We start from the raw sequence: 57,671 nt of genomic DNA on the forward strand, positions 1-57,671 counted from the left end.
CGGTTGTGGCGAAGTGGTTAACGCACCAGATTGTGGCTCTGGCACTCGTGGGTTCGATTCCCATCAATCGCCCCATTTTATTATTGGGCTATAGCCAAGCGGTAAGGCAACGGACTTTGACTCCGTCATGCGTTGGTTCGAATCCAGCTAGCCCAGTTGATATGCGGAAGTAGTTCAGTGGTAGAACACCACCTTGCCAAGGTGGGGGTCGCGGGTTCGAATCCCGTCTTCCGCTCCAATTATGGCGGCATAGCCAAGTGGTAAGGCAGAGGTCTGCAAAACCTTTATCCCCGGTTCAAATCCGGGTGTCGCCTTTTTTGAAAAGACTGCCGGGGTGGTGGAATTGGCAGACACACAGGACTTAAAATCCTGCGGTAGGTGACTACCGTGCCGGTTCAAGTCCGGCCCTCGGCACCATTTTTTATTATTATAAGTTGCGCTCTTTAATGATCATGCCGGTGTGGCGGAATTGGCAGACGCGCACGACTCAAAATCGTGTTCCTCACGGAGTGCCGGTTCGACCCCGGCCACCGGTATCTATATCATCGGTAGTAAATACGATGAAATCAACGTTTCTTACACTTTGTAAGGAACGTTTTTTATTTATCTTCAATACGATTCTTATAAAAATATCGTGTACATATAATCGTGTGCTTATCTGTCATTAAACAAGAATGTTAAAGGAGGGATACATTTGGAGATAAGGTTTGCTAATTTATCAGATACATCGGTAATATATGATTTAATGATAAAGGCATTTTTGGAGTATAAAGACGAAGTGCCACCTTCAAGTGCTTTGGAGGAAACTGTGCAATCCGTTTTAATTGCCTTAAAAGACGGAGAGAGGAGTTTAATTTGTTATATTGATAATCAGCCAGTTGGAATGGTTCGCTTTAAAATAAAAGAAGATAGTTTATATTTTTATAGACTATCAGTAATTCCAGAAATGCAGGGTCATGGTATTGCCAAAAAATTATTAAGTTTTTTAGAAAATTTTGCAGTACAAGAAGAATTAACTAGTATATTCTGCAAAGTTCGTATGACCGTGACTAGAAACATAAAATTGTATAGTTCAATGGGGTATAGCATCTACGATGAAGAAGTTGTACATAAGCCAAATGGTTTAAGTATAAAAATTGTTTCAATGATGAAAAAACTTGGTTAAAAAATTATCGATTGGAGGGTGAATTTCATGCATTTGATATGTGAAAGTGAAAAAATAGAAGATTATTTGCTTGAATTAAACCAAGTCAATTATACTAATCCTATTATTAGGTCTAATGCAGATGAACTTTTTAATCCGGCTCAAACTGAAATTGAAAAGACAAAACTTGCTTATGAGTATGTTCGTGATGAAATATCTCATTCTTGGGATATACAAGGGAAACGGGTAACATGTAATGTATCGGATGTATTAGTGTATAAAGAAGGAATATGCTATGCAAAATCTAATTTGTTAGCATCTTTATTTTAAGAAATGTTGAATAAATAGCATAATGCCAATGGTTCAAGGGTTCAGACGTTCAAGTACGACTCAAAATCGTGTTCCTCTGGAGTGTCGGTTCGACCCCTGCCACCGGTATCTAGTTTAAGATATTCTTTATTATCGTCAATTACAGAAGAATTAAGGAATATTAACGTTTAAAACGTCTTTCTACAAATTGTAGGAGGGCTTTTTTTATTTGTTGTTTACCTGATTTTTCACACGAAAAAATCACTTCAAATTGTGTTCAAAGGAGATTAACTTTTACTTTATTGATGGTTACCTTATGATTAAACTAAAGGGGCAGGACAATTGAAGATGGATTGGATCAATTGTACATAGGAGGTGTTGTAATGATTACGGTTAAAAATGCTGAAAGTTATCTTAAAGATAGCATCGGTGAAGAGACCGATGAGATAAAAAAGGTTTGGGAATCATTTAAGGCTTTTTCAAAGGAGACCGTTGAGGGCGAAGAAGATAAAGAAATTTTATTTCAGTGTGGTGTCTATGATTTTACGGGAGAGGAACTATTTCATCTTGATTTTGTACGTCAGTTTACAATTTATGAAGAAGATGATTATTCTCACATGGAACAACTGCACTGTGAATTTTTATTTAAACCAACAAGCGAGTTAAAAAAGTTAAAGGTGGTAGAAGAATGGTCAATGGATTATGACGATATAGATCATTTTTTTAATCATATTGAAAGTATTCATGAGTTTAAAATTCCTTTGACTTTAAAGCCGATAAAATCAGCAATATATCAAGAAGAACTTTAATTCTTATTTCATTAACGGCTGCTTTACTTTAAGCGGGTATACCTTGCCTTTTTGGAATCATTTATCACGGAGTGTCGGTTCGACTCCGGCCACCGGTATCTATTAAAAGTTTGGTTTTTACCGTGAACCCAACGTTTCACCCTCGTGGTGAAACGTTTTTTTGTGGTTTAAATGAGTTATTTAGATGAAAATAGAATCCTATTAGAATAGAATGAGCATGTACTACTTTTAACAGAATAAACTTTTGATGATTTGCAACATTTGGTAAGATACATTTAACCATATAAGGAATCAAAATGGAGTAGCGCATTCACATAAAACAGTGAACTACCTTTGTGTAACTAAATGAATATTTGTGGGTACATACACATCTTTAGCTGGCATCATCATTGTGACCTATTTTTGGGGGAGAATTTATGAAAAAACAAAATGATCATGAAGAGTTATTGACAGGTGGAAATGTCTCGAACGTATATCGTTCGGGAGATACGGTTCGCAGAGAGGTAAAGTCAGACAATATGAATATACAAAAGCTGCTAAAGCATTTAGAAAAAAAGAATTTCTCCTATGCTCCAAAGTTTTTAGGGGTTGATGAAAAAGGTAGAGAGATCTTGTCCTTCATTGAAGGTGTCGCCGGTCATGATCCCTTAAAAAAATACATGTGCTCTCACAATGCTTTAAAAGAAATAGCGAGAATGCTTAGACTGTATCATGATGCTGTTAGTGATTTTCCCATTTCAGACGATTGGGAACGAATGGACAATACCCCTAACAACATAGAGGTTGTGTGCCATAATGATTTTGCGATGTACAACATCATTTTCAAAAATAAAAAGCCAGTGGGAATCATTGATTTTGATGTAGCCGCCCCTGGTCCAAGGCTTTGGGATATTGCATATACTCTCTATACTTGTGTCCCTCTCAGTAGGTTTTTTCGTACTGAAACAGGGGAGGTCGTAAATTATCATTCGTTAGAGCATGCAGCCCATATAAAGTATAGAGTCAAACTGTTTTTTGAAGCTTATGGTGAGGAAATACCAGAAGATTATGTGGACATGGTGTTGCTGCGTTTAGAAGGTTTATGTCAATACATGAAGCGAAAAGCGAATGAAGGGGATAGAGCCTTTCAAAAAATGATTCATGAGGGGCACCTTGAACATTATCAAAAAGACATACAATTCATTCATGAACACAGAAAAGAATGGATTTGAGGATGCCAAGAGTTTTATAAAAGAAAAAGGACAACTCATCTTTTTACTAGTTTCATGTGGATGTTACAATTGGTTATAATAGTTCAATAGAATGAATGTAAAGAGGCGGAGTTGTTATCTTGCAAATGAAGACGATATTACAGACTATTATTGAAGATGAGCGATCACATGATTATCCGCTTTTTAGACAGTACTGTGTAAGGAAAGAACAGGGTCTGCGTAAAGATGCGTTAAAGGTTCTTCAGTCTTTTGTTGAAGAGATGAATAAGAACGAATTTACAGCACGGCGTTCATTTGTTGCTTGGCTGTTTGATTACATTGAACGTTTTGAGGATGGTCATCATTTGCTTGTGTATCCATTGGTACATGGGATAATCCACCCTGTTCTTCGAGAGTGGGAAAATATTGATCCAACGGATGTGAGACCGTATCGCTGGCAAGGCTTGTTTGTGCATCAGGGGGAAGGGCTGCCCTATTTATTGAAGGCATTAGAGATGGGAGGCAGCAAAGAGCAGCGAGTGATTGTTCAAATTTGCGAAACCTATTTCTCGGCTTTGTGGTATTCGTTTCATCATATACATGAAGATCTTTATTTAAGCACCTATGAGAAAGATCATGAGCGAATTCAAGGGATTCAAGATGTCATGAAACTGATCGAAGATAAAAATGTTCAAAGCAATGTTGAAAAACTAGCAGTCTACTATAACCAGCTTTTATCGGACTGGAAGGAATTTCAGCAGACGCAGACAAGAGGCTTTGTGAAATGGTGTGCGGATCGTAAGAAGCCCTATGAGTGGGTACAGACATTTTACTATCACCAATAGTTGTTTTTCATAAGAAAAAGGCAGGGATCAACCCTGCCTTTTTTATTTATGCCATATTCTTTCTATTTCTACATGGTCTGGTTTAAAATATTTCAGGATGTAGACATCTGGATTGCTTAGTTGTTTCCACTCCTTGAATCCAATTGCAGGATCGGCGTGTTTTAGAAGCAGGCTCATAATATTGCCATGAGTGGCGAATAAAGTATGATCTCTTCCTAATTTTATTTGTTCATAGAGTGCCTCTACAATACGATTCATCGCTTCTAGGCTCGATTCTCCGCCTTCACAGGTCATATGCAAGTCCGAAAAACTGAGCTTTAGTTTTTTATACCAATCCTTCATTGGTTGACTGCTTAACCTACGTTCAGAGAGACGCTTATCCATTTGTACCTTGATCTGTTTGGCATGAGCAAGGGGCACAACGGTTTGAATCGCTCGTTTATAAGGACTTGAGATGATGTGGTTGAGCTGAATGCCGGAAAAAAACTGTGCGAGTTCATGCGATTGTGTGATGCCTTGAGGCGTTAAAGACGCATCCTCGGATTGTCCATCTGCTTGACAGTGTCTGACGAAATAATATGTCTTCATAGGGGGTACACCTTCCTCTAAGTATAAAAAAATCATCCAATATTGGATGAGGGTTCACGAAAGTTTAGGTTCTATTTGTTCGTGTCTGCTTCTTTGTATGGATCTATCAGTTTTGAGGTTAGGTCTAAGTTGAACAAAAAATCATCTACGGTGTCTGTGCCAAAGGGAAGAGTGGAAAAGTTAATTGGGATGCTGTCTTCTTGCGTATCTGAAGTAATCGGCTGTTTGTGCTGCTTTTTTCTCCAGTTCTTAAACAAGCGCATGTGAGGCCCCCTTTTCTAAAAAAAGATGGATTTATACATAATATACGGGGAGAGTTGTCCGAGCGTCAATTGTTTTCTTCAAAAGGATTTATTACATTTGTACGGAAAGAGCCACAGCTAAGTGCGGATCTTTCCGTGTTTTGACGTGGCACGGTGTATGGCTTGTTGTACCTTTCGTTCGCATCTGATGTTGTATGGCTTCTTATGGAGTTTACTCGTCTTAAATTGACCAATTACACGGCGGACTCCTTGATCATAAATGATCAGCTCTCTGTTCGTTTGATCATTTAATAACGCTTGAAACCAGCTGTGTTTTTTTAGCTGTGCTGCATTCCGTGATATATCTTCTTCATCTACCTGTAGAAAAGGGATATACAGAGCAAGATTGAAGATGTCTAAAATGAATCCCATATCACTAGCCCCCTTCATATCGTTTATTACGTTTAGAAAGGGGAATGGTTCCTTTCAATTGGTTTTAAAAACAATCCCAGTGCATGAACCATTCTTTATTGTCTTTGTCGTAATAGAAATACATCGTGCCGTTATCACCAATCATGAACCGAGGTTTTTCTTCTGAGGCGATTTGTAGCATGAATTCTCCTGACATCTGGTGGGGAGGAGATTGGATGTAAGCTCCGTATCCACCGATTTTTGTGAACGAGTAATTTGAGTAATGCTCGAAGAAATGATCTGTCGCTTCTTCACTTTCATTAACCTCTGATAAGTCAACGTATGACCAAGCTTCCTCCCAGCATGGATAATCCGGTTGTTCCCCTTCGAGCCACTCTATCTGGAAAGGTTTCATTCCTTTCACTTCTTCAGGGGTCTCAGCGATTTCTAATCCTTCCATTGATGAATATTCAATGAGTTTCCAGCCCTCACCGTTTTTGGCGATATCGATCGGAAGGGTTTTCTTGTTGATGAAAATTTGAATCAACTTACATTCATCAAAGCCGTTCATTCCCCCTGGTACTTCGGGTAAATACATTTGTAAAATGGGGATCATAGCTCCATCTTGATCTGCCGGCCACCCTTTATCACGTTGGATGAAAAAATGACCAGCAAACCAGCTGTACTTAGATGGATCAGGGCGAAACCCGCCTATTTTGGCTACAATAGGTGTTTTTCCTAGTTGATTTAATTCGTCAAAAGCTTTGATCTTCATTTATCCATCCCCCATTCTTTAGCCAGCAATGTGTGCATCTTGGAACGTTCCATTCATATTGCCAGAGACAATGATGACATGTCCCCAAAATAAATCTCCGTCATGATAGTAGGCTTCGAATTCTCCATTTGGATAAGCATGGAGGCTTTCAAGTGAGATGCGGCTGATAAATTGATCCGGTGTGATCTCTTTTGAATTTTCAGCGGAGTCGTCTTGTTCCTGCCAATCTTTTGCTAGTTCAATCAGCTGATTTGCTGCATATGACTTCATGGAGGCATCCCATGTCGTCTGCTCTTCTACGAGTTGTCTAGCCGTTTTCAGAGAGTCATTCATTTCTTCCTCTTCTTCAAGATTGAAGTAAAGAAGGCACTCCTCATTGCCCCACTGGATGGTTGTTTCAAATAAGTCTAGTCCTTTCACTAATTCAAAGGTACCCAGCTTGTCATCGTGGTAAAAGATAGGTTGTTGAGCTTCTTCTAATATTTCTTGAAGTTCCTTATCTTCAGTATCTGTATCAACAAGTGAAACGAGCATAAATTCACCTTCACCTTTACGTACTTGAAGTGTGACGATAGATTCTTTATGTAATTGCGCTTGTTTTTCCCGTAATCCCTTTTCATCTGTTAACCAGCACAGTCTCACTTTTTCGGTTATGATGCGGTCTTTTTCCTTCCATGCAATGAGTGGGATTGAAGCAGTCCAAAGAGTTTCTTTTCCCGCTTTTCCTGCGCCGACTCCAGAAGGTCCTGTAACAGCCATGATGTCTATCACTTCTTCTGAGAATCTTTGTTCAAATATGTTGATTTGTTTGTTTGATTTCATAGGATGTCCCCCAGCTTGATTTATTTGATGGAGCTATACCTTTATCACACCGTACATTGGCAGGGGAAATCAAGCTTTTTTTGCTTAAAACTGTTTTTTAGGTTTGTGGTAGCAGAGAGGATACATGGATTGCTGGAGGTTGAGTCACAATAAAAAAGCAAATTGGTTCGGATTTTGTATAAATTTGGCTAAGTGAGTCGAAAAGCCTAGGTGATTCTTCCTTTTCTTTATAATTACTTTGACACGATTAGATGAAAAAAGTAAAGTAGTACTGAGTGATTTACAAAACCTTCATCATTCTCTGAAACATGAAGCGGCAGTAAATTTAATGTAAATGGATATTTTTCCTTTTATTTACTCGTATTTTTTTTGAAACTTATGATGCTTCTTATTCGTTATATTAAAGGAGCACATGTAACCTGCGGAGAAAAGAGCATCGGAATGCTTGGTGCAGAAGATTTACATTTGCAAAATCAATGTAAATTTTTTATGATTTCATTTATATCAGATCGAAAATAAGAAAGAAGAGGTTTTATGAAAAAAATATTTGCGAACAAATATAGCTTTTTTGTTTTGGCTGTCCTTTTATTTTGGGCAAAATCGTACACAGCCTACAAAATGGACTTTAATTTAGGAGTGAAGGGATCTTTTCAAGAGGGTCTTCTCTTATTAAATCCATTCAGTTCAGCCATCGTGTTTTTAGGACTTGCTCTCTTTTTGAAGGGGCGTAAATCGGCCATTGTTTTAATTGTCATTGATTTTATTATGACCGCACTTTTATATGCGAATGTAGCGTACTATCGTTTCTTTGATGATTTTTTAACATTCCCGACAATGAAACAAGCCGGTAATCTTGGGGGAGGTATGACTGGCGGTGTGTTAGCAAGTATTAAGCCGCATGACCTTTTGTACTTCCTAGATATCATCATTTTAATTGCCATTGTCATTTGGAGACCAGAAGTGAAGAAGTTCCAAATGAAAAAAACTTTCGCACTGCTGATTGTGGCTGCAGGTGTTGGACTGTTCTTCGTTAACCTACACTTAGCTGAAAAAGATCGTCCAGAATTATTGACGAGAACATTTGATCATAAGTATATTGTGAAATATTTAGGTGTTTATAACTATGCGATTTATGACGGCGTGCAAACCGCACAAAATGCAACGCAGGTAGCAAATGCGAGTAGTGATGATTTAACGGATGTCGTGAACTATACAACCTCTCATTATGCGAAACCAAATGCAGAATACTTTGGTCAAGCTAAAGGGAAAAACATCATCAAAATCCATTTAGAAAGCTTCCAGTCATTTTTAATTGACTACAAGTTAAATGGAGAAGAAGTGACGCCATTTTTAAACAAACTAGCTCATGGAAAAGAAGATTTTACGTATTTTGATAACTTCTTCCACCAGACTGGTCAAGGGAAGACTTCTGATGCTGAGCTCATGATGGATAATAGTATGTTTGGCTTGCCAGAGGGTGCAGCGTTTGTGACAAAAGGTGAAAATACCTTCCAATCACTTCCTGCCATCTTAGATCAAAAAGCAGGCTATACGAGTGCAGTGCTTCATGGGGATTATAAATCTTTCTGGAACCGTGACACGATTTATAAACATATGGGAATTGATCAATTCTTCGATGCATCTTATTACAACATGGATGAAGAAAACCTTGTAAACATGGGTCTGAAGGATAAGCCATTCTTTAAAGAATCAATCCCAATGTTAGAATCAATGAAAAAGCCATTTTATGCACACTTAATGACATTGACCAACCATTATCCATTTAATTTAGATGAGAAAGATGCGACAATCGCTAAGGCAACAACTGGTGATAAAACAGTGGATAATTATTTCCAAACAGCGAGATACTTGGATGAGTCATTAGAACAATTCTTTAAGGACTTGAAAAAATCGGGTCTGTATAAAGACTCAGTGATTCTATTATATGGTGATCATAACGGTATTTCTGAGAACCATAACCGTGCAATGAGTGAGATTCAAGGGAAAGAAATTACGCCATATCAAAATGCACAAAATCAGCGTGTACCGCTCATGATTCGTATCCCTGGGAAACAAGGCGGCGTGAATCATACGTATGGCGGTGAAGTAGACGTGATGCCAACGCTTCTTCACTTACAAGGTATTGATTCAAATGAGTACGTGAATTTTGGAACAGATTTATTCTCTAAGAAGCATGATCAAACTGTTGCATTCCGTAACGGAAACTATGTGACACCAAAATATACCCTTGTAGATAATACGGTCTACGATACAAAAACGGGTAAAGTGGTGAAACAAAACAAAAAGACAGAAACGATTAAAGCCCGTGTTGATAATCAGTTAAGCCTGTCAGATAAAGTACTGTACAGGGATCTTCTTCGATTCCATAAGCTATCTGATTTTAAACCAGTGAATCCATCTGATTATTTCTATGGTAAAACAAACAAAGAGACAGAAGCGGATTCTTCTGCTAACTAACTGAGTTTTGGGCAAGCACAGAAAGGTGCTTGCCTTTTTCTCTCTTACAGCTTGATTTGTTGGCAAAATATGTTTATATTTAGGGAGAAACAAGCGTGGCGTCAGCGATCAGCTGGCGATAACTCATTTTGTCCTAGGGGATTTCAGGAGGAGCTTATGACAACAAATACAAAAACACAAAAAAAGAAATCAGAATTATGGGGCTGGATTAAAGCCATCTTAATCGCATTTATTGCTGTTTTTATCATTCGTAACTTTTTATTCGCACCGTATATTGTAAAGGGGACTTCTATGGAACCGACACTGCATGATACAGAGCGGGTGTTTGTGAATAAAACAGTCGATTACTTCGGCGATTATAAACGCGGACAAATCATTGTTCTTGATGGGGAAGAGCGCAGTACTCACTATGTGAAACGATTGATTGGTTTACCTGGTGATAAAATCGAAATGAAAAATGATCAGCTATATGTAAACGGTCAAAAAGTGGCAGAGCCTTATTTAGCATCAAACAAAAAGAAAGCTGCCGCAGATGGCACCTTGCTGACACCTGATTTCGGTCCTCTTACAGTTCCTAAAGGAAAGTACTTTGTCATGGGTGACAACCGCCAAAACTCAATGGACAGTCGCAACGGTTTAGGTCTTTTTACAAAGAGTGATATTCAAGGGACAACATCATTCGTGTTTTATCCCTTCCAAGATATTCGATTAATCAATCACTAGTCAATAAGAAAAAGCACACAGGTGTGTGCTTTTTTTGTTTGGTTAAGACTGGCTTTTTGAAATCGCCTGTTCTAGATCTGCCAGAATATCTTCAATCGCTTCTGTTCCAACAGATAAACGAATAAGTTCTGGTGTCACCCCTGTGGCTTTTTGCTCTGCTTCACTTAATTGCTGATGCGTTGTGCTGGCAGGGTGGATGATGAGTGACTTAGAGTCGCCTACGTTTGCAAGATGTGAGAAAAGCTGAACCGAATCAATGAGTTTTTTTCCTGCGTCTTTACCACCTTTAATGCCGAATGTAAGGATGGCGCCTTGCCCTTTTGGTAAATAAGTTTGAGCCAGCTCAAAGGATTCATGGCCTTCAAGACCTGGATAGCTGACCCATTCTACAAGAGGATGATCTTGTAAAAATTGTGCTGTCTTCAATGCATTTTCACTGTGGCGTTCAAGGCGAAGATGCAATGTTTCTAAGCCTTGCAAGAGTAAAAATGAGTTGAATGGTGATAAAGCCGCCCCTAGATCACGTAAGAGCTGTACACGTGCTTTTGTGATATAAGCTGCTTCGCCAATCGCTTCTGTATACGTCAGACCATGATAGCTAGGGTCTGGTTCCGTCAGGCCTTTGAACTTATCACTATCACTCCAAGGAAACTTGCCGCTGTCGACGATGACTCCGCCAATGGATGTGCCATGGCCGCCGATGAATTTCGTCGCTGAATGGACGACAATGTCTGCGCCAAATTCAATCGGTCTTAACAAATAAGGGCTGGCAAGTGTGTTATCCACAATTAGAGGGATGTGGTGCTTGTGTGCTATGGCTGATACGGCTTCAATATGTAAAATGTCGCCTTTTGGATTTCCGATGCTCTCTGCATACACTGCTTTTGTTTTATCTGTAATGGCTGCTTCAAGTTCTTCAAGGTTTGAGGAATCCACAAACTTTACTGTTATTCCAAGCTTTTTCAAGGTATGCGCAAATAAATTATATGTGCCGCCATACAGACTGCTGGAGGATACGATTTCGTCACCAGCTCCTGCAATGTTTAAAATGGAGTAAGTGGTCGCTGCTTGTCCTGAGGAGACAGCAAGTGCACCAATTCCACCTTCAAGCTCAGCGATCCGTTTTTCAAACACATCATTTGTCGGGTTCATAATACGTGAATAAATATTACCGGGTTCCTGAAGTCCAAATAAATTCGCCGCATGCTCACTATCTCTAAAACCGAAAGAGCTTGTTTGGTAAATAGGTACAGCTCTTGAATAGGTGGCTGAATCCAGTTCTTGACCTGCGTGTATTGCTTTTGTTTCTAAACGAAATTGAAGTTCTTCTGACATGTGTGTATCCTCCTTTTGTTAGATAAAACCAACTACTTTAATAAGAAATATTTAATAAGACTATAAATCTTGTTTACTGCCCGGTCAATCATTTTTTAGATAAATCTGAAAAAACAATAAATACAGTTGACATGTCGGAATAGTATGTATTAACATAAGCATACTGAAAATACCAACAAGAATCGCTGATCGGTCAACCGAAGGCTCGTTCACTCAGGCATGAGTGAAGGGCCTTTTTTTATTTTAATCAGGAGGGAAGCTGAAGATGGAGAAAAAGAAAAAACGAAAAAAATACAGAAAACATTTGGATATCACATTAGACATTTTGATTGAGCGGAACAAATATGAGATTTATAGCAATCAAGAACGAATAGAAGCCATTTACGATCGTATTGATGAAAAGCATACAAGGTCGAAATAATGATTGAATGTGAACTGAACAATGATGAATAACTGATGTGCCAAACGAAAGCTCTTCACTCTGTTTTGAAGATAAGAGCTTTTCTACATGTTTTGCTTGTTCGATGTAAGAGAACTGGATATATCATTTTAACCTCATAGATGGAAAGTAAAGTATCCACACTCAACAGGCGGTTTTATAAAAGAGTGAGCTGTTGGCAGTTATGAAATAGGGCAAGGGCTTTTTTCCCAACAGGTTTTCTTGTATATACATATTTTAAGAGACAAGAGAAGAAGGAAAATATGCTCACTCTTTTGTCGGAATTATCAGTTAATATGTCGTATTTGATGTGTTAACGACATATAATTAGGACTTTTATATCTGATATATCGGGGGAATTCTTTCTATCTCAAAAAAATGAAAGATTAAATAGAAGAGATGATGAAAATGAACTATTTGAAAAAAGGCAGAAAAAAGATGGATTAATTGACAATATATGGGTTTTGTGGTTCTTATGTTGTGGTGAAAAATAGTAAAAAAGGGAGAATTTATACAGTTGAACATGAACAATTGAATAAAAAGTCACATTTTACACGAAAATATGTTCGGTCAAAAATGGGATCTTCTGTTGATGTTTGGAGTGTGACGCCTATGATACGATCATCATAAGCTGGGAGGTGAAAAGTATGACTTATGCAGCGCCGCAAGTTGACTATTCCACTATGGAACCTGCTATTATGGACCAAGCTTGGTTCTTAGTATTTGTTGCTGTCCTTCTTGGATTGGGAGCAACAGTTGTTCTAGGAGCAGCAGTTTGGTGTTTAGCAAACGGCAAAGGTAGCTTTACAGGAGCCGTTCAGTGGGAAAGTGGCTTAAAAGTCCAAATTGAATGTAAGTAGCTATACTTAGGATTCATCTTTTTACTTCTTAGATAAGACACCAGGGCTAAACCGTCTGTGGCGGGCGGTTTAGCCTGATCTGTTTTTAAAGAATATGCAGACACTTGGAGGTTATATGTTTACGATCGAGAATTTAACCAAGACGTATAAAAATAACGTGACTGCTGTCAATGATTTTCATTTGAAAATTGCCCCTCATCAAATCGTTGCTGTGGCTGGACCAAATGGATCCGGTAAAACAACGATGATTAACTGTGTACTTGGCATCATTAAGCATACAGAAGGAACCATTCATATCAAGGATGTCACAAATGATGATCCTTCCTTTAAAAAACAAGTCGCCTATGTTCCAGATGATCTGCTGCTCCCTGAAGCATTGACTGGTGCTGAATATTTAGATTTTGTTTCTTCTATGTATGAATGTAAAACAATTCAAAGAAGAAATCAACTAATTGAATTGTTTGATATGGAATCAGCTTTATCAAGACCGATTGAAACCTATTCCCATGGAATGAAAAAAAAGACACAGCTGATTGCTGCCTTTATGCTTGAGAGTCAATTAGTGATCATGGATGAGCCCTTTAGAGGACTTGATATTGAAGCGGTTATAAACACAAAGAAACTGATGAAACGTTATGCCGAGCACCATGGTGCAATCTTGCTTTCAACGCATGATATGCTTTCAGCGGAAGAGCTGTGCCACAAGATCGCCATTATTTCTAAAGGAAATAAAATGGATGAAGGGACGGTTTCAGCCTTAAAAGAAAAGTATCAATCAAGCACATTGGAACAGGTGTTTCTGAAAGCTTCAATGTTAAGTGATAGGGGTGCACATTTTGATGAAATCATTAATCATTTCTAAAATGATGCTTAAAATGTGGCAGCAGGAGATGTATAAGCTCTTTGATACTCAAACGAAGCGAATCATTGTGGTCTTATTCTTTTTGTTTGCAGTCACAATGGGAGCCATCGTCGGATACAGTTTTACGGGTGTCTTTATGAAGGCTTTCTTAAATGGAGATGAACGTTCACTTGGGTTGTTGGTTGTGTCGATGGCAATCAATGCATCCATTTTTACAAGCTTGTTATTTGTGCTGATCAAAGTCAGAACACCTGAACAAGATCGTTTTTCTATGCAGCTCAGCTGGTTTCCGCTGTCTACCTTTCAAAAAAGTCTTGGTTACTTCATTCCGATGGTGACAGTCGTGACAGGGCTTGTTTTATTTTTCATCGGGATCTTGCTTTTACCTAATTTTATTGCACAAGGGATCGGTATTTTCTTTATTCATACATTCTTTTTGATGGTGCTGTTGCAATCGCTCTTTGTCTTAACACTGCTTCAGCTCATTTACAACGTGACTTATTTACTCGTACTAAAATTAAAATTACCGTTGCAAAAATTTGCAGCGATATTTGTTTTATTAGCGCTAGTTGTAGCGTATGGAATGACACATTTCGACATCAATCAAATACAGCAATCATATGTACAGTTTGATTATCATTTGATGTATTTTACAGCACCGTTTTTCTTAGCGGCACAAGGGATGTCTCCTGACGGGGTGAATTATGCGATGTTGATCCTCTTCATCCTATTATCTGCGGGAGGCGCATTTATTTCTCTTGCTTTAATGCCAATTATGGCTGAGAAAAAAGCGTTAACCTTTCTGCACAAACTGCCATTTTCATCTTCGAAAAAGTGGTCACTCATTGTAAAGGAAATAAAGTCACAAGTGAGAAATGAAGAAAATATTTTAAACTTTCTCATCCTCCTTATTGTCATTTTATTTGTCCGTTATCAGTTTGCCTTCCGCTTTGAAGGAGAAGCTTTTTTTGTCCTATGTGCGCTAGCTGGGTTAACAGCTTTTAATTCATTTGGCAATGACAAACGTATGCTTGGGATGTATAAAACGTTTGGTCTAAGGCCGTGGGAAGTGGCACTTTATAAGTTCCTCGGGCTTTTGCTCGTTGGTGTGATCCAAATTGTTTTATTTATGATCACAACACTGACGCTCCCGGATCAGATCTGGATCGTGTTGATTGGCGCTGCTGTCTTGTGTAATGCAACGGCTCTCTTTTATGTGGTAGGTATTTTATTACCCCTTGATCGAAATAATCCTTACACAGGTATTTTCTCGTTTGGAGCGCTTATTTTAATCATGATTCCGATTGTATTTATTGGAAACTATGTGATAGGGGAATCGAGTCAAATGCTTCAGTGGCTGCTTGTGGCAGGATTTGAATGTCTGCTCATCTTTGCCATATATAAAGGTTTTTCATGGAGGTATTCACATGATTCAACTTCTTAACAATAAGCTAAAGATTGAGCGGGTGCCGGCACTTGCGCCATATGTGACTTTACAAAAAAGGCATTTGACTGATACGCAGTACGGAAGCTCACTTCCAATTAACGAAAGTGCATATCATATGTTAACGAAAGTGGATGGTCAAAGGACAGAGGCGAGTATTACGGCAGAACTCGCCGATTTGTTTCAGGTCGATGAGTCTGTGATTGCCCGCGATTTTTATCAATTGATGATGGGGCTGAATCAGCATCACTTGCTGTCGATTCATTATCAATCGCCATATCGGACTGTCACAGCCTTCTGTCAATTTTTTAAGCAGTATCAAGTAAAGATGAAAGAGCGGTTTGACTGCACGGGTCATTCATTTCTTCACATATTGGGTACGGCTCTGCTGATGGTGACGCGCAAAATCATCTTTTTCTGGGTGCTCTTTATGATCATGGCGGGAATCGCCTTTTTATTTATTCCTGATCCATCGATTGCAGCCATTGCCATTTATTTTACGATTATTTATTTTGGATTAATTACTGGAACTGCCTTGCATGAGGCGGCACATGGGTATGCACATCGGAAGTTCGCCGGCCGGGATGGTCCTCAAGGCTTTTTTGCGAGCGATATGATGTCTGTGAAATTTGTGCGGCCTGTTTTAGATCCGTTTCAGAAAAAACAGGTGTGGATTACACTGCTTGGTCCGCTTTTGCCGGGGCTCATTGGCGCAGCCGGAATCATTGTGACTGTTTTATTTCTAAAAGAAAATCCAATTTCGACAGGGTTTTTCATTTTTTCAATCACGTATTTTATTCAATTGCTCTACCTTCTTCCGTTTATGGGGGATGGTAAGTCTATTATGAAGCAGTTATTGCTTGGTGGAATGGGAGGACAACGATCATGAACGTTCAGGCAATGAAACAAGGTGCAATTGTTGGTAGTTTCCTAGGTTTCTTAGGTTTTCCGATGCTGACTATTGGTGTTCTGTTCTATCACTTATTTCAATCAAAAACAAATAATGAATTATTATTTAACAGTCTTGCTTTTGAGATGGAAGGTTCGTCTGCATTTACGTTCCAAATCAAACCAAACTTTTTTATTTATATGGTGGTCATTTTTGCTGTCAGTTTTCTCATTGTGGCATTCCTATCAGCAATGAAACAGAAAAAAGCGAAAGATTAGGAGAATTCTCCTAATCTTTTTTTGTATAATCAACCAAATTTTAGTATAATAAAAAATAAAAGTATAAAAGGGGATATCAATGATTAATAAATGGAGCATTCTTTTATTTACTGTTTTTCTATTAGCAGGATGCGGCGAGAAGGCTGCAGAAACAACAACGACAGAGAAAACGGTCTCAGAAAAACCTGCAACAGAGAAAAATAAGGAAACAGCAACTCACGAAGAAGTAACTGTCGAACCTATGAAACTAACAAAAAATGAAAAAATTCTTTTGGAAGCATTATCAGATAAGCCGTTTGAAGCGATGACAGTGAAAGGACTAAAAGGCAGTAATAAAAGTGTATCCTTGATCGGTATGCATTACAAAGATGGACAATTATTAAAAGAAGATACAAAAAAAATCTCCATTGACCTTCATCAAAATGGCGTCGATAACAGTGTGAATTTTATCTATCAGCTAGAAGATGAAAAAGATGATCTGTTAAAAGTAACGTATAGCTTATGGAAAGATAAAGAGCAAAGCGAACTAACGAAACTCTCGACTAGCATGGATTTCAAACAGGACGTGGGAGGAAACACAACGATATCAGCTTCAGATCTTTTTCACATGTCTCCTGGAGAGAAAAAATTAATTTCTACTACCATCACAACTGGAATGAACCATGAGTTTTCTGGTTTAACAGGTTCTGAAAAGAATCTGAAAGAGGAATTAAAAGATGTGAAGCAGGCTTATTTGGTGTATTTGCAGCTAGACAAATAACTATCGTAATATATATGGAGAATATGAAATTTTTTGACGAAAAATCTTCATATTCTCTTGACGAATTGTTAAGAAAGTTGTAACATAATAAAAGTCAACGCAATGATGTTGTCTTTAAAAGATTGATGCGGGTGTAGTTTAGTGGTAAAACCTCAGCCTTCCAAGCTGATGTCGTGAGTTCGATTCTCATCACCCGCTCCAATACATAATTTTGTTTATAACGCAGTATTTCGTTTCATAGATAAACGAAGTGTTGCGTTTTTTATTATGTCAGTATAATGTAAAAAGCACTGTGACCTACAGTGCTTTTTCAATGAGTTCATATTTGCTTTCTCCACCATGTATTTGTATAAACATCTTCGTCAAGGATTGTATAAGCGCTTCACTCTTTTCCCGGGAAATAGATGGTGGGAAGAGAATGATTTGAAGAATGCTTTTTGTGTCTTGAGAAATTTGAGCTTTATTTGCTTGAGAAAATAACCCTTTAAGCTCTGCGCCATCCTGCCATTCAATATGACCAGTTTCATTTTTGGATAATGAAAGGGGCCCTTTCAATTGATCGGCATCTAATGTAAGGATAGGCAAGAAATATTTTAATGAAAAAAATATCGACAAATCCTGTACGGAATTGGTCGAGTCAATAAATTGTTCTTTTTGAATATCAGCAAGAAGCGGAAGAAAGGGGATACCTTCTAGAAGATTCGTCCATTCTTTGATCGCTGGTACTTCTTCCAAAGTTTGATCCTCATATTCAAAAAACAAAGATTCTTGAAACAGACGCAGTCGGCCTTTTAACATTTGAGGGGATTTTCCTATCTCAATATGTGAATATTCAATCTGTCCAACATGGATAGACGGGCTTTTAGGTTGGGAGATTTCCATTTGTATCTTCACAGTGACTCACTCCAATCGGTCATGATACACTCGTATTATACTGAAAACAACTGAAGAAACAAAGAAAGGAGGTTTGCAAGGTGATTCATGTTGGACAATTAAAAGAAGAATTAATTCAATATGCGAACGAAATTGGTGTCGATAAAATTCGATTTGCAAGTGCTGATACATTTGATTCATTAAAGGACCGCCTCATCTTGCATGAATCGTTAGGGTATTTGTCCGGTTTTGAAGAGCCTGATATCGAAAAACGAACAAATCCTGCTTTGCTGCTTCCAAAAGCAAAATCAATTGTCGCCATTGCGCTCGCATATCCTTCTAAAATGAAAGATGCTCCCCGAAGTACAAAGGATGCAAGAAGAGGGATTTTTTGCAGGGCTTCATGGGGAACTGATTATCATGTTGTGCTGAAAAAAAAGCTCGACATGCTTGAAGAATTTTTGCGCAGTAAACACGAAGATATACGGACAAAATCAATGGTGGACACAGGTGAATTGTCTGACCGTGCTGTAGCCGAACGTGCTGGCATTGGCTTTAGTGCAAAGAACTGTATGATTATCACACCTGAGTTCGGATCTTATGTCTATTTGGCTGAGATGATTACAAATGTTCCATTTGAACCGGATGAGAAAATAGAAGACCAGTGCGGAACTTGTAATAAATGTGTGGATTCATGCCCAACGGGTGCTCTTGTGAATCCAGGCCAGCTCAATTCTCAAAGGTGTATTTCGTTTTTAACACAGACAAAAGGGTTTTTACCTGACGAATTTCGCTCGAAAATAGGAAATCGGTTGTATGGATGTGATACGTGCCAAACGGTCTGCCCAATTAATAAAGGGAAAGACTTTCATCTACATCCTGAAATGGAGCCGGACCCTGAAATTGCAAAGCCGCTCTTAAAGCCACTGCTGACAATCAGCAATCGTGAATTTAAAGAGAAGTATGGTCATGTTTCTGGATCATGGCGAGGGAAAAAGCCTATTCAGCGGAATGCCATTTTGGCACTTGCTCACTTTAAAGATACATCTGCTTTGCCAGATTTGGTTGACCTGATGCATAAAGATCCAAGACCGGTCATTCGAGGCACGGCTGCTTGGGCAATCGGTAAAATTGGCGATGGTCAGCAGCTTTCAGAACTCGAAAAAGCCCTTGAACGGGAAAGTGATGAAGAAGCAAAACAAGAGATCATCAAAGGGATTGAATTGTTACAAACACCTTTAAATACTAAATAACCTCCCATTGAACATAGAATGAACCAAACAGAGATGTTAAAAAAAGTTTGGTGGTGTCTGTGTGAAACAATTATTAGAACAAACGTTAGAAGACAGACTGGCATATTTATTAAATGGCAGTACGATCAAACAGCCGCAGCTGATGTCTGATGTGGAAGCTGTGGAGCGAAAGAAAGAGCTGTTTGCAAGAAGACAAGTTGAGATTGTCAAGGCGAAAGCAAAAGCAAAACTTCTCGATTCAGCTATTCAAGATGATGGAGCTCAGCAAGTACAATATCTCGCTCACCTCACTTATGTCTGTAAGGATATAGACGATTCTTTTTATTTAGAGGAACAGGTTGAGAAAAGAGAAGCGTTTCTTTATAACGACATGCTTGTGAAAGATCGGATGATGTTAGAAGAACGACAAAAGGAAGATCAGGTGAATGAGCGCTTCCAAAATGAAGACCAATTTGGAAGAGCTTTTCACTATGACCGGCGTGCAGCTGTTCAATATGCTGAGACGTATTGGAATAAACGAAATCCAGCCTATAAAAATTTTGAAGATAACTGTACGAATTTTATTTCACAATGTCTAAAAGCAGGGAATGCGCCAACGAGAGGATATCCGAACCGTGGATCTGGCTGGTGGGTTCGTCCACATACATGGAGCTACAGCTGGACGGTGGCACATTCGATGAAAAATTATTTAGCCAATTCCAAAGCGGGGTTGAGAGCGAAGAAGCTCAAGGAGCCGCAAGAGCTTCAAATAGGTGATGTGATTTGCTACGATTTTGAAGGTGACGGTAGGTATAATCATACAACCATTGTGGTTGATCATGATAAAGGCGGAATGCCTCTTGTGAATGCACAAACGTATGACAGCCGTATGCGTTACTGGTCGTATGAAGATTCAACGGCTTATACACCTAGTATTCGTTATACGTTTTTTCACATTTTGGACGATGCTCCGAAGGGTAGTTAATGGTATAATGTTGAGCGGAAAAGAAAATTAGAGGTGAACTTTTTTGGGACTTCATGTCGTTTTATATCAACCAGAAATTCCAGCTAATACTGGAAATATTGCGCGAACATGTGCAGCAACAAATACAACACTTCATCTGATTCGTCCGCTTGGTTTTTCGACAGATGATAAAATGCTGAAGCGTGCAGGACTCGATTATTGGAAATATGCCAATGTCGTCTATCATGATTCATTAGATGAATTATTTGAGGCTCATCCGAAGGGGCAATTTTTCTACATCACAAAGTTTGGGCAAAAGTCGCATACAACGTTCGATTACTCGCAGCTAGATGAAGACTACTTTTTCGTATTTGGCAGAGAGACGAGTGGATTGCCAAAAGATTTGATTGAACGGAATATGGATCGCTGTCTACGTTTACCAATGACAGAGCATGTTCGTTCACTGAATCTATCGAATACGGCAGCGATTCTTGTATATGAGGCGCTTCGCCAGCAACAATACCGAGATTTGATATAAGAACATGATAAAAGCCGAGATCCCATCTCGCTTTCAGTGAATATGTAAGTGCTGAAAATATGAACGAAATGAAAAAGGATGTTCCGCTGATGGAACATCCTTTTTTTCATTTACCAGGCTTGCCTTCGTAGCCAGCTGTGAAAATGGATACTAAAAACGTAATGATGACGCCCATCATAATGACCGTTCTCATATAAGCTCCCCCTTATCCCTTTGTTCCTTCGCTGCCGGTTTCATATGTTGTGAAGTTCGCCTTGAAAAGCAGGAGATGAAGATCATTTTTCTCCTGTTTTTCCTTTATTATGAAGGGTCTTGCGGATGGTTGTCAATTCAGTTTGCCAATTCGTCATTTTGAAGAACGAAAGCATGTAATAGGACGCCTCCGCATAGATTGTAAAACAGTATCTGATTTCTAGCTTCAATCTTGAAAGAGGAGGTTCATATGGATATTTTAAAGAAAATTGAACAGCACAGAGAAGAAGAGCAGCGACTGAAATGGGAAGGCACCTTCAGCGAATATTTAGATATTATTAAAGAAAATCCACTTGTCGCTCAATCTGCTCATTCTCGCGTTTATCATATGATTAAGGACAGCGGGATTGAAGAGGAGAATGGGGTCAGAACCTACAAATTTTTTGATCAGGAGCTTTTTGGTTTAGAGGAATCATTGGAAAGGCTAGTGGAAGAGTATTTTCACCCTGCGGCTAAACGTTTAGATGTCAGAAAGCGTATTTTATTGTTAATGGGTCCAGTCAGCGGCGGGAAATCGACGCTTGTCACAAGGCTGAAAAGAGGGCTGGAAGAGTATTCACTAACAGATCATGGCGCAGTCTATGCGATTAAAGGCTGCCCAATGCATGAAGATCCGCTTCATCTCATTCCGCAAAATCTGCGGGAGGATTTCTATAGAGAATACGGCATACGTGTGCAGGGGAATTTATCACCTTTGAACTTGATGAGGCTCGAAGAGGAATATGGTGGCCGCATTGAGGATGTGAGAGTGGAACGAATTTTTTTCTCAGAGGACAAACGGACCGGCATTGGTACCTTCAGCCCGTCTGATCCGAAATCTCAGGACATTGCCGACTTAACAGGAAGTATTGATTTTTCAACGATTGCTGAATTTGGTTCAGAGTCAGATCCGCGTGCGTACCGGTTTGATGGAGAGCTCAATAAAGCGAACCGTGGAATGATGGAATTTCAGGAGATGTTGAAGTGTGATGAGAAATTTCTATGGCATCTTCTTTCATTAACGCAGGAGGGAAATTTTAAGGCGGGGCGTTTTGCGTTGATTAGTGCGGATGAATTGATTGTTGCACATACGAATGAAACGGAGTACCGATCATTTATTTCGAATAAAAAGAACGAGGCTTTACACTCAAGAATTATTGTGATGCCGATCCCTTATAATTTAAAGGTGACAGAGGAAGAACGCATTTATCATAAGATGATTTCAGAAAGTGATGTCTCAGATGTTCATATTGCACCGCATACGCTAAAGGTAGCTGCGATGTTCTCTATTTTGACAAGGCTGAAAGAGCCGAAGCGGTCTGATATCGATTTGGTGAAAAAAATGCGACTGTATGATGGGGAAAGTGTCGAAGGTTTCCAATCTGTTGATATTGATGAGATGAAAAAGGAATTTCATGACGAAGGAATGAGCGGAATTGACCCGAGATATGTCATTAACCGCATTTCATCCACCATTATTCGAAAGAACATGGAATCCATCAATGCACTGGATGTCCTCCGTTCCTTAAAAGAAGGACTCGATCAGCATCCATCGATCTCAAGTGAAGATCGGGAACGTTATTTGAATTTTATTTCTGTCGCACGAAAAGAGTATGACGATATGGCGAAGAAGGAAGTTCAAAAGGCATTTGTGTATTCCTATGAGGAGTCTGCGAAAACTCTCATGGATAATTACTTAGATAATGTTGAGGCGTACTGCAATAAAAACAAACTGCGTGATCCGTTAACAGGTGAAGAAATGAATCCTGACGAAAAGCTCATGCGTTCAATTGAGGAACAGATCGGCATTTCTGAAAACGCCAAAAAGGCATTCAGAGAAGAAATCCTTATTCGGATTTCAGCTTATGCGAGAAAGGGCAAACGCTTTGATTATAATTCTCACGAGAGATTACGAGAAGCCATTCAGAAGAAGCTCTTTGCCGATTTGAAAGATGTCGTGAAAATTACGACATCGACGAAAACGCCGGATGAGCAGCAGTTGAAAAAGGTCAATGAAGTAGTGGCGCGATTGATTGATGAGCATGGCTATAATTCTACAAGTGCAAATGAACTCTTAAAATATGTAGGCAGTCTTCTGAATCGTTAATAAATGAAGGAGGCATTATTGGCGCAAACCAGCACCGGTAATGTCTTTTTTAAAAATCGTCGTCATTTCGACGACGACCAGCATACGATAATGGAATCGATGGGTACAAGAATTGTCCAAAAAGGTGAGGAGGGGGATGGATGTCCCGGCAAGAAAAAAGTCAGTTTATTGTGTCTCAGGAAGACTGGTCCCTCCATCGAAAAGGCTTTGATGACCAGCAGCGTCATCAGAAAAAAGTCAAAGAGGCGATTAAAAACAATTTGCCGGATCTTGTCACAGAGGAAAGCATCATTATGTCTAATGGCAAAGATGTGGTCAAAATTCCGATCCGGTCTTTAGATGAATATAAAATTCGGTACAACTATGATAAGAATAAGCATGTAGGTCAAGGGGATGGAGACAGCCAAGTTGGCGATGTGGTCGCTCGGGATGGATCTGACAGTAAGCAAGGGCAGGGAAAAGGGCAAGGTGCTGGAGATCAAGCCGGTGATGATTATTACGAAGCAGAAGTCTCATTAATGGATTTAGAGGAAGCGCTGTTTCGTGAGCTGGAGCTACCAAATCTTAAACAAAAAGAACTTGATGATATTGTTGTCGAGGAAATTGAGTTTAATGATATTCGCAAAACGGGGTTAACCGGTAATATCCATAAAAAACGAACAATGCTGTCAGCATTTAAACGAAATGCCATGACAGGAAGCCCTTCCTTTTATCCCATTTATCCAGAGGATATTAAATATAAGACGTGGAATGAAGTCACCAAACCAGAATCAAAAGCGGTTGTCCTAGCGATGATGGATACGAGCGGAAGTATGGGGCTTTGGGAAAAATATATGGCGAGAAGCTTTTTCTTTTGGATGACACGTTTCTTGCGGACAAAGTATGAGACAGTCGAGATCGAATTCATTGCCCACCATACAGAGGCGAAGGTCGTAGACGAGGAGCACTTCTTTTCTCGGGGAGAGAGCGGGGGAACCATTTGTTCTTCTGTCTATCGAAAGGCACTAGAGCTCATAGACGAACGATATCCTCCGTCACGATATAATATTTATCCTTTCCATTTTTCTGATGGTGATAATTTGACCTCTGATAATGCACGGTGCGTGAAGCTCGTTTCTGAAATTATGAAAAAAGCCAATTTATTTTGTTATGGTGAAGTGAATCAATATAATCGGCATTCTACGTTAATGTCAGCATACAAACATATTCAGGATGAGAAATTTAAGCATTATATTTTGAAGCAAAAATCAGACGTTTTTCTCGCATTAAAAAAATTTTTTCAGCAGGAAGAAGTTCTTTCTTAAAGAGAACATTCAAAAAAACCTTTCAGCATAAGGGCTGAAAGGTTTTTTGTGTGGAGAAGGAAGGGATCACCAGAAAAAAAGTAAAACTTTCTCTTTGACATTTCAATTTTCATTTATTAATATTTAATCTTGTTAAATAAAAGTTTTTCAAAAAAAGATGCCGATCGTCTTTTCTTCTTTTTCTGCTTTTTGCTCATAAGTGAACAATAAGTATAAATGGGCTGCACACCATTTTCAGCAGAGTAGAAAAAGTGGAAACAGGCAGCTCTATGAGCTTGTTTCATAATCTGTCAGATGATGGGCATTCTAAGTTTGCTAAAGCAGATGACACTATATTTTTATACATGAAAGGAGAAACAAAACATGAACAGAGGGCGTTTATTGCTAACGAATATTATTGGCCTTATTGTGATTCTTGCCATTATTGCCGGAGGTGCTTATTACTACTACGAAAGCACAAACTTCGTAAAAACAGATGAAGCAAAAGTGACAGGTGACATGTACCAAATTACAGCGCCAGCAGCTGGACAAATCAAAGGCTGGGACATCAATGAAGGTGACGAAGTGCAAAAAGACAGCACAGTTGCAAAAGTTGAAGGAGAAGCAAAAACAAACATTAAAGCAGTGGCTGATGGCACATTAGTCAAAAAAGAAGTACAAAACAACCAACAAGTGCAGCCTGGGACAGTTCTTGGTGAAACGATTGACCTAAGCAAGCTTTACATTACAGCGAATATTAAAGAAACAGACATTAAGAACATTGAAAAAGGCGACAAAGTGGACATCGTTGTAGACGGCGATCCTGATACAACATTTGAAGGAACAGTTGAACAAATTGGTTATGCAACAAACTCAACATTCAATATGCTGCCAGCAACAAACTCAAGTGGTAACTACACGAAAGTGACACAAAAAGTAGCAGTGAAAATTTCAATTAAAAATCCATCTGACAAAGTACTTCCAGGTATGAATGCTTCTGTCAAAATTTCATCTTAATGATGACTGATATCAAAAAATGAAAGGAGGTTGTCTGAGATGGCAAATCAACCTGCAGCGACAAAACAGGGAGCAGGCTCCTTGTCTTTACTGATCATTTTAATGGCCGGTTTGTTCGTAGCGATTTTAAACCAAACGCTTTTGAACGTAGCCATGCCCCATTTAATGACTGAATTTAATGTGAGTGCGACGACAATTCAGTGGCTTACAACAGGTTACATGCTTGTCAACGGTGTGCTCATTCCGTTATCTGCGTTTTTAATCACGCGTTTTGGCCAGCGCAGCTTATTCCTCGTGGCGATGATTTCATTTACACTAGGGACTTTTATTTGCGGTATTGCGCCAAACTTTTCTACGATGCTGATTGGTCGTTTGATTCAGGCAGTCGGTGGCGGTATCTTACAGCCGCTCGTCATGACAACAATCCTTTTTATTTTCCCTCCAGAAAACAGAGGGAAAGGAATGGGGATTTTTGGTCTTGCGATGATGTTTGCGCCAGCTGTCGGACCAACGTTATCTGGTTATATTATTGAACACTATTCATGGCGTATTATGTTTTATGGACTTGTACCAATCGGTGCGATTGTCATTATCGCGGCTTTCTTTATGTTTAAAAATATTGTAGAGCCTAAAAAAATCAAGCTGGACACTCTTGGTGCGATTCTGTCGATCGTTGGTTTTGCTTCGCTTCTATACGGAGTGAGTGAAGCGGGAAGTGATGGTTGGACAGATCCAATCGTTTTATCTACGATTATCATTGGTGCGATTGCGATCATTCTCTTTATTTTCCAACAGCTAAAAGCGGATAATCCGATGCTTGATTTCCGCGTGTTTAAATACAGCATTTTCTCATTATCAAGTGTTATTAACATTATTATTACCGTTGCCTTATACACTGGGATGTTCTTACTTCCGATCTACTTGCAGAACCTCGTTGGGTTTACTGCACTGCAATCGGGGTTATTAATGCTTCCAGGGGCACTTGCGATGCTGATTATGTCTCCAATTTCAGGGATCTTGTTTGATAAATTTGGACCTCGTCCACTTGCCATTGTGGGGATGCTGATTACGGTTGTTACCACATACGAGTTTACAAGGCTGACGATTGATACATCTTATAGTCACATTGTGCTCATGTATGCAGTACGTGCTTTTGGTATGTCACTCTTAATGATGCCAGTCATGACTGCTGGGATGAACCAATTACCGCAGCATTTAAACAGTCATGGTACAGCGATGTCAAACACACTGAGACAAATCAGTGGTTCGATCGGTACGAGTTTGATCACGACGATTTATACAAATCGCACGACATTCCATTATTCCAATATGGCAGATCAAACGAATACAGCTGACCCGTTCTTTATGAATTCATTCCAGGCGGCTGTCTCTCATGTGATGCACCATATGGGCATGACAGCAGAAGCTGCTCAAAAATATGTGTCGACCCAGCTCTTTACGAAAGCACAAGTCGATTCCAATGTGATGGGCATCAATGATGCTTACATGTGGGTGACATTATTCTGTGCAGCTGGTGTGATTCTCAGCTTGTTCCTGCGAGATGTACGTAAGGATAAAAAGCGAAAAGAAAAGCAGGATAAGAAACAAGAAATGACATTGCTTCCAGCACCTAAGGAAGCAAACCAAGATGCAAGATAAGTGTGGAGGGACCGTACATGAAAATTTATGTCGTATACGATAGTGAAGGTGACCATACAAAAGCACTTGCAGAAGCGATTGCAGCTGGCGCAGGTGAAACAGAGCAAGCTGAAGTGTTCATTGATCATGTGAAAGATGCGGATATCCGCAAGCTTGATCAAATGGATGCAATCATTTGGGGCTGCCCTGGTCACTTTGGTACCATTAGTTCTGGATTAAAGACATGGATTGACCGTCTTGGGTATTTATGGGCAGAAGGAAAACTCATCGATAAAGTCGGTGCCGTTTTCTGTACCACTGCAACAACACACGGCGGATTAGAAATGACGATGCATAATTTGATTACGCCAATGTTCCATCAAGGGATGCTTGTGGTCGGCCTTCCTGGAAATGTTCCAGAAAATGCGTTATACGGCTCTTATTATGGAGCAGGTGTGACGTGCCCGATTGATTCTGATGAAGTGATTTCTGCAGAAGGCATTGAGCTGGGGAAAGCATTAGGAAGACGTGTAGCATCAGTCACTGCGTCATTTAAGCGATAAGGAGAGGGTTCTTTTGGCGACGATTATTGTAGCGTTAGTAGCTGCTTTTCTAGTTATTATCGGATTAGTAGCGTTCAATGTCAGACACGCTTCGGCCGAGAAGGAAGAGATCAAAGAAGATGTATCGAATCATCCTGACGTGCCGCATAGCGAGCCAGAAGTTGCGGCGAGACCTGTAGAGCCTGAAGTGGAAGAAAAAGCGTCAGAGCCTTCTCAGACAGATGATGCTCCGTCAGGTGATGATTTCTATAGACAGGCGCTTCAAAAGTTTAAGCAGCCAGAACCACCTGTCAAAGAAGAAGAACCAGAGACGAAAATGAATGATGATATGTATCGTTCTGCTTTACAGAAACTAAAGCAGAAGGACAAATAAAAAGAGAACCTCTCGTCAGGTTCTCTTTTTTTTATTGCACAAAAAAACCGCCGGCATAAAAGCCGAGCGGTTTTCCTTCACTCTATAAAGTGCTAAAAGAGCAGATGCTCTTAAATTACGCTTTGTTAACGTTAGCAGCTTGTGGTCCACGGTTACCTTCAACGATTTCGAAAGAAACTGATTGACCTTCTTCTAAAGTTTTGAAGCCTTCGCCTTGGATAGCAGAGAAGTGAACGAATACATCGTCTTGACCTTCTACTTCGATGAATCCGAAACCTTTTTCAGAGTTGAACCATTTTACTTTACCTTCTAACATGAAATTTCCTCCTAAAGCGATCTTAACGCTTAAATTCACTATTCTTGCTCTTACACAAACTTCAAAGACGAAAACTCTTTCAAAACTTTCTTCTTAAAGATGATACGAACAAAAATAATTACCTTTACTTTACCAGTGTTTGCGGGAAAAAACAACTGTTATACGAAAACTTTTTTAAAAATAATTAGCACTAACAAATTGAGGAAAAAGCCTATGTTAAGTGTTCTCTTTTTCGTCCAGAAAAGCTCACTTGGTTTCTGCCTGACTGCTTCGCTTTATAGAGCTCCTGGTCTGCAATAATCGGTAATTGTTTCATGTTTTCACTTGTTCCTGCATCATAAGCACATCCAATTGACACCGTAATGTAAATCGATGTTCCGTTTTGTAAATAAATTGGCTGATCCGCCATTTTTTTTCGTAAACGTTCCGCAATTTGCCATGTTTTTTCAACGGAACAATTCGGTAAAAGCACAGCAAATTCTTCACCGCCGATTCGCCCAATATAATCAGAGCTTCTTGTGTTCTTAATCAGCCTTGTTCCGATTTCTTTTAAAACGATATCTCCCTCATGATGTCCATACTGATCATTGATGGTTTTGAAATAATCGATGTCTAGATAAATCAAGGACATTTGATGGATAGGTTGCTTTAAGTTCAGAGAAAAAGCATCATTTAATATCTCATCGAATTTCCGTTTATTTAAAACACCAGTTAAAAAGTCATAATGAGCTTGGAATTTATACAAATTTAACATCTGATACGCTTTTGTTTGATGCTCAATGACATAAAAGTTAAATAAACCGGCAATATACGAGAACATCCAATAGGCAGCATGCAGTTCAAATGACCTTTCATTGACGATGATGATAAATAAAATCGTCGCTATGACGTTGCTCATGGTAATAGATAATAGCATTTTTACGACGTGATTGATATGACGCTCAGCAATTAAAAAGGAAGCTGTGGCGATAAATATCATGGAAAAAATATTAATGAAAGAAGCGACATTGGCTTCGATTAATAATCGGCCAATAATGATCACACAGGCTGCAATGAACGTTTGTGCAATGCCTCCATAAAATGCCGTTAAAATAAGGGGGATATGTCTTAAATCGATGATGGCTGGTCCTGCTTTAATAGAGAAAAACATTAAGAGGACACCGAGTAACCCAGAAATCATTCCTTTATAAATTTGTCTGAGCAGGGTGTCTTCCTTTTTTAAAAAATTCTCTTTAAACACAAGCATCAATAAATAATGGAAAGTGACAAGAATTGTTAAATTAATAAAGAGGTCTCTTAGCAAAATAAAATCACCTTTTTAAAATTACTAAAATTTGTTGCAAAAGAAAAGGGGAAACAAGATAATTAATAAAAATTTCACTTATGAGGGGTTTAAAATGAGGAGAAAACAATTTCCAGATCGAACGGACTCGCTTTCTTTTTTGAGACGTGGCCTGATGAAGGATTTGAACGAGATATGCCCATTGAATATCAAGATCTAACGTTTCGGTTTGAGAATGAGGAAGAGCGATTTGTGGTGACGATGTCTCTTGGAGTACAAGAATTTTCTTTGAGGGCTGTTCGAAAAAAGGACGCATCCGTTTTAGGAGTATATGCCTTTAAAACTGTGCGACATGTAGAAATAAAAAAGGATCGGCAGCATGAAAAAGAGCTGTTGATACTATTAGATGGTGTGGAACGGTTTGTTATCACGATCGAAATTACCTTCTTGCCTTCCTTCTGCATCATGGTGAAAGAGCATTTTTCGGGAGAATAAACAGGAGCCTTCTGAAAAAAGGCTCCTGTTTTAGTTATTTGTGCTCGATGTCATTGAGTACTTGCTGAATAGATTCATCATCCATTACATTCATGACACTTTCATCAATGTGAAGAGACTGGGCGTAAGACTCTCTCGGCGGCTGATGGGTTTGGTATGTTTTCGATGATGTTTGATGCTGGCTTGTTTCATTAGGCTGGACAGCGGTGAATGCTTGCTTGATCATTTGTCCTACTTCAGCTGTGCCTTTTGAGTCTTTACGTGAATGTGAATGGGACTCATGACGAGATGACTCATGATGGTGTTGATCTTTGCCTTTCATCATTGAGGACAAATTCATTTGAGTCATGCTGCTTAGTCTTCTCCGTAATAGTGGTGAAAATAATGCAATGATGGCTGTTGATGCTGCGATCATTGCACCAGTACTCATACCTTTTCTCTTTTTAAACAAACGAATCCCTCCATTTGATCGTGATGATACTTCTTCATCATGTTTAGGATGACCAATCAAGGCTGATTTATGAATTCATTGCTGAAATAGAGGATGTGTGCATAAAAAGTCTGCTGGATGAAAAACCTATGAGCAAAAGGAGGGAATAAATTGATGAATAAGAAATGGATGCTATCTTTATTACTCGTTCCAACATTGATCACTGCTGGGTGTGGAATGAACAATCAAGGCGATGAACGAAGAGGAACAATGAAACGACAGTACGAAAATGTCACATATAAGAACGACAACATGAGACAGGATCAACCAAATGTACAAACACCTCAGAAGGTGAAAGTGGCAGATAAGGCATCAGAGCTTGTTGCCAACATGTCTGAAGTGAAAACAGCGAACGTACTTGTCACAGGGAAAAATGCATTTGTTGCTGTCGTGCTTGAAGGCAATAAAAGCGGAGATGTAACAGACGATTTGAAAAAGAAAATTTCTGACAAAGTCAAATCGACGGATCAACAAATTGATAATGTGTATGTATCTGCTAATCCAGACTTTGTCGATCGTATGGCAGGGTACGGAAAACGTATTAGAAGTGGAGAGCCAATTTCAGGATTCTTCGACGAGTTTACTGAAACGGTTCGACGTGTTTTCCCTGAATCAAAATAGCTACGACAAAAGCCGTATGTCATATGCGGCTTTTTTGTTTGGAACCGCACCTTGCGCACCTGACTGCATAAAGTAAAAAATATATCACCTCTTGTTGATCTTTGTTTTTTCATAGAAAGAGAAAGAGGTTGCAGGATGAATTCAGGTGGGGAGTAAATGAAAGCAAAACCGTCATTAATTCATAAAAAACTTGTAAGCGGAATGATTGCAGCAGGTTTGATTTTTTATGCGTTCACTGCGTACTTGATTTATGTAGCGTTCCAGCTGACAGGGCAATATCTAGAGCAGTATTCGTCGCCTAAAACGGTCTTAACGGAAGGACTCAATAAGCAAGTCTATGAACATATTCGAATCTACTATGCAAAGGATGAGGGCGCCTTTGTCGATCTGACCATAGAAGCGCTGGAACAGGCAAAGAAGAGAACGATGTCAGTGTTTCAGTATGAAGCTGACAAACCGTTAGATATCATTTATTTTGATGATAAAGAAACGATTGAGCAATTTGCCGGCATCAAGCATATTACAGGTTTTTATTCTGATGTTGATCATATGATTGGATTATACCCAGATAAACGGGAAGAATTGTTGAAGAAAGAGACACTGCCTTTATACTTTTTCAACACGTTATTCATTCATGAGTATGCCCATTTTGTTTTCTATGAAAAGGTGCATGCATACAATGTATCTCCAGTCGTCTTTCCCCTTTGGTTCCATGAAGGAACAGCAGAATGGACGGCCTATGATGTGCTGAACGCCACGTCTGAACGGTTTGACGTCATTCCTTTTAAATCTCTTTATTCTGATCAAGACTGGCAAGAATCTCGCACGACGTATGAGACAGATGTTTATTTACAAAGCTACTATATGATCTATGAGCTTGTGCAGCTTTATGGACGAGATGTCATACATGAGATCATGGAGGAAACGGCGAAAACTAGTCGTTTTGATAGAGGGTTTGAACAAGCGACAGGACAACGTCTCACAGATTTTGAAGAGCAATTTAAACTGAATTATCAAAGAAACAACGGCTGACCTGTAAATAGGTCGGCCGTTGTTTTTGGTTAATGAAGCGGTTTTTGCTGATTGGCTTTGCTTGGCGGCATCTGCACTTGTCCCTGCATAGGGGCAAATGTAGACGTCATCGCCTGCATATCTTGAGCTGTAAGCTGCGGAACTTGATAATAGCTATGTTTGTTTTGATATAAGAAAATTTCATACGCCATTTCAATAAAGTTCGGGATTTGCGCTGCAAGCACACGTCGCACCACAGGGTTTGTGACCTCTAATGCAGTCATTGAGAGTAATCCAGCATGAGATTTCACGAGACCAAGCATATGCCCTGTAATTCCCGCATCTTTTACATCCTGTATTGATTGATTAGGCTTCTTAGGCTGAGATGGTTTTATTCCGTATGTCACCTGTGTCTGTTCTTTCATCATATAAGTAGATGTTTCTTCACTAGGCTTTTGACCAGTAGAAAAGCAATCTACCGTGACGTTGTACTGGGACAATACAAATTGATATTGTCGATCTAACATGTCGGATAATGCGGGATCTTGGATAAATTGCCGAAAGATCATGTATTGATCCAAAATATTAATGGTCCCTGCTAATACCTCATGTAAATCAAATAACTCATGCCCGCCATGATTGAATTGGGGCTGCTGGACATGTCCTTGAACGTTTGGTTGCTGATCGTTTTGCATAAAGAATCCTCCTTCTGTTTATACAGTCTGTTTTAATGTGAGGAAGTTTTCCTCCTTTCATGCAAAAACATTATTTACAATTAGAGGGTTTTCTTCCTTTTTGTCGAAAAAATGTATCAGACGAATGAACATGGGGGTACCAGATGCAGGACAAAATCATTAATCGTTTGATAGAAGACGAACATGTGCAGGCACCAGTGATTGGCATCGGTGTTTCGCCGTTTGAACAGCATCATCTTGAGGCTTTTTTTCAATCATTTCCGCATGAATTAAATGCCTCTTTTATTGTTGTGCAAAATCATGTGACAGGCGATTGTGTAACTGATTTGGAAGCACTTGTTTTACCGATTGGCTACCGGGCAAAGCCGATTAAGCATGGTGAGAAAGTCATGAAAAATACGATTTATGTTTGTCCGCAGCATGCAGCTGTGACATTGACAGAAGACAAACGGCTACACATAACAGAGCAGCATCCTACGAACAAGGCGTGTGCTGTAAATTCGTTGTTTCAGTCACTTGCCAATGTGCAAAAGGAAGAGGCCTATGCGATCTTTTTTCAAAAAGGCTATTGTGTAGGAAGTGGTTTGCTTCAAATCGTTGAGCAAGGCGGTACAGCCATATCGTGCAGTGAGACAAATAGTGGGTTTGATCGTATGTATCATCAAACATTTCAAGACCCTTCTGCACTTGCGTCATATATAGCCAACATCATCAACGTTCCGCATACAGATGTTGCAGACCCTGTTTTGATCAGAATCATTGAACGTCTTGAAATGCATAAAGGAATTGCATTTTCAACCTATGAGAAGCGCAGACTGCTCTCTGTCATGCAAAAAAGAATGAGGAGTGCGAACCAATCGATCTCCTTATTGTCCGAGTACGATCGTTTATTAGAGAGAGAACCAGATGAGCTTGATCGTCTGCATGTACAGCTTTTAAGCGGCACGACTTCCTTTTTTAGAGATATGGAAGCCTTTCGAGTATGTGAACATCACATCATTCCGTCAATCATTGATAATACATTGAAAAATGGGAAATCTCGATGCCGCATTTGGATTGCAGGATGTTCTACAGGTGAAGAAGCCTATTCTTTTGCGATGTTATTTTTAGAAGAAATGAAACGAAGACAAGTGTCCATTGAACTTCAAGTGTTTGCAACAGACATCAACCGGAAAGCCATCCAAAGTGCAAGCAAAGGTGTTTATTCGCTTGAGTCTATGGCACGAATGCCAGAAAAATGGAGGGCACGATATTTCGAAAAAAAAGGTGACGCTTTTATTGTGAAGCAGTCGCTTAGAAAACATATAGTCTTTGCTCCTCACAATTTATTGATCGATTCACCTTTTATCCACCTCGATTTTATCAGTTGCCGAAATGTTCTGATGTACTTCCAGCCAGAAGTACAAAAACGAGTCTTATCTCGATTCCAATATGCACTAAAGGATCAAGGGATGTTGATATTAGGACCGAATGAAAAGGTACCCAATATCCCTCGTTTATTTCATTTGTTCAATGAAAAGTGGAACATTTACACCCACTCAAACGTTCCTAAATACAATGCAGGTCATACGGAGTTAAAAGAACGAGCTGTCCAATATATGAAAGAAGTAGAGCAGGAGTATGATGCATGTTTCATCATAGACGATTGCGAGAAAATCCTCGCGATATCAAATGGTGCCTATTCTTACTTAGCGCATGCAGAAGTCTCAGATGAATTATGTGAATATGTAACCCCTGATTATATGAAAGAGATACTAAGTCAAAGCTTTCAAAAGGTATGGACTGAAGAGACTGAGGTTGTTTTTCAACATGTCCTCATTTCGGAAAATGGAAGAAAGCAGTATGCAGATTTTACAGTGAAACATTTTGATCGCCGTTTTAAAGGAGTATACGTCATTCTCATTCGGAAGAGTGAGAGAGGAAAAAATCAAAAGAACGGCAGGGACAAAGGGATGTTAGAGCAGAATTCGGTTTATCAACAGCGAATTGTCGATTTAGAAAACGAGCTCAATGAGGTCAAACAAAAGGAGCAAGAAGCAAGGGCTCAATTAAAAGAAATAAACAAGCAAATAGAAGTGCGCGAGAAAACAAACGAGCATTTTATTAATATCATAAACAACTTAAAGGTGACAAGAGAAGAACTATACCGGCCGTCTGTGAAGCCAGAACTTGCCACGTTGTTTGTGGACCGGGAAATGAATATTCGCTATCACACTCCTACAGCTGCCTCTTTATTCACTTCAGCTCAAACCCGGCACCAGCAAACGTTTCAGTCGATGGTCAAGAAGTTATCGAAGGAAATGCTCTATCATGATATTCAATCTGTCATTTCAGATAGGCGCGTGATCGAACGTGAAATTGAAACGAACGAAGGAGAACAATTCACGGTTCATTTGACGCCTTTCTATGATCAAGATCACGAGGGAGCAGTGATGACCTGGATCAAAATGACCGAAATGACGAAATTGAAGCAGGCTCTTCATCTTGCGGTGACAGCACTTGATAACAGCCATATTCATATTGTGGTTGCAACGGGAGAAGGCGTTATTCAGTGTGTCAACCAGCGCTTTTGTCAGTTTGTACAGCAGCATGAATATGACTTGATCGGAAAAGATATTTTTTCTGTCTATTATGCGTTGTGTCAATGTGATGATCTAGCGAAACAATGGGACGTGTGTTTAAGAGAGGGCAGCTGGACAGGTGAGCTGTATTTTCAGGACTTATCAGGGCGTGAGCGATGGGAAAGAGTCTCTTTACACCGAATCGATGACCCTGACAAAATGCAGTCTACTGTCATGCGGATTTCAGAGGATATTACAAGTCAAAAACAGTCTGAGAAAATGCTGATGAAGTCTGAAATGCTGTCAGCAGTTGGACAGCTTGCAGCTGGTATTGCTCATGAGATACGGAACCCACTTACGTCGTTAAAAGGCTTTTTACAGCTAATGATTCAAAGTAAAAAGTATCAGAAGGATTATGCCGATGTGATGATGTCAGAGTTTAATCGGCTTGAGTCTATTATTAACGAATTCCTTGTGCTCTCTAGAAGTAAATCTGTTAAATTTGAACCGGTGAATGTGAATCTTCTGCTCGAAGAAGTCATTATGGTCGTTGAATCTCAGGCGGTCTTAAAAGGAGTGTCGATTCAAAAGAATCTGGCGCCCTCACTGCCACATATTCAAGGCATTCCAAATGAACTAAAACAAGTGTTCCTTAACATTCTTAAAAACGGAATTGAAGCGATGGATGGAGTAATAGGTGTGATCCAAGTGACTTCATTATTGAAAAACGACCAAATGATGCTGATATTTGAAGACCAAGGAAAGGGCATACCAGAAGAGGAGATTGGGAAATTAGGTGAACCTTTTTACACAACGAAAGAAAAAGGCACGGGTCTTGGATTAATGATGACCATTAAGATTATTGAAAGCCATGGCGGTACCATTCGTTTTGAGAGCAAAAGCTTTGAAGGGACACGTGTGATTATTACGTTTCCAAGTAATTGAGATCAGTTTTACATGAAATCCATCCAGTCTTAATAATTGCTTTGTACACTAGAAGAGATGAAGTTCAAAGGGGAGAAATCTAATGAAACGTATACAATCTATTCGAATGGTCTGTTGTTTGATTTTGGTGATATTTAGTCTGCAATCTTTACTGCCTAGTATGATGACAGCTGAGGCGTTTTCTTCTTCTGAGAAAAAGGAGACTTTATGGAAACAAACAAAGCCGATGAACATAAAAAAAGCCCGAAAACTGATAGGAGAAACGGTAACGGTGAGCGGAATCGTAACAGCAGATCAATCCGCTATAGGGAATGGGAAACTATCAACATATATTCAAGACAAAACAGCTGGTCTCAATATTTATTCTGCGCAGCCTAAGAATTTTCCAGAACTGAAAGCAGGCATGAAGGTCACGGTGACTGGCAAGGTGACGACTTATAAAGGGCTCGTTGAAATTGTGCCAGATCAAGATCGTCTGAAGATAGAGGCTGTGAATCAGCCATTGCCTTCGCCAAAGAAAGTTTCCATTAAACAATTGGAATCGGATCAGGCAATCAAATATGAAGGAAGATTAGTGAAGGTAAAAGGCTATGTAGAACAGACGCCAGATCAGCCAGCTGGCGGTGGATACAATGTGGTCATCATCGATAAAAAATATCATAGCACAGTCCTTAGAGTCATGGTTGATACGGGTGCCATTGATCAAGTGAAGACCGGAAAATGGTATGAGTTTACTGGCGTTTTAAGCAGATATGATACGCTGCAAGTACTTCCAAGACACAAAACCGATATCAAATTGCTGAAGCACCAGCCAAAGCCGCCAAAAATCAAAAAAGAATATGAGGCAACGGTAGATCGTGTTGTGGATGGAGATACCATTCATTTGAAGAAGCCTGTGCTCGGCACAACAAAGGTACGCTTCGTGAATATGGACACACCAGAAACCTACCACAAGCCCAAAAATGAATTAGATCAAAACCAACTGCGCTTTGGACAAAAAGCGACGGATTATTTAAAAACGCTTCTTTCAAGTGGTGATCGAGTCACATTAAAGATTGGCCCGGAAGCAAAGGATGGATATGGACGTCTTTTAGCTCAAGTCAAAACCAAAAAAGGGCTGAATACGAACCTAGAGCTTGTGAAAAAAGGATATGCCCCTACTTATTTCATCTGGCCTGTTGGAGATGAAAAAGAGTATCGGATGTTCCAGCAAGCAGTGAAAGATGCCAAGGAAAAAGGGCTTGGTATTTGGAATGAAGAAGATCCTCTGCTAGAACAGCCGTTTGAATTTAGAGCACGCGAGCAGAAAAAAGGGCTTACACGTTATGTTGGTGATTCATCTGCAAAAACCTACGTATCTCCTGACAGCTGGAATGAGATCGATGTGGATAAACGAGTCTTTTTTGCTTCTAAAGAAGAAGCAGAGCAGGCTGGATATCAGGCGTCAGCATCATCCAGTGAAGTCCCATTAACCATTTTAAGCATGAATGATCTGCATGGGAAAATTGATCAGCAATATGAGCTGGATGTAAAAGGTGATGGCAGTAAAGGAACATATGGACGGATGGATTTTGTGGCGGCTTATATAAAACAAAAGCAAGCTGCGCAAAAAAATACACTGACAGTTCATGCAGGAGATATGATAGGCGGAAGCTCGCCGGTTTCTTCTCTTTTACAAGATGAACCAACCGTTGAACTAATGGAGAACATCGGCTTTGATGTTGGGACAGTTGGAAACCATGAGTTTGATGAAGGTGTAGATGAATTATTGCGCATCTTAAAAGGTGGAGATCACCCGAAAGGCACAAAAGGATACGATGGGCAGAACTTCCCGCTTGTTTGTGCAAACTGTGAATACAAGGATACTGGCAAACCACTTTTACCGGCCTATGAAATCATGGATGTCGAAGGAATTCCTGTGGCTTTTATCGGAGTTGTGACAACATCAGCGGCAGGTATGGTCATGCCAGAAGGAATTAAAGACATTCAATTTACTGATGAAGTCCAAGCTGTCAATGAAGCAGCGAAGGAATTAAAGCAAAAAGGGATTAAAGCGATCGCAGTTCTGGCTCATATGACCGCCTCTCAAAATGGCGATACCATTACTGGAGAAAGTGCAAGGCTGGCCAAAGAAGGCGATGACGAAATTGATGTCATTTTCGCTGGCCATAATCACGAAGTGGTCAATGGAGAAGTGAATGGAAAATTAATTGTCCAAGCCTTTGAATACGGAAAGGCAATTGGAGAAGTCAATGTCACACTTGACCGGAAAACAAAGGATATTGTCAAAAAGAGTGCAAACATCCAGTATGTAGACCAGGCTGGTATTGAAAAGGATCAGGAGGCAGCGGACATTTTAGCTCATTACGGAAAAGAAGTGGAGCCGATTATTAGTGAGGTGGTTGGAGAAGCAGGGGTCAAGATGGAGGGCGGCTATTCAAATGATGGTGATACACCACTTGGCAATCTCATTGCGGATGGCATGAGATATTCAATGAAAAGTGACTTTGCCATGATGAATGGTGGCGGCATCAGACAAAATCTCGAAAAAGGACCCATTACTTGGGGAGACCTCTTTAATATTCAGCCATTTGGAAATGTGTTAGTGAAGCTGGACATTAAGGGGAAAGATTTAGTTGATATCATTGAAGCTCAAATATCTCCTCAATTTGGACCGGATTATAGCATTTCAGGCTTTTCTTATTCGTACAATCCGTTAACATATAAAGTAGTCGACTTAAAACTGCCTGATGGTTCTTCCGTTGATTTCGATAAAACGTATACACTCACAGTGAACAACTTCATGGCGACTGCCACTGGAAGTAAGTATGCACCGATTGGGCGGCTAGGGAAAAATCCGGAAACAGGCCCAGAAGATTTAGAAGCAACGGTCGCTTTTGTAAAGAGCTTCGAGGGAGCTTCTATTGTGTATCAAAAAGAGGGCCGAATTCAACAAGTGAAACAAGAAGAAAAGGCAGCAGCAAGCTAAAGAATCATCAGCAAAGACAAAGGAGTTAACGCATGAAAAAATGGCTTGCAGTGATTGTCATGTCAGCGGGAATTGTGGTGCTTGGCTGGGGAATCTGGCAAATCGCTTCTACTCACCTACAAACAGCACATTCTTTAGAGGAAGCAAAAAAGGTCGTAGAAACTGATCAAGGGATGACAAAGGAAAAATTTTCACCTGAAATGGGGAAAGCCTCTGGCATCCTGACCATTCCGAAATTAAAAGCCGATTTGCCGATTGTTGAAGGGACAGATGCGGACGACCTTGCCAAAGGCGTCGGTCATTACAAAGGCAGTTATTACCCTGATCAAAATGGACAAATCGTTTTGTCGGGACACAGGGATACGGTCTTCCGCCGGACTGGTGAACTGGATATTGGGGATCAGCTGAAAATCACTGTACCGTATGGTGAGTTTGTTTATGAAATTACGCATACGAAAATTGTGGATCAGCATGATACATCCATTATTACCTTACAAAATAAAAAAGAAGAGCTTGTGTTAACCACATGCTATCCATTTCATTTTGTCGGCAACGCACCAGAGCGGTACATTATTTATGCGAAAAGAGCATCTGTCTAACGTCAAAAGAGCCTGTATGATCAGGCTCTTTTTTCTACATATTGTCCATTAATTCAGCCATATCAGGTGGGAGCGGTGCTTCTATCGTCAGCTTTTCACCTGTGAATGGATGGTTCATGTCTACTTGTTTGGCATGAAGGGCGCACCTGTTTATCAGGTCACGCTTCCCGCCATATAATGTATCGCCAGCTAAAGGATGCCCGAGACTGCTAAGATGGACCCGAATTTGATGCGTTCTGCCTGTTTCTAATCGCAGCTTAACGGCCGTCATCTGTAAACGTTTATTGAGATGGAAGACCTCATAATGAGTCTTGGCGCTTTGACCAGTAGGAGAAACCCTCCTTCTGACGGCATGGTGTTTATCACGTCCAATGGCTGCTTGGATCGTTCCTTTCTTTTTCTTAAACAGTCCTTGTGCGATGGCAAGATACGTTCTGTTAATCGCTTTTTTTGAAAGCATTTGATCGAGTACAGCATGTGCCAACCTGTGTTTGGCAAAAATAACGGTGCCGCTTGTGTCTTGATCCAGCCTATGTATATGTCTGACCCGCTTTTCTTCTCCATTTGCTTGAAAATGGAAAGCGACTAGGTTCGCCAGCGTACCTGTTTGTCCTTTTTCATTTGGATGCGTCGGCCTTCCAGCAGGCTTTTGGACAACTAATAAATGCTCGTCTTCAAAGAGTACCTCTAATTCACCGTATTCTGGCGTCACATCACTTTCTTCCGTCTCAAATAAATCAATGAGAATCTGATCACCTGTACTCACTTTTGCAGCATGGTGGGCAGGTTTTTGATTGAGACGGACTTTTTGGTGCTCCATCCAAAAATGGATAATCGGTTTAGAGGCAGACACTTCCTCTTTTAAAAATTGACTTAAGGAAATGCCATTTTGCTGCTCACCTACTTTTAGGGAGAGCGTGTGTCCTTTTATGATCATGATATTCGTCCTCTCTTTGGGTATATATAGGAAACACTTACCTTAGCGAATGACTTTTTTTCTGTGCTATTCTGAATGGAGTAATAACGACAGAGAGGTAGATGCCACGTGAGATTAATGAAAGCTGCGACAGACCTTCAAGAGCAGGCAATTGAAGAAGTATCAAAGGAAATTGAAGATCTTTTATCCCATTCTGTCAATGGAGAAGCGCAGGAAAAACAATCCCCGCTTACATTCATTGATGGTGTGTATAACGGGACAATGGATGATGCTTTTCGTATCTTATCAGGTCTTCAGCTATTACATACCATTATTTTAAAGCCGAAGCGACATATCACAAAACGAGATCGTGAGTTATTTGAACTCAACCGTGAACAAGTTAATGCGTGCGGCTTTTCTTTCCCGTTTGATTTAGATGATTTTGCAGGCCGTCACCTTCAAAATGCGTAAAAGTTGGTGTGAACTTCCTTGTTAACTTACAAGGTCGTCGCACATACTATTTTTAAGGGAACGGAGAAACCTTCAAGATCTGTAATACCAATTCCGCTCTTTTTCAACAATGTCTATTCTCCACGAATCGGAGCGCTTGGATCTCTTGCAGAAAGAATCGAACATGAAAGGAGCCTGACAAAACGATGCAGGCTCCTTTTATACATAATCATTTTAGCAGACATTCATCTTTGAAAGTCAATTTTATTCACGATATGATAGCAGTATGGAAGATATTTCAGACTTTCGGAAAAAAGGAGTGGCCTCTTTGGTAAAGGCGATTATATTTGATTTTGATGGATTAATTTTAGATACAGAAACACATGAATATGAGGTTCTGCAGGAAATGTTTGCGGAGCATGAATCGGAGTTGCCTCTGTCTGTATGGGGAAATGTGATTGGAACGCAGGCAGGTTTTAAGCCTTTTGAATATTTGGAAGAGCAGTTAGGGAAGACATTAGATCATGAGGCACTCACAGAAGACCGGCGTTCACGTTTTCAAAAGAGAATGAAGGACGAAGCAGCAAGACCTGGTGTAGAAGCTTATTTAGAAGCGGCAAAGGAGCTTGGAATTAAGATTGGACTTGCTTCCAGCTCAGATTATAAATGGGTGTCTGATCACCTGAAACAAATTGGACTTTTCGATTACTTTGAATGTATCCGCACGTCAGACGATGTGGAAGAAGTGAAACCTCACCCAGAACTTTATTTGCAAACCGCACAATGCTTAGGCGTTGAGCCAAAAGATTGCGTGGCATTTGAGGACTCTGTGAATGGGTCAATCGCTGCCAAACGAGCGGGTATGAAATGTGTCATCGTGCCAAATAAAGTGACGAGCACACTGCAGTTTGAAGAATATGATGCGAGATTAGAATCCATGGCTGAAATCGAATTGCTCCAGCTATTCCATCAGCTTGAAAAAGAGGATCAGTAAGGGGGCAATACATCATGGCAGAAAAACTAGATTTAACGCGATTTGAAAAAAGAATGGTGATTCGAAATATTAGAGAAGAAGATATCGACCGAATCATTGCGTTGCAAGAGGTATGCTTTCCAGGCATGGACCCTTGGAAAAAAGAGCACCTTGAAAGCCACCTTGAACATTTCCCAGAAGGCCAGTTCTGTGCGGAATTCGAGGGAGAAATCATTGGCTCATGTTCAAGTTTATTAATTAACTTTGATGAATACGATGATCGTCACACATGGCAGGACATCACAGATGATGGATATATCACAAACCATAATCCAGATGGGATGAATATGTACGGAATTGAAGTAATGGTCAGTCCTGAGTACCGCCGGATGAAAATCGGTCATCGTTTATACGAAGCAAGAAAAGATTTAGCGAGAAGATTAAATTTAAAAAGCATCATCATTGGCGGACGTATCCCGAATTATCATAAATATCAAGAGGAAATGACGCCTCGCCAATATGTAGAGCAAGTCATGCTACACCAAATTTATGATCCTGTGCTATCTTTTCAGCTGTTAAATGAATTTAGCCTGATGCGGATCAATCCGAATTACTTGCCGGATGATAAAGCTTCCAGTACGTACGCAACGCTAATGGAATGGAACAATGTCGATTATCGTCCGCAATCGAAAAGATATTATAAATCGGCGTTCCCAGTACGAATTTGTGTCATTCAATATGCAATGAAGCAAATTCATTCCTTTGAAGAGTTTATGAATCAAGTGGAGTATTACGTGGATGTGGCATCAGATGCGTCAGCTGACTTTGCCGTTTTCCCGGAAATCTTTACAACGCAGCTTATGTCATATTTAGAAGAGAGATCACCAAGTCTAGCAGTGCAGCGGATCACAGAATATACCGAGGACTACATTAATTTGTTTACAGATCTCTCGGTCAAGTACAACATTAATATCATCGGTGGTTCTCATTTCGTTGAAGAGGAAGGGAAAATCTATAATATCGCCTATTTATTTAGACGTGATGGAACGATTGAAAAGCAATACAAGCTGCATATCACTCCGAATGAAAGAAAATGGTGGGGGATTTCAGCTGGTGACCAAGTCCGGGTATTTGATACGGATTGCGGGAAAATTGCGATCCAAATTTGCTACGATATTGAATTCCCTGAGCTTGCTCGAATTGCAGCTGACAAAGGAGCGAAAATTATCTTCACTCCATTCTGTACAGAAGACCGTCAAGGCTATTTACGAGTACGTTACTGTGCGCAGGCGAGAGCGGTTGAAAATCAGATATATACGGTCATTTCTGGAACGGTCGGAAACCTTCCGCAAACAGAAAACATGGATGTCCAATATGCACAATCAGCAATCTTTGCACCATCTGATTTTGAATTCGCAAGAGATGGCATTGTAGGGGAATGCAACCCGAATATTGAAATGGTGGTTGTCGGTGATGTCGACTTAGAAATATTAAGAAGGCAGCGTCAAGATGGGACGGTTCGTCAGCTGAAAGACCGAAGAAGAGACGTGTACCATATTGAATATAAGAAATAATTAAAACAAGCGCCCCGCAGTTATGCGAGGCGCTTTTCTTTATGTTTACATTTTCTTTAATGCGAGTGTAGCAAAGTGGGCAATGCTTTTGGCAGCTAAAAATGGAACGTCTGATTTGACAAGAGATTGATAAATCGTTTTTTCTACTTGTTTCCATGTAAGAGCAGGCTCTTCTAAAAGATTTTTTAAATCAGGTCCTACATGCTGGTTGAAAAACTGCTCAAATTGTTCACGTTTTTCTTGTCCGGCAATCACTTCTAACTTTTGTAGCCACTTTTCTTGTTTTTGGAAAGATTGTTCGATGTTTTGTTTAATGGTGTCTGTTGTTGAAGGAAGCTGAAAATCACTTTCTGCTGTCACCTGCTTCGTTTGAATAGATGCAGCATCAGCTGTTTGTGTAATAGGTGAAGCGAATAAAAGGACAGAGGTGGAGAGCATCAAAGATTTTGCGATTGTTTTCATTAAGAAAACCTCCTAGTTCATTTAGTATTGTGCACTAGATTTATTATACATTTTTGTTAAAATAAGGTAATGGGGCTTACCGCTTATTTTTTCATGCGACAAAGGGATGCCAAATGAAAAGACGAATATACTGAATGGAAATGATGTTTTACAAAGGGAGAGGGATATGGGGCGAGAATCTAAACATCTGTATATCAATTTGCCGGTTAAGCATGTAAATGAGTCAAAGGCTTTCTTTGAACAGCTGGGTTTTGACTTTCAACAAGAACTGACGAATGAACATGCTGCTTGTTTTGTGATGAATGAGACGATCACAGTCATGCTGTTATCACTTAAGCATTTCCAATCCATTTCAGAGAAGGAATTGGTAGATGCCAGAAATGGCGCAGAGGTCATTATCTCTTTACAGGTCGAGACGAGGGAAGAGGTTGATGAGCTTGTAGAGCGTGCGATCGCAGCTGGTGGTTCACCGTTTAAGGAAAAACAAGACCATGATTTCATGTATGGCTGGAGCTTTCAGGATCGTGATGGTCATTTATGGGAAGTGTTTTATATGGATGAGGAGAGAAGCGACCTTTCATAAGGGTGCTTCTTTTTTATTGATGATCAGTGGTATGATAAGAGGGTAAAAAATAAGGAATTCATCTAGAGAAAAGTAGGTGCTGCATGGAGTTTTTACTTGTCTTAATGCCAGTGTTCGGCATATTCCTTATAGGGTATATTGGGCAGAAGACAATTGGTTTTGATATACATACGCTTTCATCAATGTCTTTATATTTAATGTCACCATTTCTTGCGTTTGAAACCTTTTATCAAAATAAAGTATCGATGGACTATGTGTACTTATCTATATTTGTCGTAGGGCTTTGTCTTTCACTTGTTTTATGTGTCTTCATTTTATCTCGAATTTACGGGTATTCGAATGAAACGTATTGTGCCATGATTTTGTCATCAGCATTTATGAATAATGGAAATTACGGCACGCCTGTTGTCCTTCTTGTTTTTGGAGCAGCTGGTTTAGATATTGCGATTGTGCTAATGGTCCTTCAGCAGCTCGTCATGAGTACGATCGGCATGTATTATGCAGCAAAAGGTGGAGAGGACGCGGGAGACTTGAAGATCGTTCTAAAAAAAGTGCTGCGTATGCCGGTTGCTTACGGGGCTCTTCTTGGTTTATTATTTCAGCTCATTGACCTTTCATTACCTAAAGAGCTTATGACAGGTGTTCAGCTGGTCGGGGATGCAGCGATACCAACGATTATGCTGATTTTAGGTATGCAGCTCGCAGTGATTTCTTTTAAACAAGTGGATTATCGCAATATTTCCTATGCGGTGCTGCTCAAGCTGTTTATTTCACCTCTCATCGCCTTTGGTTTTACACTTATTTTACCTGTAGATGATTTGGTGAAACAAATTATGATTTTAGTTGCAGCGATGCCGACAGCGGCGAATACAACACTGATGGCTGTGCAATTTCGAACGAAGCCTGAGTTTGTCTCAAGCACGACGTTTCTCAGTACGATTTTAAGTATTGTGACTTTACCTGTTTTATTATGGATTTTATCCATGCACCCTCTGGGATAGGGGACGGCAAACAAAGGGGGACTTATGAATGAATGTAGATGTTCATTTTCAAGTAAGTGATGTGTTAAAAACGAAGCATTTTACGCATGCGAAAGTGTTAGCTGGGGAAAAGGGATTGTTTCGGCAGGTAAAATGGGTACATGTACTTGAAGTGCCTGCTGTAGAGGATTTGTTAAACGGAGGCGAGCTGATCTTAACGACGGCCGCAGGCTTCCATGATCAATTGGAAGTCTTTCAGGCATTTTTAAGGCAGTTGATTGACTCAGGTGCGGCTGGACTATGTATTGAATTTGTACCGCTCCGGTTTGATGTACCGGAAGAACTGATTATTTATGCAGAAGAACGTGATTTTCCGCTTATTCTGTTTACAAAAGAAGTGAAGTTCGTCAATATTACACAGCATCTCCATACGATGATGATTGAGCGTCAGTATCAGATGATGGCGGATTTAGAAACACTGTCGTCCAAGTTGAATGAGCTTTTATTGACTCCTCATCCGCAGATGGATATTTTGGATCAAGTGTATCAGCACGTGAGAGGGATTCTTTTGTTGATCCCTGTTCAAGGTGAGCCGATTATTTTATGTGATTCTTCCAAACAAACAGAAGAGCTTGTGATGAATTATTTGCAATATGCTTCATTACCAAAAGGATATGAAGTGACGCAAAAACAAGTCCTTGCACTCAAACAAACCTTTGCAGACCTCGTCCTCATTCATCAATCGAACACGCTCTCGGAATTTGAACTGCTTGTGATGGATAAAGGAGCGAATGCCCTTGCCCAGCAAACATTAAGAGAGCTGTATACAGAAGAGCTGAAGAAGACAAAAGAGAATGAATGGCTGCAAAAATGGTTTCATGAAGATCATACAGAAAGAGAGATCATAGAACACCTTGAGGAAACAGAAGGACTGAAAAAACCGACCGGCTGTGTGGTGATGCTCTTTCAAAAAAACCACCAAATAGAAGAAATCGCAGGGAATCTTTATTTTCTTGTCTCTTGCCGTTCTATTTTTCAGCGTGCTGGTTTCTATTTGATTGTTTACGAGCATCAAGGACAAACCTTATTTATTTTATTGAATACAAGAAAAGTTGAGGACTGGAAAGAGCGTGCAGAAAAAGCGGCAAACGACATCACGCAATTATATGACCGTGAGAAGCCCGGCGAGGCAGTCATCAATTATGGAATCGGTTCATATTGTGAGCAATTTCAGTACATGAGAAAAAGTTTTCAAGCAGCGAAAGAAGTGCTGCATTTAAAGAAAGTGATGCCGCAGCGGGTAGAAAGCCCATTTTATCAAGATTTACATATGCTTCGATTGATGCCTGTCATGAAAGAAAGCGGGTTATTAGAATGCATGGTGAAAGAGTATTTGGAGCCGGTGATTCTATATGATAAACAAAATAGCGGAAGGCTCTATCAGACGCTGAATATCTTTTTACAGACAAACGGTTCTAAAAAAGAAACCGCAAGCCAGCTCTATATTGTGAGGCAGACGCTTTATCACAGATTGGATAAGCTTCATGCTTTACTTGGTGAGGATATGATGCAAGCGCCAAAACGTCAAGCGCTTGAATTTGCGATCCTTGCTTATGAATTTTTACAGGGGAATCGCCATTAACGGTATATGTTAGATTTGCCAAGGGATCAAGTAGAGTGTCTCATGGTTCTTTTCAATCAGTTGACGATCTGTCTAATGTAATGTGTCTGGCCCCTTTTTTATAATGAGAGTAACGACACGGGCGGTCTTGTTTCAGTTTCATATGCCTCACTTTTTATCCATATAATGAATGGAGAGGTCATATGCAGGACCGGTTTAAGCTTCTTTGATGATGAAAACGGATACATGGGGGCGTGGGAAGATGAAAACACATAACGCACAAGATCTTCAGGCGAAAGATGATCAGTTCATTTGGCATCATATGAAAGGGACAAACAAAGAAAATGAAAGTATGGTGATTCATGAGGCAGAAGGCGCATGGGTGACAGATATTCATGGAAATCGCTATTTAGACGGGATGTCAGGGTTGTGGTGTGTAAATGCCGGATATGGACGTAAAGAGCTTGCAGAAGCGGCGTATAGGCAATTAAATACGATGCCTTACTACCCACTGACACAAAGCCATGTGCCAGCGATTCAGCTGGCTGAGAAGCTCAATGAATGGCTAGGCGGGGACTATGTGATTTTCTTTTCTAACAGTGGTTCTGAAGCGAACGAAGCGGCATTTAAAATAGCCAAACAATATCATGCGCAAAAGGGAGAGAGTACACGAACAAAATTCATTTCCCGATATCGATCGTATCATGGCAATACAGCAGCAGCTCTAGCCGCAACGGGTCAAGCGCAGCGTAAGTACAAATATGAACCGTTAGGGCAGGGGTTTATCCATGTCGCACCGCCTGATATGTACCGGCATCCTGAAGATCAAGAGAGCTTGGCAAGTGCTGATGCAATCGATCAAGCTATGACGTGGGAATTAAGTGAGACCATTGCTGGCGTCATCATGGAGCCGATGATTACAGGAGGCGGTATCTTAATGCCGCCAAAAGGATATTTGAAGAAGGTGAAAGAAATCTGTGAAGATCATGGGGCGCTCCTCATTGTGGATGAAGTGATATGCGGCTTTGGCCGGACAGGAAAGCGGTTTGGATTTATGCATGAAGAGGTAAAACCAGATATTATCACCATGGCAAAAGGGATCACAAGTGGATATTTACCGCTATCTGCAACGTGCGTGAAACGAGACATTTATGAAGCGTATGCAGGAGAAGATACGTATGACAGGCTACGGCATGTGAATACATTTGGCGGTCACCCTGCTTCCTGTGCGGTTGCGCTTGCTAACCTAGAGATCATGGAAAACGAGCAATTAGTGGAGCGGTCAGGCAAGCTTGGCCAAGACATGCTCGATCGTTTGCAAGAGTTAAAAGAGCATCCATTTGTCGGTGATGTGAGAGGAAAAGGCCTGCTGTTTGGGATTGAGCTTGTGCAGGATCAGGCGTCAAAAAAGCCAGCTGATCCAAGTGTAGTCGGTCAATTGATTGCAGAATGTAAAAAGCGGGGATTGATCATCGGGAAAAATGGCGATACAGTGGCTGGCTATAATAACGTGGCACAGCTAGCACCACCGCTAAATATCACTGATGAAGACGCCTCATTCATTATCCATACTTTAAAAGAAAGCATGGCACAATTATAGCAGAGAGATTTCTCTGCTTTTTTCTATGTCCAAAAGGATCAGGTCTTAATCGACCTGCTAGGCTGAATGGTCAATGGGCACACTAGGTGTATTGAAAAAAACATGCGATTCTATTACTGTAAGGAGAAGATAGAACCAATACACATTAGAAGGAGACGGCATATGAGTTTTCATGATCAACCCATTCTACCTGCTGTTCGCAATATGAAGCAATTTGAGGAATTTTTAAAAAGTCCATTTACATATGGGGTCTTACTAGATGTTCACTTAGGGCGGCTTAAGGGCATCATGAATGAGGCGAATGCGCATCATAAAAAAATGTTTGTCCATGTCGATCTCATTCACGGAATCAAACATGATGAGTACGGAACGGAATTTATTTGTCAGGAAATGAAACCAGCTGGCATTATTTCTACTAGGTCTTCTGTCATAGTAAAAGCCAAGCAGAAAAAGGTATATGCCATCCAGCGAATGTTTTTACTTGATACAAGTGCGATGGAAAAAAGCATGGAGTTTGTCGGGAAACATCGTCCGGATTTTATTGAAGTATTGCCGGGTGTCGTGCCAGATTTAATTACAGAAGTGCGCGAAAGAGCTGGAATACCAATATTTGCAGGAGGGTTTATTCGAACAAAAGAAGATGTAGAAAGGGCACTTGCAGCAGGGGCGACAGCTGTCACCACATCGAATACAGAGCTTTGGAAAGCGTTCCAAAAGTGAAAAAGATAAAATGTGAAAATTGATTGACAACGTTTTCATCCTCTGTTACTATAGCACTAAGTTAATATCATGTGATGGAGAAACGGAGATCCACAACGACGCTTTACTAGGTGACAAATGACCCTGATGTAAAGTATGTTTGTTGTGGATCTTTTTTCTTTATCTTTTCTACACATTTATAGGGGATGGCAACTGAACCAGAGGAGGAATTTTTCATGACACCATTTTGGGGTGAAGTCGTTGGTACAATGCTTCTTATTATTTTCGGAGGCGGTGTGTGTGCGGCAGTCAGTTTAAAGAAATCGCTCGCTTACCAGTCCGGCTGGATTGTAATCGCTTTCGGATGGGGATTTGCAGTAGCGATTGCAGCTTATGCCACTGGAGGAATCAGCGGTGCACATTTAAACCCGGCGCTGACAATAGGTCTTGCACTAGAAGGAAGTTTTCCTTGGGCTGATGTTCCAATGTATATTGTCGGTCAAATGCTTGGCGCATTACTCGGAGCTATTATTGTCTTCTTACATTACTTACCACACTGGAAAGCGACAGACGATCCAGGTGCAAAACTAGGCGTATTCTCAACTGGTCCTGCGATTCCGCATACTTTTGCAAACGTGCTCAGTGAAGTCATTGGTACATTTGTATTGGTGGTAGGAATTTTAGCGATTGGTGCAAATAAATTTGCAGACGGAGTCAATCCGCTGATTGTTGGTTTCTTAATTGTCGCAATTGGTCTTTCATTAGGTGGTACAACTGGTTACGCAATTAACCCTGCACGTGATTTAGGTCCAAGAATCGCACATGCCATTCTGCCGATTCCAGGTAAAGGTCCATCAAATTGGAAATATGCTTGGGTTCCTGTTGTTGGTCCAATTTTGGGCGGTGCATTTGGCGGTGTTTTCTATAATGCAGCCTTTAAAGCGAACGTCACACCAGCCTTTTGGATTGTAAGCGTTATTTTAGTTGTGGTATTGTTAGGACTCTATGTTTCTACGAAAAACCAGACAAATGCTGTCAATGAAAGTATGTAAGGGGAGGAAAACACCATGGCAAAAGAAAAATATATTCTCGCATTAGATCAAGGGACAACAAGCTCAAGAGCGATCTTATTTGATCAAGAAGGTAAAATTGCCCATACAGCTCAGAAGGAATTCAATCAATATTTTCCGAACCCAGGCTGGGTAGAACACAATGCAAATGAAATTTGGAGCTCTGTTCTATCAGTTATTTCAACTGCTTTAATCGAATCAGGAATTGAAGCAGATCAAATCGCCGGTATCGGAATTACGAACCAGCGTGAGACAGCTGTTGTTTGGGATAAACATACAGGCGCACCCGTTTACAATGCAATTGTTTGGCAGTCACGACAAACATCTGGTATATGTGATGAGCTAAAAGCGCAAGGGCACGATGAAACGTTTAGAAATAAAACGGGTCTACTCATTGATGCTTATTTCTCAGGTACTAAAGTGAAATGGATTTTAGACAATGTCGAAGGTGCTCGTGAGAAAGCAGAAAATGGTGACTTGCTGTTTGGCACAATTGATACATGGCTCATTTGGAAAATGACTGGCGGTCAATCACACGTGACAGATTATTCAAATGCATCAAGAACGTTAATGTTCAATATTTACGATCTGAAATGGGATGAAGAACTACTTGATATTTTAGGTGTTCCAGCTTCCATGCTGCCAGACGTCAAACCATCATCACACATTTATGGTGAAACAACAGACTATCACTTCTTCGGTAAAAATATTCCGATTGCAGGAGCGGCAGGAGATCAGCAGTCTGCGTTATTCGGTCAGGCTTGCTTTGAAGAAGGAATGGCGAAGAACACATATGGTACAGGATGTTTCATGTTGATGAATACAGGGGAAAAAGCAATTAAGTCGGATCATGGATTGTTAACGACGATTGCATGGGGCATTGACGGCAAAGTTGAATATGCTTTAGAAGGAAGTATTTTCGTTGCTGGCTCAGCGATCCAGTGGCTGCGTGATGGACTTAGAATGTTTAAAGACTCAAAAGACAGTGAAGCTTATGCTGAGCGTGTTGAGTCAACAGACGGCGTATATGTCGTACCAGCATTCGTTGGTTTAGGCACACCATATTGGGATAGTGATGTCCGAGGCGCTGTATTCGGTTTAACACGCGGTACTTCTAAAGAGCACTTTGTTCGTGCAACGTTAGAATCACTTGCTTATCAAACGAAAGATGTTTTAGATGCGATGGAAAAAGATTCAAACATCTCACTTAAAACATTGCGTGTCGATGGCGGGGCTGTAAAGAATGATTTCTTAATGGGCTTCCAAAGTGATTTGCTCGATGTACCAGTAGAACGTCCAGAAATTAATGAAACGACGGCACTCGGTGCGGCCTATCTTGCGGGAATAGCAGTTGGCTTCTGGAACGACCGTTCAGACATTGCAAAACAATGGAACCTTGACAAGCGCTTTGAACCTAAAATGGAAGAAGACAGCCGTGACTCGTTATACAGCGGGTGGAAAAAGGCTGTAAAAGCAGCTCAAGCTTTCAAATAAACAAAAAGTATGGTATACTTCAAGTAAGTTAATAGAACGGTTGGAGAACTGGAGAGACCGCAAGCACCGAAGTGTAGAAATACGCTTTGGGTGTTTGCGGTCTCTTTTTCTTTACCGTACAACATGGGAGGAACAAGAGATGACTTTTTCTAGCTTAGAAAGAGAACAAATGCTTCAGGACATGACAAAAAAACCATATGATGTGTTTATCATTGGTGGGGGTATTACTGGCGCTGGTACAGCACTTGATGCGGCTTCACGCGGAATGCGTGTCGGTCTTGCGGAAATGCAGGACTTCGCAGCAGGTACGTCTAGCCGCTCAACGAAACTTGTACACGGCGGACTTCGTTATTTAAAACAATTTGAAGTGAAAATGGTCGCAGAGGTCGGTAAAGAGCGTGCCATCGTTTACGAAAACGGTCCTCATGTGACAACGCCAGAATGGATGCTTCTCCCGATGCATAAAGGCGGGACATTCGGTAAGTTTTCAACTTCAATCGGACTTAGAGTATATGACTTTTTAGCTGGCGTTAAGCATAGTGAACGTAGAAGTATGCTAAGTGCAAAAGAGACACTTGCAAAAGAACCACTTGTGAAAAAGGATGGCTTAAAAGGTGGGGGCTACTATGTTGAATACCGTACAGATGATGCACGCCTGACAATTGAAGTCATGAAAGAGGCTGTGAAATTCGGGGCAGAAGCGGTCAACTATGCGAAAGTAAAAGAATTTATTTATGATAAAGGCAAAGTTGTCGGTGTTGTCATTGAAGATGTCACAACACAGAAAACATACGATGTATATGCGAAAAAAATCGTCAATGCGACAGGTCCATGGGTCGATCAGCTAAGAGACAAGGACCACTCAAAAGAGGGGAAACATTTACAACATACAAAAGGAATTCACTTAGTATTTGACCAATCTGTTTTCCCATTAAAACAAGCAATCTACTTTGACACACCTGATAAACGGATGGTCTTTGCGATTCCAAGAGAAGGCAAAACGTACGTTGGTACAACAGATACAGTGTACAAAAAACAGCTGGAACATCCGCGTATGACAAAAGCAGATCGTGATTACGTGATCAAAGCCATTCAATATATGTTCCCAGATCTTCATATTACAGAGAAAGACGTTGAATCTAACTGGGCTGGTCTTCGTCCACTCATTCATGAAGAAGGCAAAGATCCTTCAGAAATTTCTCGTAAGGATGAGGTATGGACATCATCTTCAGGCTTAATCACGATTGCTGGCGGTAAATTAACAGGTTACCGTAAAATGGCTGAACACATTGTGAATCTTGTACGTGATGGACTTAAAGAGGAAACTGGAAAAGATTTTGGACCATGTAAAACGAAACATATGCCAATTTCAGGCGGGCATGTAGGCGGTTCAAAAAATATGGCATCCTTTGTTCAAGCGAAAACGGCAGAAGGAGCATCCGTTGGTTTGACAGAACCGATTGCACAAAAATTAGCTGAGAAATATGGCTCAAACGTCAGCAATGTCTTCAAGCGTGTGGAGCAGCTTCAAGGGGAAGCAGACAAACGAAATATTCCCGCATATGTGTTGGCTGAACTTGTCTATGCGATCGAAGAAGAATTGGCTGTTACACCTGTCGATTTCTTTTTGAGAAGAACAGGCAGCCTATTATTTAATATCAATTGGGCAAAAACGTATGCACAGCCTGTTGTTGACTATATGGCAGATCGTTTTGGCTGGGATGAAGCGACAAAACAGAAACATCAAACTGAATTAGACCGACTATTCCATGAAGCAGTCGTACCGCTTGATGCTGAATAAGTAAAAAGCCGATCGTGTATCGGCTTTTTTTATTTTGTTCATCGTTTTTTCATATGTTCATGATATAACATGACATGAAGGATAATTCCATATAAAATAACAGTAGATGTTATTTTATTGATGATAAGAGCTGGGAGGACGACCATGAGTTGGAATACGAATTATGAGCGTTGGATCAATGAGAAGCACCTGGATACTGAACTAAGGGAATGGCTGGAGGCACATCAAGATGATCATCAAGCGCTTGAAGACTGCTTCTACAAAAACCTTGAGTTTGGTACTGGAGGAATGCGCGGAGAAATTGGTGCTGGAACGAACCGAATGAATGTTTACACTGTTCGAAAAGCATCTGCTGGTCTTGCTGCGTATATTGCAGCACATGGAGAGGATGCAAAAAAAAGAGGCGTCGCCATTGCCTATGATTCACGCCATAAATCTCCTGAATTTGCGATGGAAGCGGCCAAAACACTTGCTTCGAGTGGCATTCAAACATACGTATTTGACGAACTGCGTCCGACACCAGAACTCTCTTTTGCAGTTCGAGAACTGAATGCTTTTGCAGGGATTGTTGTGACAGCAAGTCACAATCCGCCAGAATATAATGGCTATAAAGTTTATGGAGAAGATGGAGGCCAAATGCCCCCATTTGAAGCAGATCAAGTCATTAAAGAAGTAGATGCCATCGAAAATGAATTAGCCATTTCAGTGGAATCAGAAGAAGTATTGAAGCAAAATGGTTTGATCCGCATGATTGGTGAAGAAATCGATCAAGCGTATATGGAAAAATTAAAAACGATTCGTGTGCACCCTGAGCTTGCAAAAGAAGTCGATGTCAAAGTGGTGTTTACCCCGCTTCATGGGACGGCGAATAAACCTGTCCGAAACGGACTTCAGGCCTTTGGTTATAAGCATGTGACGGTTGTACCTGAACAGGAAAAACCAGATCCGCAATTCTCGACGGTTACGTCTCCAAATCCAGAGGAGCATGCCGCTTTTGAATACGCCATCAAGCTTGGCGAAAAGCAAAATGCTGATATTTTGATTGCGACAGATCCAGATGCAGATCGATTAGGTATCGCTGTGAAAAATCATGATGGTGAATTTACCGTTTTGACCGGCAACCAAACAGGCGCCTTACTACTTCATTATTTATTATCTGAAAAACAAAAACTAGGTCAGCTGCCGCCTCGCCCCGTTGTGATGAAAACGATTGTGACAAGTGAGCTTGGGCGTGCTGTTGCCTCAGCATTTGGAGCTGACACGATTGATACGCTCACTGGCTTTAAATTTATCGGAGAAAAAATCAAGCAGTTCGAGGAAAGCGGAGAATACACGTTTCAATTTGGCTATGAAGAAAGCTACGGCTATTTGATCGGTGATTTTGCACGAGATAAAGATGCAGTTCAAGCGGCGTTATTAGCAGTTGAAGTCGCAGCCTTTTATAAGAAACAAGGCAAGTCATTATATGATGCGCTTGTTGATATTTTTAAGGAATTTGGATTTTACAGAGAAGGGTTAAAGTCATTAACCTTAAAGGGGAAAGTAGGAGCAGAGCAGATTTCTGCTATTCTTCATACCTTTAGATCAAACCCGCCAGCTTCTATCGCCGGTCAGCGCATTACGGTCATTGAGGATTATCAATCAAGTCAAAGGCACCTTGTGGCTGAAAAGAAAGAAGAAACGATTCATCTGCCGGCATCAAACGTCCTGAAATATTTCCTTGAAGATGGCTCATGGTTTTGTTTACGACCTTCTGGTACGGAGCCTAAAGTCAAATTTTATATTGCAGTCAAAGGCACATCGTTAACAGACAGCGAAGAAAAGCTGAAACACTTATCAGAAGAAGTCATGAAAGTCGTCTATGACATTGTGGAAGAAACAGCTAAATAAAATATCACAAAGCCATCATGTCATGCATGATGGCTTTTTCTCAGTCAAAAGGATGAGAAAAAATCATCCTTTTTGAGAAAGGGCCGCACAGATGCTCATGGTATAATCAACATATTGATAAGAGAGGCAGTAAAAGCCGGGGGTACACACGATGGGAGATTACCAAGAAAAAGTCAAAACATTAAAAACGTTAAAAGAAATTGCTGAAAAGCTAAATGAAGGGATGGAAATGAAGGAAACGCTTCATGAAGTGCTTCATATGCTTATGGAAGTGACAGGCTTTCAAACAGCATGGATTTATTTTATAGAAGAAGACGGATCGTATGAACTAATGGCAGAAGTATGCTTACCTGAAGCGCTGGCAAAGGATCGAAAGCAATTGATGTGTCAAGACGATTGCTATTGCATCAACCGCTACACGAAAGGCTCACTGCAATCAGCTACCAATATCATCAATTGTAAACGGATTGAAACGGCGATTGAGCAAAAGCTTGGAGATACAGAAGGAATTACCCATCATGCAACCGTTCCGCTCCAAGCATGTAAGCGTACGTTTGGCTTATTAAATGTGGCGGCAAAAGGGAAGGTCACATTTACACAGGAGGAGCTGAATCTGCTTGAAAGTATTGCACTGCAAATTGGTACGGCTATTCAGCGCATGAAGCTTGTGCAAAATGAGCAGCAGCATGCACTTTTAGAAGAACGAAACCGACTTGCGCAGGATTTACACGATTCTGTGAATCAAATGCTGTTTTCCGTGAGTTTGACTGCAAAGGCAGCGCGTCAAATGACAAGTGATCAAAAATTAGGTGAAATGATTGATTTTATTCAGCATTTATCACAAGATGCCCTCATTGAAATGCGATCACTCATCTGGCAGTTAAGACCAAAAGGGCTTGAAAAAGGATTTACGACAGCGATTGAAGAGTATGCACAGCTTTTAGGTCTAAATTGTTCATTGTCTTTATCAGGCTGTATGGAAATAGATCATTCAAAGCACGAAACCTTATTTCGTGTATGCCAAGAAGCTCTAAATAATTGCCAAAAGCATGCGGGCGTTGAGAAAGTAGAGGTCAAACTGGAGCAATCAGGAGATACGTTTGGTATGAAAATCATCGATCAGGGAAAGGGATTTCAGTATGATGAACAAATGAGTCTTCCTTCATTTGGGCTGAAAGGGATGGCTGACCGTATCCGAAGAGCAGGAGGTACATTTTGCATCAATTCTGAGCTAGGTAAGGGAACGACGATTGATGTGAAAGTACCATTTTCTCAAGAAAGGAAGGGATTGTCATGAGGGTAGTTATTGCAGATGATCATCACATTGTCCGAAAAGGACTGGTCTTTTTCTTGCAAACCCAGCCAGATGTGGACATCGTTGGTGAAGCATCCAATGGAGAAGAGGCACTACAGGTAGTGAGGCAGACAAAGCCTGACATTGTCTTGATGGATCTTTCTATGCCTGTAATGAATGGGATTGAGGCGACAAAGCAAATGACGCTGGATATGCCGGATGTCCGCATTGTCATTCT

At 40.3% G+C, this 57,671-nt stretch carries 55 protein-coding genes, 6 tRNA genes and 1 pseudogene (1 of these 62 running past the window's edge); 49 read left to right on the top strand and 13 right to left on the bottom strand.

Going from position 1 to position 57,671, the window contains the following annotated elements; translation table 11 throughout:
* Positions 1-84 precede the first annotated feature (84 nt).
* The 10 genes from ACTJJD_RS09795 (at position 85) to ACTJJD_RS09840 (ending at position 4,297) form a co-directional block, all read left to right on the top strand.
* A tRNA-Gln gene (locus tag ACTJJD_RS09795) sits at positions 85-156 on the top strand.
* A gap of 7 nt (positions 157-163) precedes the next feature.
* A tRNA-Gly gene (locus ACTJJD_RS09800) sits at positions 164-238 on the top strand.
* A gap of 5 nt (positions 239-243) precedes the next feature.
* Positions 244-314: transfer RNA gene (locus ACTJJD_RS09805), tRNA-Cys, on the top strand.
* A 14-nt stretch (positions 315-328) separates the two neighbouring features.
* Positions 329-417 (top strand) — tRNA-Leu (locus ACTJJD_RS09810).
* 37 nt (positions 418-454) lie between these two features.
* Positions 455-536 (top strand) — tRNA-Leu (locus ACTJJD_RS09815).
* Positions 537-694: 158 nt separating this feature from the next.
* Positions 695-1,165, top strand: coding sequence for a GNAT family N-acetyltransferase (locus ACTJJD_RS09820; RefSeq protein ID WP_019743953.1), 471 nt, complete (start codon positions 695-697; stop codon positions 1,163-1,165).
* A 27-nt stretch (positions 1,166-1,192) separates the two neighbouring features.
* Positions 1,193-1,474, top strand: a complete 282-nt coding sequence (locus tag ACTJJD_RS09825; RefSeq protein ID WP_019743954.1) for a transglutaminase-like domain-containing protein — start codon at positions 1,193-1,195, stop codon at positions 1,472-1,474.
* Positions 1,475-1,836: 362 nt separating this feature from the next.
* Entirely contained in the window at positions 1,837-2,262 is a 426-nt protein-coding gene (locus tag ACTJJD_RS09830; protein WP_440608346.1) for a hypothetical protein, read from the top strand.
* Positions 2,263-2,678: 416 nt separating this feature from the next.
* The gene (locus ACTJJD_RS09835) at positions 2,679-3,473 is read left to right on the top strand and encodes a phosphotransferase (protein ID WP_440608347.1); all 795 of its coding nucleotides are present in this window, start codon (positions 2,679-2,681) and stop codon (positions 3,471-3,473) included.
* 119 nt (positions 3,474-3,592) lie between these two features.
* A complete protein-coding gene (locus tag ACTJJD_RS09840) occupies positions 3,593-4,297 on the top strand; it encodes a hypothetical protein (protein ID WP_281201521.1) in 705 nt (234 codons plus the stop codon).
* A gap of 42 nt (positions 4,298-4,339) precedes the next feature.
* Here ACTJJD_RS09840 and ACTJJD_RS09845 read toward each other — a convergent pair whose 3' ends face one another.
* The 5 genes from ACTJJD_RS09845 to ACTJJD_RS09865 form a co-directional block, all read right to left on the bottom strand.
* Complete coding sequence (locus ACTJJD_RS09845) at positions 4,340-4,885, bottom strand: histidine phosphatase family protein (protein WP_268430681.1); 546 nt, start codon at positions 4,883-4,885, stop codon at positions 4,340-4,342.
* Between the two features lie 71 nt (positions 4,886-4,956).
* A complete protein-coding gene (locus ACTJJD_RS09850; protein WP_008349128.1) occupies positions 4,957-5,148 on the bottom strand; it encodes a hypothetical protein in 192 nt (63 codons plus the stop codon).
* A gap of 117 nt (positions 5,149-5,265) precedes the next feature.
* Positions 5,266-5,559: a hypothetical protein gene (locus ACTJJD_RS09855; RefSeq protein ID WP_342494588.1), complete on the bottom strand. Its 294-nt coding sequence runs from the start codon at positions 5,557-5,559 to the stop codon at positions 5,266-5,268.
* 64 nt (positions 5,560-5,623) lie between these two features.
* Complete coding sequence (locus ACTJJD_RS09860) at positions 5,624-6,313, bottom strand: DUF1963 domain-containing protein (protein ID WP_148780310.1); 690 nt, start codon at positions 6,311-6,313, stop codon at positions 5,624-5,626.
* 18 nt (positions 6,314-6,331) lie between these two features.
* Entirely contained in the window at positions 6,332-7,135 is an 804-nt protein-coding gene (locus ACTJJD_RS09865; RefSeq protein WP_281215836.1) for a DUF2262 domain-containing protein, read from the bottom strand.
* 534 nt (positions 7,136-7,669) lie between these two features.
* Between ACTJJD_RS09865 and ACTJJD_RS09870 the strand changes: the two genes are divergently transcribed.
* Both ACTJJD_RS09870 and lepB read left to right on the top strand, forming a co-directional pair.
* Entirely contained in the window at positions 7,670-9,613 is a 1,944-nt protein-coding gene (locus ACTJJD_RS09870) for an LTA synthase family protein (protein ID WP_035392616.1), read from the top strand.
* A gap of 156 nt (positions 9,614-9,769) precedes the next feature.
* Positions 9,770-10,336, top strand: coding sequence for a signal peptidase I (gene lepB, locus ACTJJD_RS09875; RefSeq protein WP_019743962.1), 567 nt, complete (start codon positions 9,770-9,772; stop codon positions 10,334-10,336).
* 42 nt (positions 10,337-10,378) lie between these two features.
* On the opposite strand, the gene ACTJJD_RS09880 is transcribed toward lepB, so the two are convergent.
* On the bottom strand, positions 10,379-11,671 hold the full coding sequence (locus ACTJJD_RS09880) for a homocysteine synthase (RefSeq protein WP_008349114.1): 1,293 nt from the start codon (positions 11,669-11,671) through the stop codon (positions 10,379-10,381).
* A 265-nt stretch (positions 11,672-11,936) separates the two neighbouring features.
* Here ACTJJD_RS09880 and ACTJJD_RS09885 point away from each other — a divergent pair, with 265 nt between their 5' ends.
* From ACTJJD_RS09885 to ACTJJD_RS09920, 8 genes are all read left to right on the top strand, one after another.
* Entirely contained in the window at positions 11,937-12,092 is a 156-nt protein-coding gene (locus ACTJJD_RS09885; protein WP_019743964.1) for an FbpB family small basic protein, read from the top strand.
* Positions 12,093-12,757: 665 nt separating this feature from the next.
* The gene (locus ACTJJD_RS09890) at positions 12,758-12,970 is read left to right on the top strand and encodes a hypothetical protein (RefSeq protein WP_003211695.1); all 213 of its coding nucleotides are present in this window, start codon (positions 12,758-12,760) and stop codon (positions 12,968-12,970) included.
* Positions 12,971-13,085: 115 nt separating this feature from the next.
* Positions 13,086-13,832 (top strand): ABC transporter ATP-binding protein, encoded by a 747-nt coding sequence (locus tag ACTJJD_RS09895; protein ID WP_008349096.1) that lies wholly within the window; start codon positions 13,086-13,088, stop codon positions 13,830-13,832.
* Positions 13,810-15,276 carry a hypothetical protein gene (locus ACTJJD_RS09900; protein WP_440608348.1) on the top strand — a complete coding sequence of 489 codons (1,467 nt, stop codon included), beginning with the start codon at positions 13,810-13,812 and terminating at the stop codon, positions 15,274-15,276. Before ACTJJD_RS09895 ends, ACTJJD_RS09900 begins: the two co-directional genes overlap by 23 nt.
* A complete protein-coding gene (locus ACTJJD_RS09905) occupies positions 15,260-16,165 on the top strand; it encodes a PqqD family protein (protein WP_008349091.1) in 906 nt (301 codons plus the stop codon). The genes ACTJJD_RS09900 and ACTJJD_RS09905 overlap by 17 nt, the downstream gene beginning before the upstream one ends.
* Complete coding sequence (locus ACTJJD_RS09910) at positions 16,162-16,443, top strand: hypothetical protein (RefSeq protein ID WP_008349089.1); 282 nt, start codon at positions 16,162-16,164, stop codon at positions 16,441-16,443. Before ACTJJD_RS09905 ends, ACTJJD_RS09910 begins: the two co-directional genes overlap by 4 nt.
* A gap of 79 nt (positions 16,444-16,522) precedes the next feature.
* Positions 16,523-17,203 (top strand): hypothetical protein, encoded by a 681-nt coding sequence (locus ACTJJD_RS09915; protein ID WP_440608349.1) that lies wholly within the window; start codon positions 16,523-16,525, stop codon positions 17,201-17,203.
* A 127-nt stretch (positions 17,204-17,330) separates the two neighbouring features.
* Positions 17,331-17,404 (top strand) — tRNA-Gly (locus ACTJJD_RS09920).
* A gap of 96 nt (positions 17,405-17,500) precedes the next feature.
* Here the strand turns inward: ACTJJD_RS09920 and ACTJJD_RS09925 are convergent.
* The gene (locus tag ACTJJD_RS09925; RefSeq protein WP_217816446.1) at positions 17,501-18,097 is read right to left on the bottom strand and encodes a hypothetical protein; all 597 of its coding nucleotides are present in this window, start codon (positions 18,095-18,097) and stop codon (positions 17,501-17,503) included.
* Between the two features lie 83 nt (positions 18,098-18,180).
* Between ACTJJD_RS09925 and queG the strand changes: the two genes are divergently transcribed.
* From queG to ACTJJD_RS09970, 9 genes are all read left to right on the top strand, one after another.
* Complete coding sequence (queG, locus tag ACTJJD_RS09930) at positions 18,181-19,329, top strand: tRNA epoxyqueuosine(34) reductase QueG (RefSeq protein ID WP_026050065.1); 1,149 nt, start codon at positions 18,181-18,183, stop codon at positions 19,327-19,329.
* A 61-nt stretch (positions 19,330-19,390) separates the two neighbouring features.
* The gene (locus tag ACTJJD_RS09935; protein WP_440608350.1) at positions 19,391-20,293 is read left to right on the top strand and encodes an amidase domain-containing protein; all 903 of its coding nucleotides are present in this window, start codon (positions 19,391-19,393) and stop codon (positions 20,291-20,293) included.
* A 43-nt stretch (positions 20,294-20,336) separates the two neighbouring features.
* Positions 20,337-20,810, top strand: a complete 474-nt coding sequence (gene trmL, locus ACTJJD_RS09940; RefSeq protein ID WP_440608351.1) for a tRNA (uridine(34)/cytosine(34)/5-carboxymethylaminomethyluridine(34)-2'-O)-methyltransferase TrmL — start codon at positions 20,337-20,339, stop codon at positions 20,808-20,810.
* Positions 20,811-21,252: 442 nt separating this feature from the next.
* On the top strand, positions 21,253-23,148 hold the full coding sequence (locus tag ACTJJD_RS09945) for a PrkA family serine protein kinase (RefSeq protein ID WP_017360374.1): 1,896 nt from the start codon (positions 21,253-21,255) through the stop codon (positions 23,146-23,148).
* Between the two features lie 140 nt (positions 23,149-23,288).
* On the top strand, positions 23,289-24,452 hold the full coding sequence (gene yhbH / locus ACTJJD_RS09950) for a sporulation protein YhbH (protein WP_007497035.1): 1,164 nt from the start codon (positions 23,289-23,291) through the stop codon (positions 24,450-24,452).
* 363 nt (positions 24,453-24,815) lie between these two features.
* A complete protein-coding gene (locus ACTJJD_RS09955) occupies positions 24,816-25,448 on the top strand; it encodes an HlyD family efflux transporter periplasmic adaptor subunit (protein WP_007497037.1) in 633 nt (210 codons plus the stop codon).
* A 39-nt stretch (positions 25,449-25,487) separates the two neighbouring features.
* Positions 25,488-27,107 (top strand): DHA2 family efflux MFS transporter permease subunit, encoded by a 1,620-nt coding sequence (locus ACTJJD_RS09960; protein WP_061418487.1) that lies wholly within the window; start codon positions 25,488-25,490, stop codon positions 27,105-27,107.
* Between the two features lie 17 nt (positions 27,108-27,124).
* Positions 27,125-27,649, top strand: coding sequence for an NAD(P)H-dependent oxidoreductase (locus tag ACTJJD_RS09965; RefSeq protein WP_008358701.1), 525 nt, complete (start codon positions 27,125-27,127; stop codon positions 27,647-27,649).
* 13 nt (positions 27,650-27,662) lie between these two features.
* Complete coding sequence (locus ACTJJD_RS09970) at positions 27,663-28,022, top strand: hypothetical protein (RefSeq protein WP_050827088.1); 360 nt, start codon at positions 27,663-27,665, stop codon at positions 28,020-28,022.
* A gap of 115 nt (positions 28,023-28,137) precedes the next feature.
* Here the strand turns inward: ACTJJD_RS09970 and cspB are convergent, their stop codons facing one another.
* Positions 28,138-28,338, bottom strand: a complete 201-nt coding sequence (gene cspB, locus ACTJJD_RS09975; protein ID WP_008349061.1) for a cold shock-like protein CspB — start codon at positions 28,336-28,338, stop codon at positions 28,138-28,140.
* A gap of 211 nt (positions 28,339-28,549) precedes the next feature.
* Positions 28,550-29,641, bottom strand: a complete 1,092-nt coding sequence (locus ACTJJD_RS09980; RefSeq protein WP_050827089.1) for a GGDEF domain-containing protein — start codon at positions 29,639-29,641, stop codon at positions 28,550-28,552.
* Positions 29,642-29,735: 94 nt separating this feature from the next.
* Here ACTJJD_RS09980 and ACTJJD_RS09985 point away from each other — a divergent pair.
* A pseudogene (locus ACTJJD_RS09985) lies at positions 29,736-30,115 on the top strand (hypothetical protein).
* A gap of 34 nt (positions 30,116-30,149) precedes the next feature.
* Here the strand turns inward: ACTJJD_RS09985 and ACTJJD_RS09990 are convergent.
* Positions 30,150-30,566, bottom strand: a complete 417-nt coding sequence (locus ACTJJD_RS09990) for a hypothetical protein (protein WP_024719940.1) — start codon at positions 30,564-30,566, stop codon at positions 30,150-30,152.
* A 153-nt stretch (positions 30,567-30,719) separates the two neighbouring features.
* Here ACTJJD_RS09990 and ACTJJD_RS09995 point away from each other — a divergent pair, with 153 nt between their 5' ends.
* Both ACTJJD_RS09995 and ACTJJD_RS10000 read left to right on the top strand, forming a co-directional pair.
* Positions 30,720-31,226, top strand: a complete 507-nt coding sequence (locus tag ACTJJD_RS09995) for a YhcN/YlaJ family sporulation lipoprotein (RefSeq protein WP_008349054.1) — start codon at positions 30,720-30,722, stop codon at positions 31,224-31,226.
* A gap of 156 nt (positions 31,227-31,382) precedes the next feature.
* The gene (locus ACTJJD_RS10000; RefSeq protein WP_017366908.1) at positions 31,383-32,258 is read left to right on the top strand and encodes a hypothetical protein; all 876 of its coding nucleotides are present in this window, start codon (positions 31,383-31,385) and stop codon (positions 32,256-32,258) included.
* 29 nt (positions 32,259-32,287) lie between these two features.
* Here ACTJJD_RS10000 and ACTJJD_RS10005 read toward each other — a convergent pair whose 3' ends face one another.
* A complete protein-coding gene (locus ACTJJD_RS10005) occupies positions 32,288-32,932 on the bottom strand; it encodes a spore coat protein (RefSeq protein ID WP_058337542.1) in 645 nt (214 codons plus the stop codon).
* 143 nt (positions 32,933-33,075) lie between these two features.
* Between ACTJJD_RS10005 and ACTJJD_RS10010 the strand changes: the two genes are divergently transcribed.
* The 3 genes from ACTJJD_RS10010 to ACTJJD_RS10020 all read left to right on the top strand — a co-directional run bounded on the left by ACTJJD_RS10010 (position 33,076) and on the right by ACTJJD_RS10020 (position 40,026).
* Positions 33,076-36,438: a CheR family methyltransferase gene (locus tag ACTJJD_RS10010; RefSeq protein ID WP_440608352.1), complete on the top strand. Its 3,363-nt coding sequence runs from the start codon at positions 33,076-33,078 to the stop codon at positions 36,436-36,438.
* A gap of 82 nt (positions 36,439-36,520) precedes the next feature.
* Complete coding sequence (locus ACTJJD_RS10015; protein WP_440608353.1) at positions 36,521-39,427, top strand: 5'-nucleotidase C-terminal domain-containing protein; 2,907 nt, start codon at positions 36,521-36,523, stop codon at positions 39,425-39,427.
* Between the two features lie 32 nt (positions 39,428-39,459).
* Entirely contained in the window at positions 39,460-40,026 is a 567-nt protein-coding gene (locus tag ACTJJD_RS10020) for a class D sortase (protein WP_025207002.1), read from the top strand.
* Positions 40,027-40,060: 34 nt separating this feature from the next.
* Here ACTJJD_RS10020 and ACTJJD_RS10025 read toward each other — a convergent pair whose 3' ends face one another.
* Positions 40,061-40,963, bottom strand: a complete 903-nt coding sequence (locus ACTJJD_RS10025; RefSeq protein WP_108611627.1) for an RluA family pseudouridine synthase — start codon at positions 40,961-40,963, stop codon at positions 40,061-40,063.
* A 108-nt stretch (positions 40,964-41,071) separates the two neighbouring features.
* Between ACTJJD_RS10025 and ACTJJD_RS10030 the strand changes: the two genes are divergently transcribed.
* The 3 genes from ACTJJD_RS10030 to ACTJJD_RS10040 all read left to right on the top strand — a co-directional run bounded on the left by ACTJJD_RS10030 (position 41,072) and on the right by ACTJJD_RS10040 (position 43,939).
* Positions 41,072-41,413 carry a DUF5365 family protein gene (locus ACTJJD_RS10030; protein WP_178929977.1) on the top strand — a complete coding sequence of 114 codons (342 nt, stop codon included), beginning with the start codon at positions 41,072-41,074 and terminating at the stop codon, positions 41,411-41,413.
* A gap of 307 nt (positions 41,414-41,720) precedes the next feature.
* Positions 41,721-42,386, top strand: coding sequence for an HAD family hydrolase (locus ACTJJD_RS10035; RefSeq protein WP_017366913.1), 666 nt, complete (start codon positions 41,721-41,723; stop codon positions 42,384-42,386).
* A gap of 14 nt (positions 42,387-42,400) precedes the next feature.
* Positions 42,401-43,939, top strand: a complete 1,539-nt coding sequence (locus tag ACTJJD_RS10040) for a bifunctional GNAT family N-acetyltransferase/carbon-nitrogen hydrolase family protein (protein WP_007497061.1) — start codon at positions 42,401-42,403, stop codon at positions 43,937-43,939.
* Positions 43,940-43,984: 45 nt separating this feature from the next.
* On the opposite strand, the gene ACTJJD_RS10045 is transcribed toward ACTJJD_RS10040, so the two are convergent.
* Positions 43,985-44,401 carry a hypothetical protein gene (locus ACTJJD_RS10045; RefSeq protein ID WP_024719949.1) on the bottom strand — a complete coding sequence of 139 codons (417 nt, stop codon included), beginning with the start codon at positions 44,399-44,401 and terminating at the stop codon, positions 43,985-43,987.
* Positions 44,402-44,567: 166 nt separating this feature from the next.
* On the opposite strand from ACTJJD_RS10045, the gene ACTJJD_RS10050 reads away from it, so the two are divergent.
* The 11 genes from ACTJJD_RS10050 to ACTJJD_RS10100 form a co-directional block, all read left to right on the top strand.
* Positions 44,568-44,984, top strand: coding sequence for a VOC family protein (locus ACTJJD_RS10050; protein ID WP_047946633.1), 417 nt, complete (start codon positions 44,568-44,570; stop codon positions 44,982-44,984).
* 83 nt (positions 44,985-45,067) lie between these two features.
* Positions 45,068-45,985 carry an AEC family transporter gene (locus ACTJJD_RS10055; protein WP_440608354.1) on the top strand — a complete coding sequence of 306 codons (918 nt, stop codon included), beginning with the start codon at positions 45,068-45,070 and terminating at the stop codon, positions 45,983-45,985.
* Positions 45,986-46,013: 28 nt separating this feature from the next.
* Positions 46,014-47,606 carry a PucR family transcriptional regulator gene (locus ACTJJD_RS10060; RefSeq protein ID WP_440608355.1) on the top strand — a complete coding sequence of 531 codons (1,593 nt, stop codon included), beginning with the start codon at positions 46,014-46,016 and terminating at the stop codon, positions 47,604-47,606.
* Positions 47,607-47,847: 241 nt separating this feature from the next.
* Positions 47,848-49,185: an aspartate aminotransferase family protein gene (locus ACTJJD_RS10065; RefSeq protein ID WP_057079762.1), complete on the top strand. Its 1,338-nt coding sequence runs from the start codon at positions 47,848-47,850 to the stop codon at positions 49,183-49,185.
* 162 nt (positions 49,186-49,347) lie between these two features.
* Complete coding sequence (locus ACTJJD_RS10070) at positions 49,348-49,905, top strand: glycerol-3-phosphate responsive antiterminator (RefSeq protein ID WP_017360356.1); 558 nt, start codon at positions 49,348-49,350, stop codon at positions 49,903-49,905.
* A gap of 215 nt (positions 49,906-50,120) precedes the next feature.
* Positions 50,121-50,936, top strand: coding sequence for an MIP/aquaporin family protein (locus ACTJJD_RS10075; RefSeq protein ID WP_008349011.1), 816 nt, complete (start codon positions 50,121-50,123; stop codon positions 50,934-50,936).
* 15 nt (positions 50,937-50,951) lie between these two features.
* Positions 50,952-52,448, top strand: coding sequence for a glycerol kinase GlpK (glpK, locus tag ACTJJD_RS10080; protein WP_007497075.1), 1,497 nt, complete (start codon positions 50,952-50,954; stop codon positions 52,446-52,448).
* A gap of 139 nt (positions 52,449-52,587) precedes the next feature.
* The gene (gene glpD, locus ACTJJD_RS10085) at positions 52,588-54,249 is read left to right on the top strand and encodes a glycerol-3-phosphate dehydrogenase (RefSeq protein WP_039169256.1); all 1,662 of its coding nucleotides are present in this window, start codon (positions 52,588-52,590) and stop codon (positions 54,247-54,249) included.
* A 144-nt stretch (positions 54,250-54,393) separates the two neighbouring features.
* On the top strand, positions 54,394-56,139 hold the full coding sequence (locus tag ACTJJD_RS10090; RefSeq protein ID WP_096881181.1) for a phospho-sugar mutase: 1,746 nt from the start codon (positions 54,394-54,396) through the stop codon (positions 56,137-56,139).
* Between the two features lie 151 nt (positions 56,140-56,290).
* Positions 56,291-57,436: a GAF domain-containing sensor histidine kinase gene (locus ACTJJD_RS10095; protein ID WP_406886431.1), complete on the top strand. Its 1,146-nt coding sequence runs from the start codon at positions 56,291-56,293 to the stop codon at positions 57,434-57,436.
* Positions 57,433-57,671, top strand: the 5' end (the start) of a protein-coding gene (locus tag ACTJJD_RS10100) for a response regulator (protein ID WP_007497084.1). It continues 412 nt past the right edge of the window; the window shows 239 of its 651 coding nt (coding positions 1-239); it begins with the start codon at positions 57,433-57,435; its stop codon lies off the right edge, out of view. The genes ACTJJD_RS10095 and ACTJJD_RS10100 overlap by 4 nt, the downstream gene beginning before the upstream one ends.

The sequence above is a fragment of the Bacillus sp. 22446 genome (genome assembly GCF_052044955.1).
Taxonomy (GTDB): domain Bacteria; phylum Bacillota; class Bacilli; order Bacillales; family Bacillaceae; genus Bacillus; species Bacillus altitudinis.

Coding starts and splice junctions, on each gene's coding strand:
- ACTJJD_RS09825 (WP_019743954.1), top strand. CDS start 1,193: ATGCATTTGATATGTGAAAGTGAAAAAATAGAAGATTATTTGCTTGAA.
- ACTJJD_RS09830 (WP_440608346.1), top strand. CDS start 1,837: ATGATTACGGTTAAAAATGCTGAAAGTTATCTTAAAGATAGCATCGGT.
- ACTJJD_RS09835 (WP_440608347.1), top strand. CDS start 2,679: ATGAAAAAACAAAATGATCATGAAGAGTTATTGACAGGTGGAAATGTC.
- ACTJJD_RS09845 (WP_268430681.1), bottom strand. CDS start 4,885: ATGAAGACATATTATTTCGTCAGACACTGTCAAGCAGATGGACAATCC.
- ACTJJD_RS09850 (WP_008349128.1), bottom strand. CDS start 5,148: ATGCGCTTGTTTAAGAACTGGAGAAAAAAGCAGCACAAACAGCCGATT.
- ACTJJD_RS09855 (WP_342494588.1), bottom strand. CDS start 5,559: ATGGGATTCATTTTAGACATCTTCAATCTTGCTCTGTATATCCCTTTT.
- ACTJJD_RS09860 (WP_148780310.1), bottom strand. CDS start 6,313: ATGAAGATCAAAGCTTTTGACGAATTAAATCAACTAGGAAAAACACCT.
- ACTJJD_RS09865 (WP_281215836.1), bottom strand. CDS start 7,135: ATGAAATCAAACAAACAAATCAACATATTTGAACAAAGATTCTCAGAA.
- ACTJJD_RS09870 (WP_035392616.1), top strand. CDS start 7,670: ATGAAAAAAATATTTGCGAACAAATATAGCTTTTTTGTTTTGGCTGTC.
- lepB (WP_019743962.1), top strand. CDS start 9,770: ATGACAACAAATACAAAAACACAAAAAAAGAAATCAGAATTATGGGGC.
- ACTJJD_RS09880 (WP_008349114.1), bottom strand. CDS start 11,671: ATGTCAGAAGAACTTCAATTTCGTTTAGAAACAAAAGCAATACACGCA.
- ACTJJD_RS09885 (WP_019743964.1), top strand. CDS start 11,937: ATGGAGAAAAAGAAAAAACGAAAAAAATACAGAAAACATTTGGATATC.
- ACTJJD_RS09890 (WP_003211695.1), top strand. CDS start 12,758: ATGACTTATGCAGCGCCGCAAGTTGACTATTCCACTATGGAACCTGCT.
- ACTJJD_RS09895 (WP_008349096.1), top strand. CDS start 13,086: ATGTTTACGATCGAGAATTTAACCAAGACGTATAAAAATAACGTGACT.
- ACTJJD_RS09900 (WP_440608348.1), top strand. CDS start 13,810: ATGAAATCATTAATCATTTCTAAAATGATGCTTAAAATGTGGCAGCAG.
- ACTJJD_RS09905 (WP_008349091.1), top strand. CDS start 15,260: ATGATTCAACTTCTTAACAATAAGCTAAAGATTGAGCGGGTGCCGGCA.
- ACTJJD_RS09910 (WP_008349089.1), top strand. CDS start 16,162: ATGAACGTTCAGGCAATGAAACAAGGTGCAATTGTTGGTAGTTTCCTA.
- ACTJJD_RS09915 (WP_440608349.1), top strand. CDS start 16,523: ATGATTAATAAATGGAGCATTCTTTTATTTACTGTTTTTCTATTAGCA.
- ACTJJD_RS09945 (WP_017360374.1), top strand. CDS start 21,253: ATGGATATTTTAAAGAAAATTGAACAGCACAGAGAAGAAGAGCAGCGA.
- yhbH (WP_007497035.1), top strand. CDS start 23,289: ATGTCCCGGCAAGAAAAAAGTCAGTTTATTGTGTCTCAGGAAGACTGG.
- ACTJJD_RS09955 (WP_007497037.1), top strand. CDS start 24,816: ATGAACAGAGGGCGTTTATTGCTAACGAATATTATTGGCCTTATTGTG.
- ACTJJD_RS09960 (WP_061418487.1), top strand. CDS start 25,488: ATGGCAAATCAACCTGCAGCGACAAAACAGGGAGCAGGCTCCTTGTCT.
- ACTJJD_RS09965 (WP_008358701.1), top strand. CDS start 27,125: ATGAAAATTTATGTCGTATACGATAGTGAAGGTGACCATACAAAAGCA.
- cspB (WP_008349061.1), bottom strand. CDS start 28,338: ATGTTAGAAGGTAAAGTAAAATGGTTCAACTCTGAAAAAGGTTTCGGA.
- ACTJJD_RS09995 (WP_008349054.1), top strand. CDS start 30,720: ATGAATAAGAAATGGATGCTATCTTTATTACTCGTTCCAACATTGATC.
- ACTJJD_RS10000 (WP_017366908.1), top strand. CDS start 31,383: ATGAAAGCAAAACCGTCATTAATTCATAAAAAACTTGTAAGCGGAATG.
- ACTJJD_RS10005 (WP_058337542.1), bottom strand. CDS start 32,932: ATGCAAAACGATCAGCAACCAAACGTTCAAGGACATGTCCAGCAGCCC.
- ACTJJD_RS10010 (WP_440608352.1), top strand. CDS start 33,076: ATGCAGGACAAAATCATTAATCGTTTGATAGAAGACGAACATGTGCAG.
- ACTJJD_RS10015 (WP_440608353.1), top strand. CDS start 36,521: ATGAAACGTATACAATCTATTCGAATGGTCTGTTGTTTGATTTTGGTG.
- ACTJJD_RS10020 (WP_025207002.1), top strand. CDS start 39,460: ATGAAAAAATGGCTTGCAGTGATTGTCATGTCAGCGGGAATTGTGGTG.
- ACTJJD_RS10025 (WP_108611627.1), bottom strand. CDS start 40,963: ATGATCATAAAAGGACACACGCTCTCCCTAAAAGTAGGTGAGCAGCAA.
- ACTJJD_RS10040 (WP_007497061.1), top strand. CDS start 42,401: ATGGCAGAAAAACTAGATTTAACGCGATTTGAAAAAAGAATGGTGATT.
- ACTJJD_RS10045 (WP_024719949.1), bottom strand. CDS start 44,401: ATGAAAACAATCGCAAAATCTTTGATGCTCTCCACCTCTGTCCTTTTA.
- ACTJJD_RS10050 (WP_047946633.1), top strand. CDS start 44,568: ATGGGGCGAGAATCTAAACATCTGTATATCAATTTGCCGGTTAAGCAT.
- ACTJJD_RS10055 (WP_440608354.1), top strand. CDS start 45,068: ATGGAGTTTTTACTTGTCTTAATGCCAGTGTTCGGCATATTCCTTATA.
- ACTJJD_RS10060 (WP_440608355.1), top strand. CDS start 46,014: ATGAATGTAGATGTTCATTTTCAAGTAAGTGATGTGTTAAAAACGAAG.
- ACTJJD_RS10065 (WP_057079762.1), top strand. CDS start 47,848: ATGAAAACACATAACGCACAAGATCTTCAGGCGAAAGATGATCAGTTC.
- ACTJJD_RS10070 (WP_017360356.1), top strand. CDS start 49,348: ATGAGTTTTCATGATCAACCCATTCTACCTGCTGTTCGCAATATGAAG.
- ACTJJD_RS10075 (WP_008349011.1), top strand. CDS start 50,121: ATGACACCATTTTGGGGTGAAGTCGTTGGTACAATGCTTCTTATTATT.
- glpK (WP_007497075.1), top strand. CDS start 50,952: ATGGCAAAAGAAAAATATATTCTCGCATTAGATCAAGGGACAACAAGC.
- glpD (WP_039169256.1), top strand. CDS start 52,588: ATGACTTTTTCTAGCTTAGAAAGAGAACAAATGCTTCAGGACATGACA.
- ACTJJD_RS10090 (WP_096881181.1), top strand. CDS start 54,394: ATGAGTTGGAATACGAATTATGAGCGTTGGATCAATGAGAAGCACCTG.
- ACTJJD_RS10095 (WP_406886431.1), top strand. CDS start 56,291: ATGGGAGATTACCAAGAAAAAGTCAAAACATTAAAAACGTTAAAAGAA.